At 33.9% G+C, this 57,671-nt stretch carries 40 protein-coding genes (1 of these 40 running past the window's edge); 31 read left to right on the top strand and 9 right to left on the bottom strand.

The window, feature by feature from the left end; all coding sequences use genetic code 11:
- From HHU12_RS15480 to HHU12_RS15450, 7 genes are all read left to right on the top strand, one after another.
- Positions 1–1,012 carry the 3' portion of an ABC transporter substrate-binding protein gene (locus tag HHU12_RS15480; protein WP_169657652.1) on the top strand. Its footprint begins 752 nt before the window's first position, so the window shows 1,012 of its 1,764 coding nt (coding positions 753–1,764); the start codon falls outside the window, past its left edge; it ends in the stop codon at positions 1,010–1,012.
- Positions 1,013–1,127: 115 nt separating this feature from the next.
- Positions 1,128–4,505: a DUF4175 family protein gene (locus HHU12_RS15475; protein WP_169657651.1), complete on the top strand. Its 3,378-nt coding sequence runs from the start codon at positions 1,128–1,130 to the stop codon at positions 4,503–4,505.
- 1 nt (position 4,506) lies between these two features.
- Positions 4,507–4,923, top strand: a complete 417-nt coding sequence (locus HHU12_RS15470; protein ID WP_240970985.1) for an ATP-binding protein — start codon at positions 4,507–4,509, stop codon at positions 4,921–4,923.
- On the top strand, positions 4,923–5,360 hold the full coding sequence (gene ybeY / locus HHU12_RS15465; RefSeq protein ID WP_169657650.1) for an rRNA maturation RNase YbeY: 438 nt from the start codon (positions 4,923–4,925) through the stop codon (positions 5,358–5,360). Before HHU12_RS15470 ends, ybeY begins: the two co-directional genes overlap by 1 nt.
- Before the next feature lie 576 nt (positions 5,361–5,936).
- Positions 5,937–7,811 carry a tRNA uridine-5-carboxymethylaminomethyl(34) synthesis enzyme MnmG gene (mnmG, locus tag HHU12_RS15460; RefSeq protein WP_169657649.1) on the top strand — a complete coding sequence of 625 codons (1,875 nt, stop codon included), beginning with the start codon at positions 5,937–5,939 and terminating at the stop codon, positions 7,809–7,811.
- 152 nt (positions 7,812–7,963) lie between these two features.
- A complete protein-coding gene (locus tag HHU12_RS15455; RefSeq protein WP_169657648.1) occupies positions 7,964–9,721 on the top strand; it encodes an Ig-like domain-containing protein in 1,758 nt (585 codons plus the stop codon).
- A gap of 1,661 nt (positions 9,722–11,382) precedes the next feature.
- Positions 11,383–13,224, top strand: a complete 1,842-nt coding sequence (locus tag HHU12_RS15450; protein WP_169657647.1) for a tetratricopeptide repeat protein — start codon at positions 11,383–11,385, stop codon at positions 13,222–13,224.
- 384 nt (positions 13,225–13,608) lie between these two features.
- Here the strand turns inward: HHU12_RS15450 and HHU12_RS15445 are convergent, their stop codons facing one another.
- Positions 13,609–14,391, bottom strand: a complete 783-nt coding sequence (locus tag HHU12_RS15445) for an SAM-dependent methyltransferase (RefSeq protein WP_240970983.1) — start codon at positions 14,389–14,391, stop codon at positions 13,609–13,611.
- 471 nt (positions 14,392–14,862) lie between these two features.
- On the opposite strand from HHU12_RS15445, the gene metG reads away from it, so the two are divergent.
- The 8 genes from metG to HHU12_RS15405 all read left to right on the top strand — a co-directional run bounded on the left by metG (position 14,863) and on the right by HHU12_RS15405 (position 23,014).
- Complete coding sequence (metG, locus tag HHU12_RS15440; protein WP_169657646.1) at positions 14,863–16,926, top strand: methionine--tRNA ligase; 2,064 nt, start codon at positions 14,863–14,865, stop codon at positions 16,924–16,926.
- Between the two features lie 70 nt (positions 16,927–16,996).
- Entirely contained in the window at positions 16,997–17,215 is a 219-nt protein-coding gene (locus HHU12_RS15435; protein WP_062619387.1) for a hypothetical protein, read from the top strand.
- Between the two features lie 5 nt (positions 17,216–17,220).
- Entirely contained in the window at positions 17,221–17,883 is a 663-nt protein-coding gene (locus HHU12_RS15430) for a hypothetical protein (RefSeq protein WP_062619389.1), read from the top strand.
- A gap of 362 nt (positions 17,884–18,245) precedes the next feature.
- The gene (locus HHU12_RS15425) at positions 18,246–18,935 is read left to right on the top strand and encodes a LuxR C-terminal-related transcriptional regulator (protein ID WP_169657645.1); all 690 of its coding nucleotides are present in this window, start codon (positions 18,246–18,248) and stop codon (positions 18,933–18,935) included.
- A 97-nt stretch (positions 18,936–19,032) separates the two neighbouring features.
- On the top strand, positions 19,033–19,446 hold the full coding sequence (locus HHU12_RS15420) for a hypothetical protein (protein WP_169657644.1): 414 nt from the start codon (positions 19,033–19,035) through the stop codon (positions 19,444–19,446).
- A 465-nt stretch (positions 19,447–19,911) separates the two neighbouring features.
- The gene (locus tag HHU12_RS15415; protein ID WP_169657643.1) at positions 19,912–20,274 is read left to right on the top strand and encodes a hypothetical protein; all 363 of its coding nucleotides are present in this window, start codon (positions 19,912–19,914) and stop codon (positions 20,272–20,274) included.
- Between the two features lie 49 nt (positions 20,275–20,323).
- Positions 20,324–21,520 carry a hypothetical protein gene (locus HHU12_RS15410; RefSeq protein ID WP_169657642.1) on the top strand — a complete coding sequence of 399 codons (1,197 nt, stop codon included), beginning with the start codon at positions 20,324–20,326 and terminating at the stop codon, positions 21,518–21,520.
- 303 nt (positions 21,521–21,823) lie between these two features.
- Positions 21,824–23,014 carry a DUF418 domain-containing protein gene (locus HHU12_RS15405; RefSeq protein ID WP_169657641.1) on the top strand — a complete coding sequence of 397 codons (1,191 nt, stop codon included), beginning with the start codon at positions 21,824–21,826 and terminating at the stop codon, positions 23,012–23,014.
- A gap of 34 nt (positions 23,015–23,048) precedes the next feature.
- Here the strand turns inward: HHU12_RS15405 and HHU12_RS15400 are convergent, their stop codons facing one another.
- The 3 genes from HHU12_RS15400 to HHU12_RS15390 form a co-directional block, all read right to left on the bottom strand.
- Positions 23,049–23,597, bottom strand: a complete 549-nt coding sequence (locus HHU12_RS15400; RefSeq protein ID WP_169657640.1) for a helix-turn-helix domain-containing protein — start codon at positions 23,595–23,597, stop codon at positions 23,049–23,051.
- Positions 23,598–24,049: 452 nt separating this feature from the next.
- Positions 24,050–24,226 (bottom strand): hypothetical protein, encoded by a 177-nt coding sequence (locus tag HHU12_RS15395; protein ID WP_169657639.1) that lies wholly within the window; start codon positions 24,224–24,226, stop codon positions 24,050–24,052.
- A gap of 251 nt (positions 24,227–24,477) precedes the next feature.
- Positions 24,478–25,926: an aldehyde dehydrogenase family protein gene (locus HHU12_RS15390; protein WP_169657638.1), complete on the bottom strand. Its 1,449-nt coding sequence runs from the start codon at positions 25,924–25,926 to the stop codon at positions 24,478–24,480.
- A 519-nt stretch (positions 25,927–26,445) separates the two neighbouring features.
- Here HHU12_RS15390 and HHU12_RS15385 point away from each other — a divergent pair.
- The 6 genes from HHU12_RS15385 to HHU12_RS15360 all read left to right on the top strand — a co-directional run bounded on the left by HHU12_RS15385 (position 26,446) and on the right by HHU12_RS15360 (position 33,018).
- Positions 26,446–27,003, top strand: coding sequence for a hypothetical protein (locus tag HHU12_RS15385; RefSeq protein ID WP_169657637.1), 558 nt, complete (start codon positions 26,446–26,448; stop codon positions 27,001–27,003).
- A gap of 278 nt (positions 27,004–27,281) precedes the next feature.
- Positions 27,282–28,538, top strand: a complete 1,257-nt coding sequence (fahA, locus tag HHU12_RS15380) for a fumarylacetoacetase (RefSeq protein WP_169657636.1) — start codon at positions 27,282–27,284, stop codon at positions 28,536–28,538.
- Between the two features lie 101 nt (positions 28,539–28,639).
- A complete protein-coding gene (locus HHU12_RS35825; RefSeq protein WP_169657635.1) occupies positions 28,640–29,170 on the top strand; it encodes a helix-turn-helix domain-containing protein in 531 nt (176 codons plus the stop codon).
- 105 nt (positions 29,171–29,275) lie between these two features.
- Entirely contained in the window at positions 29,276–30,556 is a 1,281-nt protein-coding gene (locus HHU12_RS15370) for a retroviral-like aspartic protease family protein (protein ID WP_169657634.1), read from the top strand.
- A 144-nt stretch (positions 30,557–30,700) separates the two neighbouring features.
- Positions 30,701–31,951, top strand: coding sequence for a hypothetical protein (locus HHU12_RS15365; protein ID WP_169657633.1), 1,251 nt, complete (start codon positions 30,701–30,703; stop codon positions 31,949–31,951).
- An 11-nt stretch (positions 31,952–31,962) separates the two neighbouring features.
- On the top strand, positions 31,963–33,018 hold the full coding sequence (locus HHU12_RS15360) for a PorP/SprF family type IX secretion system membrane protein (protein ID WP_169657632.1): 1,056 nt from the start codon (positions 31,963–31,965) through the stop codon (positions 33,016–33,018).
- 143 nt (positions 33,019–33,161) lie between these two features.
- Here HHU12_RS15360 and HHU12_RS15355 read toward each other — a convergent pair whose 3' ends face one another.
- Together HHU12_RS15355 and HHU12_RS15350 are read right to left on the bottom strand one after the other, a co-directional pair.
- The gene (locus HHU12_RS15355; protein ID WP_169657631.1) at positions 33,162–35,180 is read right to left on the bottom strand and encodes an OmpA family protein; all 2,019 of its coding nucleotides are present in this window, start codon (positions 35,178–35,180) and stop codon (positions 33,162–33,164) included.
- A 4-nt stretch (positions 35,181–35,184) separates the two neighbouring features.
- Positions 35,185–36,369 (bottom strand): serine hydrolase domain-containing protein, encoded by a 1,185-nt coding sequence (locus HHU12_RS15350; protein ID WP_169657630.1) that lies wholly within the window; start codon positions 36,367–36,369, stop codon positions 35,185–35,187.
- 544 nt (positions 36,370–36,913) lie between these two features.
- Here HHU12_RS15350 and HHU12_RS15345 point away from each other — a divergent pair.
- From HHU12_RS15345 to HHU12_RS15315, 7 genes are all read left to right on the top strand, one after another.
- A complete protein-coding gene (locus HHU12_RS15345) occupies positions 36,914–37,732 on the top strand; it encodes an energy transducer TonB (RefSeq protein WP_169657629.1) in 819 nt (272 codons plus the stop codon).
- A 262-nt stretch (positions 37,733–37,994) separates the two neighbouring features.
- On the top strand, positions 37,995–39,401 hold the full coding sequence (locus HHU12_RS15340) for an alginate export family protein (RefSeq protein ID WP_169657628.1): 1,407 nt from the start codon (positions 37,995–37,997) through the stop codon (positions 39,399–39,401).
- Positions 39,402–39,515: 114 nt separating this feature from the next.
- On the top strand, positions 39,516–40,154 hold the full coding sequence (locus tag HHU12_RS15335) for a CPBP family glutamic-type intramembrane protease (protein WP_169657627.1): 639 nt from the start codon (positions 39,516–39,518) through the stop codon (positions 40,152–40,154).
- A 392-nt stretch (positions 40,155–40,546) separates the two neighbouring features.
- Positions 40,547–41,044 (top strand): hypothetical protein, encoded by a 498-nt coding sequence (locus tag HHU12_RS15330; RefSeq protein ID WP_169657626.1) that lies wholly within the window; start codon positions 40,547–40,549, stop codon positions 41,042–41,044.
- Between the two features lie 327 nt (positions 41,045–41,371).
- Positions 41,372–43,309 (top strand): FAD-dependent oxidoreductase, encoded by a 1,938-nt coding sequence (locus tag HHU12_RS15325; RefSeq protein ID WP_240970981.1) that lies wholly within the window; start codon positions 41,372–41,374, stop codon positions 43,307–43,309.
- A gap of 12 nt (positions 43,310–43,321) precedes the next feature.
- Positions 43,322–44,434: a glycoside hydrolase family protein gene (locus tag HHU12_RS15320; RefSeq protein ID WP_205959892.1), complete on the top strand. Its 1,113-nt coding sequence runs from the start codon at positions 43,322–43,324 to the stop codon at positions 44,432–44,434.
- 47 nt (positions 44,435–44,481) lie between these two features.
- Positions 44,482–45,348, top strand: coding sequence for an AraC family transcriptional regulator (locus HHU12_RS15315; RefSeq protein ID WP_169657625.1), 867 nt, complete (start codon positions 44,482–44,484; stop codon positions 45,346–45,348).
- An 18-nt stretch (positions 45,349–45,366) separates the two neighbouring features.
- Here HHU12_RS15315 and HHU12_RS15310 read toward each other — a convergent pair whose 3' ends face one another.
- From HHU12_RS15310 to HHU12_RS15300, 3 genes are all read right to left on the bottom strand, one after another.
- A complete protein-coding gene (locus HHU12_RS15310; RefSeq protein ID WP_169657624.1) occupies positions 45,367–48,870 on the bottom strand; it encodes a leucine-rich repeat protein in 3,504 nt (1,167 codons plus the stop codon).
- A gap of 4 nt (positions 48,871–48,874) precedes the next feature.
- Positions 48,875–52,018: a leucine-rich repeat domain-containing protein gene (locus tag HHU12_RS15305; protein WP_169657623.1), complete on the bottom strand. Its 3,144-nt coding sequence runs from the start codon at positions 52,016–52,018 to the stop codon at positions 48,875–48,877.
- Between the two features lie 77 nt (positions 52,019–52,095).
- A complete protein-coding gene (locus tag HHU12_RS15300; protein WP_169657622.1) occupies positions 52,096–53,751 on the bottom strand; it encodes a C45 family autoproteolytic acyltransferase/hydolase in 1,656 nt (551 codons plus the stop codon).
- 398 nt (positions 53,752–54,149) lie between these two features.
- On the opposite strand from HHU12_RS15300, the gene HHU12_RS15295 reads away from it, so the two are divergent.
- From HHU12_RS15295 to HHU12_RS15285, 3 genes are all read left to right on the top strand, one after another.
- Positions 54,150–55,412 carry a spondin domain-containing protein gene (locus tag HHU12_RS15295; RefSeq protein ID WP_169657621.1) on the top strand — a complete coding sequence of 421 codons (1,263 nt, stop codon included), beginning with the start codon at positions 54,150–54,152 and terminating at the stop codon, positions 55,410–55,412.
- Between the two features lie 248 nt (positions 55,413–55,660).
- Positions 55,661–56,737, top strand: a complete 1,077-nt coding sequence (locus HHU12_RS15290; RefSeq protein WP_169657620.1) for an aminopeptidase — start codon at positions 55,661–55,663, stop codon at positions 56,735–56,737.
- A gap of 156 nt (positions 56,738–56,893) precedes the next feature.
- Positions 56,894–57,460: a YceI family protein gene (locus tag HHU12_RS15285; RefSeq protein WP_169657619.1), complete on the top strand. Its 567-nt coding sequence runs from the start codon at positions 56,894–56,896 to the stop codon at positions 57,458–57,460.
- Positions 57,461–57,671 lie beyond the last annotated feature (211 nt).

The following is a 57,671-nucleotide window of genomic DNA, read 5'->3' as shown; positions in this document are numbered from 1 at the left end:
CATTATTCTTTCTAAAAATGAAAACTATCATGGTACGGATCAGTTTGGTAATAAACTTCCATTCTTGAAAGCGATTGTTGTTTCATTTATCAAGGACAAGAAGATCGAGTTTTTAGAGTTCAAGAAAGGTGAATTGGATATGATGTATAGAATCCCAACGGAAGACATCATTGACATCTTAACTGAATCAGATGAAAGTTCTGAAAACTACAAATACCGTTTACAGAGAGTTCCTGAGATGTCCACACAATTCTTAGCCTTGAATAACCAAAGCAAAGTTTTCAGTGACATCAACGTTAGAAAAGCATTCAACTACGCTATCGACAGACAGCGTATCTTAGAATATATCTTAAATGGTGAAGGGTACATGGAAGGATACAATGGTATCACTCCTCCTGTTTTCAAAAACTATGATATTGGAGAAATCAGAGGTTACTCTATGAACATTGACTCTGCGAAGTATTATTTAGCAAAAGCAGGTTATCCAAACGGAAAAGGTTTCCCTAAGATTACTTTAGATCTTAATACAGAAGGAGAACAATACAGCAATGTAGCGTTGGAAGTGAAAAAGCAGTTGAAAGATAAATTGAATATCAATATTGAATTGAAGTTCTCTCCTTTCGCTCAAATTGCTGAAAAGAGTATTATGGGTAGATATGATTTCTTACGTTTAGCGTGTATTGCTGACTACCCAAGTCCAGAAAACTATTTATGGGCTTACTACTCTAAAACACTGCCTGAGAATCCGAATGAAAAATCATGGCCAAACTTAATTCGTTATAAGAACCCTAAGTTTGATGTTGAATATGAAAAGGCTTTAGCTGCAACAACTCAAGACGAAGCTTTGAAATATTTCATGAAAGCAGAGCAGATCTTAATGGCTGATGCACCTTTCATTGTACTATGGTATGACGAAGGATATAGACTAATTCAGCGTTCGGTACAAGATTTTCCTAATAATGCGATGCAATATCGTGATTTCAGTGCCGTTTATTTTGACAAAACTAATTAATATTAATTATATTACTATAGATTAATAATAAGACTGATTTTATTGTAAAATCAGTCTTGTTTTTTCAAGGAGTAAAGGGTACCACCCATTTTATTTAATAATTAATTTATAGCCCATGTTCGAAAGTAAAATCAAAGCCTATAAACAAAAGCTGTATAGAAATGCAATTCTTAAAGGTGCAATTCTAACCTTTGCCGCTGTTCTGGGTCTGCTTTTACTTTTTAGTGTTTTAGAGTATCTCAATAATTTTGGTACTACCACAAGAACAATTCTATTCGGGTTATACATTTCTACTTTCGTTTATACTTTATTCATTTGGGTATTGAAGCCTGTTGCCAAATTGAATGGTATCAGCAATCAAATCTCAGATGAAAAAGCGGCTGAAGAAATAGGAAGGTACTTTCCGGAAATCTCCGATAAATTACTCAATACTATTCAACTTCAGTCTGAAGCTCAGAATAATAGCCTTATTCAGGCTACTCTTGAACAAAGAGATCAGCAATTCTCCCCGATCAATTTTTCATTAGCAATTTCCTATAAAGAAAACTTAAGGTATTGGTATCAATATTTATTGCCTGCCCTTTGTATACTAATTGGTATTTTGTTGATCAAACCTCAAGTACTTACTGAAAGTACTCCTAAAATTGTTCAGTTTGATAAAGAATTTCTTCCTGTAGCTCCTTTCTCTTTTGAATTAATGACTTCTAACCTCGATGTTTTTAAAGGTGATGATTTCGAACTCAAAGTGGAATTAAAAGGTGATGCAATTCCTAATGATGTTTATATAGAAACAGACAAAGGATCGTTAATCAAACTTGAAGCATCAACACCAGGCTTTTCATTCAATCATGTCTTCAAAAAGCTACAGCATCCTATCAGATTCCGATTTAAAGCTGCAGGATACTACTCACAGGAGTTTAAGATGAATATGCTCACTAGACCTAGTCTTTCTAAGTTTAGTGTTCAAATAGAGTATCCTAGGTATACCAACAAGAATAATGAGACTGTAGCTAATACTGGTAATTTATTAGTTCCTGAAGGCTCTAAAATCACTTGGCTTTTTGATACAAAAACAGCTGATTCTATTCGTCTTTACTTTAAAGAATTAGTCATTAATCAAAATGCTGAGAATATTGATGATAATGTTTTCCGATTTGAATACACTTCAAGTAACTCAACGGAATACAGTGTTACTCTTTCAAATATTTATGGTACAAATAAAGACAGTATCTCTTATTATCTTAATGTCATAAAGGATCAGTACCCGAGTATCAGTATGCGTCAGTATCAAGATACAGTGATGTATGACTACTTGGTATTTGGTGGAAATATTGGTGATGATTACGGTATTACTCGATTAAGAACGAGATATAGAATAAAAAGAAAGGACGATAAAAAGGCTCCAAATACTTTTGAGAAAATTGATATTCCATTTAACAAAAGAGCAATTGATCAAAGTTTCTATTATCAATTACAAACAGATCAATTCAATTTAAAAGAAGGAGATAAGTTGGAGTACTTTGTGGAAGTTTACGACAATGATGGCGTCAACGGAAACAAAAGAAGTAAAACACCTTTGTATACTTTTCAATTGCCTACTTCAGAAGAAATTGAAAAAGATTTAGAGCAAACGAAAGAGGAGACGAAAGATCAACTAGAAGAAACGCTTGCAAAGGCAGATCAACTGGATCGTGATTTAAAGAAACTAGAAGAAAAACTAAAAGGTAAGAGACAACTTACTTGGCAGGATAAAAAAGATATTCAAAAGCTGATTGAACAGAGAAAGGCATTAGAAAAAGAAATTGAAAACCTTCAATCACAAAGTCAAGAATTAAAAGACAAACAGAATAAATTTTCTGATCAAGATAAAAGCACAGCTGAAAAGTCAGAACAGCTTCAGAAAATTATTAATGACATCAATGATGAAGAGACAAAGAAGCTTTATGAGGAATTGAGTAAACTCATGGAGCAAAATCATATTAATCAATCTCTTCAAGAGAACTTAAAAAATATTGAAAAGCAACAGAAGAATCTTAAGCAAGAGTTAGAGCGTACGATTAAGCTTTTCAAAAAACTTCAGATGCAACAAAAAGCAAATGAGGTATCGAAGAAATTAGAAGACCTGTCACAGGAACAACAGAAGCTGGCAAAGGAAACTAAGGACTTAGAAAATAAAGAAAACGAGGCTACTTCTGAAGAACAGAAGAAAGAAAATGCCGAGGAGAAAAAAGAACTTGTTAAAAAACAGGAGGACTTGAACGAAAAGTTTGATAAAATCAAACAAGAAATGGATCAACTTCGTAAAATGGATAAGGAGGAACGAACTAATCAAGACTTCGAACAATTTACGCCGAATGAAAGATCAATTTCTAAAGAGCAACAAAATGCCTCTGAACAGTTAAAACAAAATCAGAAAAAACAGGCCCATCAATCGCAGAAAAAAGCAGCTAATAAAATGCAGCAGATGGCCAAACAAATGCAGCAAAGTATGCAGTCTGCTGAGATGGAACAGATCAGTGAAGATCATGATGCTTTGAGGCAGATCATGGAAAATTTGATTAAACTTTCCTTCGATCAGGAAAATCTGATGGAATCCTTTAAGGAGGTTAGAAGAATTGACCCTAAATTTGTGGAATTATCACAAACTCAGCTTAAATTGAGAGATGATTCTAAATATATAGAAGATAGCTTAGTTGCGTTGTCAAAACGAGTATTCCAAATCGAATCTTTTGTTACTAGAGAGGTAACGGATATGAATAAGTATATGGATGAAAGTTTAGATGCTATTAAAAGAAGAGTTCCGGAAGTAGCCGCTAGTAAGCAACAATTTTCTATGACCTCAATTAACAATCTAGCTTTGTTATTGAGCGATATTTTAGATAATATGCAACAGCAAATGAGTCAGAGTATGGCAGGGCAACAGATGAATCAGAAACAATCATCGTCCTCTCCTAGTCCGAGTCAGATGCAACAGCAATTGAATCAGCAGATGGAAAACTTGAAGAAAAGTGGGAAGTCTGGTAAAGAGTTATCAAAAGAACTTGCTAAACTTGCAGCACAGCAGGAAATGATCCGAAATGCTTTGAAGCAAAGTATGGGTAAAGGTCAGGAGCAAATGCAAGGAAAGGATAAAGATGGCAAAGAAGGTGAAGGTACTGGAGAAGGTGATGCTTATAAAAAAATCCTTAAGCAAATGGAGCAAACAGAAGATGACTTGGTCAACAAGCGTCTTACTGATAAGCTAGTAAAAAGACAGAAAGAAATTTTAACCAGAATGCTTGAGTCTGAAAAGGCGAAGAAAGAGAAAGGTAAAGATGAAGAAAGGAAAGGTGAAACTGCGAAACAGCAAAAACAGATTCCACCGCCAGATAGTTTTGATGAGTACTTGAAACAAAAGGAAACTCAGATTGAATTACTGAGAACAATTCCTACTTCTTTAAACACCTACTACAAGCAGGAAGTGAACAAATACTTTGAAAAGATAAAAGATTGAAATGCCGAGTAGCACAATGAATAAGCCGTTCAAATTAAAGATACCTTCGTTGATTGAAAACGTTCGTATCGCAGAGAGTTTTATCGATCAAGCTCGTGACGAGTTTAATTTTAATGACGACATCTATGGTAACATTATGATTGCCGTAACGGAGTCAGTCAACAACGCTATCATTCATGGTAACAGAAATGAAAAAGAAAAGAATGTACATTTAGAACTAAATGTATCTGATAAGGAAATTTCATTTACTGTTGAGGATGAAGGAAAAGGTTTTGACTATGACAGTCTACCCGATCCTACTGCTCCTGAAAATTTAGATAAGCCTGGAGGAAGAGGTATTTTCTTAATTAAACATTTAGCTGACGAAGTAGAATTTTCTAACGAGGGGAAAGCAATTACGCTAAGATTTTATATTTAATGGAGAACATTACTTTTTTCAATGAAGACATTGATTTTACAGTTCAGAATGCTGATGAAGTGAAACAATGGATTCATGAAGTAATTACAAAGTTTAACTTTGAGTTGATTGAAGTCAACTACATTTTATGTTCTGATGAATATCTTCATAAAGTAAATGTTGAGTATCTAGATCATGATACTTATACCGACATTATTACTTTTGATAATTCAGAATATGAAAATGAAATTGAATCAGACATTTTTGTAAGTATTGATAGAATCAAAGAAAATGCTTTGACAATTGGTACTTCAGAAACGGATGAATTACACAGAGTCTTAATTCATGGAATTCTTCACCTTTTAGGTTTTAAAGATAAATCTGAAGAAGAAGCTGCAAAAATGAGAGCTTTGGAAGATGAACAATTAGGCATCAGGAATGAGAAATTGAAAGCTTAGTTTTTTCTTTTATCAAAATATTAAATGTTCCACGTGAAACACTTTTGATTGTTGAAGTCAAAAAGTTCCACGTGGAACTTTTTGTTTTTAGAAACTTGAAGTTTAATAATAGATGAAACTTGATATCAATTATGTGATTATTATTTCTTCTGAAGTTAATTGATGAATTTCGAATTAGATAGTTAGTAATAATGAGTAGCTCTTATCTATTCTTTCATATAAAGAGGTTATTAAAGATATCGCGAAATAGAAAATAGGGTAATTTAATAAAGAGCAATTTTCACCTTACTATTCTATGAAATATCTATTTTCAAAAATCGAAAATCGGATAGTCAATGAAGAATTATTAATAAATGTATTCCTAAAGAATAAATACATCACTTCATTTATTATCTTTGCACTGCTTTATTAGTTACTACCTATCTGTTAATCAAAGTTTAACTAATAAACATTTCAATTACTGTTTCAGTTTAATACAAATAGATACGAAACAGTATGACAACTACTAATAGTCAATAGTAGTTTCCACAAAAGAAAAACATGTTCCACGTGGAACTTTTAAAATAAGGAGAAAGAATGTATCCATCTTATGACGTTATTGTAATTGGCGGAGGACATGCTGGATGTGAGGCTGCACACGCTGCTGCAAACCTTGGATCTAAAGTATTACTGATTACAATGAATATGCAAACCATCGCTCAGATGAGCTGTAACCCAGCCATGGGTGGTGTTGCTAAAGGACAAATAGTAAGAGAGATTGATGCTCTTGGAGGTATGTCAGGTATTATCACAGACAAGTCTATGATTCAGTTCAGAATGTTGAACAGATCTAAAGGACCTGCCATGTGGAGTCCAAGAGCTCAGAGTGATAGAATGGTATTTGCTCAAGAGTGGAGAGATGCTTTAGAAGCAAATCATAATGTAGATATATGGCAGGAAATGGCTACCGAAATAGTAATGGAAGGTGATAAAATCACTGGAGTTAAAACTAGTTTGGGAGTTGTTTTCAATACCAAATCTGTTGTACTGACTAACGGTACTTTCTTAAATGGCTTGATCCACATCGGTGAAAAGCAATTTGGAGGTGGACGAAGTGGCGAACATGCTGCTAAAGGTTTGACAGAACAATTAGTACAGTTAGGTTTTGAAGCAGGAAGAATGAAGACCGGAACTCCTCCAAGAGTTGATGGCCGTTCATTGAATTGGGAGAAAATGCAAGAGCAGGCAGGTGATGAAAACCCTGAGAAATTCTCTTTCTCTGACAGTACTTCTACGCTGACAAAACAACGTAGCTGCTTCATCACTTATACTAGTAATGAAGTGCATGATATCTTGAAAACTGGCTTCGATAGATCACCGATGTTCAACGGTAGAATCCAAGGTTTAGGTCCAAGATATTGTCCTTCTATTGAAGATAAAATCAATCGCTTTGCCGAGAGAGATCGTCATCAGATCTTTGTGGAGCCGGAAGGATGGAACACTTGTGAAATGTATATCAATGGTTTTTCAACATCACTTCCTGAGGATGTACAGTACAAAGCACTTCGTAAAATTGAAGGTTTTGAAAATGCGAAGATGTTCAGACCTGGTTATGCCATCGAATATGACTTCTTCCCTCCTACTCAATTGAAGGCAACTTTGGAAACGAAGCTTGTAGAAAACCTTTACTTTGCGGGTCAGATTAATGGTACTACAGGTTATGAAGAAGCAGCTTCTCAAGGTTTAATGGCAGGTATAAATGCTCACAATAAGATCAATGAAAGAGAGCCTTTCGTATTGAAAAGATCTGAAGCTTATATCGGTGTTCTTATTGACGACTTGATCAACAAAGGAACAGAAGAGCCATATAGAATGTTTACGTCTCGTGCGGAGTACAGAATCTTGTTGAGACAAGATAATGCCGATTTAAGATTAACGCACTTAGGGCATCAATTAGGTCTTGCTTCTGATGAACGTTTTGAAGCGGTTCAGAAGAAAAAAGAGCAAATTGAAAAAGCTACTGAAGTCTTAAAAGATACAAGTGTGAAAGTTAGCAATGCTAATCCTCACCTTGAGGAAAGAGGTTTACAGACGATGAATCATGGTTTGAAAGCCGATAAATTCTTGAAGAAAACGAAGGTAGATATGGCACTTACATTAGAAAGTGCTCCTACTCTAAAAGAAGCTTTTGAAGGTTTTGGAGAGAAAGCATTAGAGGAAGTAGAGATCCTTTTGAAGTATGAAACATACATTGAGAAGGAAGAAAAGATTGCTGAGAAGTTAACTACTTTGGAGAACTATAAGATTCCTGAAGGATTTGACTATAGACAAATCAATGCGTTATCAGCTGAATCAAGAGAAAAGCTAACAAGAGTAGCGCCTCTTACATTAGGACAAGCATCGAGAATTTCGGGAGTAACTCCTGCCGATGTAACTATCTTAATGGTCTATCTTGACAAGCAAAAAGCGTAGTCTTCCCGATATCAAAAAAAATAATATATTTTTAGATAAAAGGCATATTTCTTTATTGAGATATGCCTTATTTTGTAAGTGCATTTTTTGTAGCGAATATTCAGTTACAATTCTGCCTTTACTGAAAAATATGTCTTAGAAAGTCTATCATAATGAACTTAACCTTAAGAATAATAATTTCTGTATATATACTTTTCACAGTGTATGCTTGTGCGGTCATCTCCTCTCCTACTGGAGGACCTAAAGATGAAATCCCTCCAAGGTTTGGTGCAAGTACTCCATTCAATGGACAGACCAATGTGGATACCACCAAGTTGAAAATTACACTTTATTTTGACGAATATGTACAGGAAGAAAAGTTAAGACAAAACTTAATTATTACTCCATACAAACCTACCTTCCAATACAAATCCCGTTTTGCAAGAAACAAAGTTATCATCAATGTTCTGGATACCCTTGAATCCGACATGACCTATTACTTTGATTTTGGTAATTCCATTGTAGATGTTACGGAGAAAAACCCAGCAAAAAATGTCCGCTTCTCTTTTAGTACTGGAGACTATTTAGACTCACTAGAAGTCACGGGACAAGTCAGAGATTTACTAACCGACGAACCAATCGAAGGAGCAATTATCGCGTTGTATAATCCTTATGATTCATTGGATGTCAATACAGATCCTCCTGTTTATTTTTCTAGAACAGTAAAAGATGGTCTTTTTATTTTAGAGAGATTTAAGCCCGGTTATTATAAAGTATACTGTATTGATGATACCAATGGTGATTACAAATACACCTTGAGAGAAGAACGTATTGGTTTCTTCAGTGATTCAATTTTACTGGATAGAAATGTAGATGATGTAAAATTATTTATAAGAGATTACGATTTGGTTCCATTCAGCTTCAAGAATGTGAAAGTTGAAAACAAAGAAGACCTGCTTGTAAAGTTCAATAAATATGCTGTAGAATATGGAATAGAATTTCCTGAGACCAACTCATACACTGACAGTATTTTCCATCAGGATCAAAAAGGAGAAATCAAATTGATTTATACTGGTGAAAGAGATATGGAAGATTCTTTAAGGATGACAGGTTATGCTATTGATTCAATTGAACAGAGAATTGAATTTGATACTATGATCATGTTCCCAAGTAGAGCAGAAATAAAAGCAGAAGAAAGAAAGGAGAAGAATAAAAAGAATGGAGGCCTAATTGGTGGAGCATTGAAATCAATTGGTGATGCTGTTGGTGTAACTGAGGAAGAAGAAAAAGAAATTGTAAGAATTAAATTCGATAAAAAATTACCGGAAGACAGTGATTTAATTCCGGAAGACAGTGTAGATATTGTTTTAAAATTCCCATTGCCAATGAAAGAATGGAATCTTGACAGTATGTATTATGTATATAGTGAAGACACCACAAGATTAGATAGTATTCTTATTGATCAGAATTTAGAATTTAATTTTAATCATACTGAAGTAAGTTTTCCAAAATTCTATGCAGACTCAGCATTCAGTTTGATTTTCACGAATAATGCTTTTATATCAGTAAAAGAAGATTCTACAAAAGCCAAAACAATCAACTTTACGATTAAAGAGTTGGATAAATATGGAATCGTAGAAGGACAGGTTGTGGGAAGCCATGATAATTTCTTTGTTCAACTTGTGACTCCAAAAGGAGAAGTAGTTCAAGAAGTACAGAATGAAAGACTTTTCTCTTTTGAGTATGTAAAACCTGGTACTTATGGTTTGAGAGTTTTAATTGATGAAAACAATGATGGCGTTTGGTTCCCTGGAGATTTTGAAAAAAGAATTCCACCAGAACCTACAGCTTTCTTCCCTAAGGAAATCAAAGTGGAAGCCAACTGGGAAATCAGAAGAGAGGATACTATTATTAATACAGATAAAGAATAGTAAAAAACTCTACCCTATTTTCTAAGGGATATATAAAAATATGAAAGGATTGAGTTAGGAATAGCTCAATCCTTTTTTGCTTTCTAGTCAAATTGAAAATTTACGATGTAAAAAAAAATGGCTAATAGAACAGCGATTAATTTTCTTTCATTCATATTAAGCCACGAGACTTAATACACAGTAAACTAAATTACTGTCAACGTTCAATCGATTTTTCTACAAGCTTCTTATATGTTATACTTTCAAGCTATCTTCTTCTTCATTTTGTCTTGAAACAAAAACGAAGCAAAAAATTCAAGGCTTTGAAGTCAAAAGCTAATTTTCATGCCTCCTACTTAAATGATGATAAACTTGTTCACACCAATAAAGATTAAAAATAGAGTGATTAAAATTTATCAGATGATTTCTTAAATCCTATCTATATTTTTTTCCACGGAAAATATAAAATTCTACACAAGCCATCTATTCAATCACTACTACAGTTTCTATCAATAATAATAGTATTAACCTCTCTAAGCTGATCTTCTATTTTCATCATTATTCATTCCCTATTCTACAATTGTGAACAATCAGCTGTTTTTACTCATTAAATAAGCTGAATATCATCAAAAAATAAACAATGCTTCAAAATAATGTGAATAACATTTTATTGCTTTTATATAGCTAAAAAGTATTTAATAATAATGTGTATTAATCTATAATAATAGGCCCTCATATAGTCAAAAACAGCTATTCTGATCTAATATCGTATGAATCAATAAGATAGGTAATAGAACTATAATATAACCATAAATCTTATTTACTAACATTAATAATTGAATTTTGTGAACAACTATTGCAGTTATCAACATACTTATACACATAAGGTGTAATTTGACCTATATTCACTCATTTATAAACAGATTGAAGGGTATAATCAGAGTATTACAAACATGTTAACTAATTGATTATCTGCATATTAATATATATATTCAATATATTATAAACATATAAACAAAATAGTAGTTCACAGGGTGTGTATTAACTGTCTGAAATTTGAGCGTATTTGTGATGCTTCATCAATAGAAGATCCTCTATTAGAGTATAGAGCGTTTCATTAATTTATTAGAAAAAGGCAGTGTTGATAAATCTTCGAAATGCGCTGTGATTTTTAGGCGCAAAAATGATTGATAAATAAACAAAGTATGTATATTGATAGTATACAAAAGAGTTATTCACTGTTTTTATCCTATTTGGTTAAAAAATTGTACACAAAGGATATTTATTCATAAGTTATCCACATTATTCACAGCATTTTTACACAAAATTGTGATTAGTGAGTAATATGTTGAATAAGCGTTGATAATATCCACAGTAATTCACAAATGGCTCTTATTCACACTATTCACAAGGGTGTTTATAAAGTGATGTGACTAAAAATGGCGCTTTTAAACACATGAATTAACTGAATAACTTCTGAGTGAATAGTAGTGTGAATACTGTTGAAAAGCGCTATAAATCTTTGTTTTTGAATAGTTTAGGCGGTTTATAAGGCAATAGCAAATATGTTTATAAGTGGGGAAAACCTGTTGGTATCTGCAGTTATCAACTTATAAACACCCCTAATAACAATAAAAGAGAATTTTAAATTTTTATTTTTTTATAATCTATTAAAGAGTGAAATGTTGAAAACCTTATTTGGTCAAAAAAAAACGTATCTCTATTTTTTCCTTTGTTTTATTCTTTCTCAATTCAGTTGGGGACAAAGTAAAACAGATGAGAAGTTAAACTTAGCCCAGGAATATTATAAAACGGAAGAGTTTGATAAAGCCCTTGAACTGTATAGGGACTTAATTAAAAACAAAGAACTGATAAGTCAGATCCACGAAAACTATCTTTCGGTCCTTTTAAAAAAAGAAGAACTCAAGGAAGCTGAGAAGTATTTAAAAAAGGTGGTGAAGAATAATCCTGATAATTCAATGTATAATGTGGATTATGCAAGGGTGAAGTTGATAGAGAAGGATACGCTTTCTGGTGACAAGATCATGGAGACGTATATTAAGCAAGTTGCCAACAATACTACAAAGCTGAGATATGCTGCTTTGTACTGTATTGATCTTGGGTTGTTCAATTATGCGGAACAATGCTACAGAACCGGAGAGAAGAATCAGGGAGAGACTTTCTTTTATGAACTGGCAGATCTTTATTCCAATTGGGGCAAGTATGAACAGATGATTGATGAGTATATGAAATTACTGTTGATAAAACCTGATCAGCTTGAATATGTGGAGATGGCTTTGCAGGATCGGTTGACAACTGAAGAGAAATTTGAGCTTATCGAACCACAGTTACTCACAATGGTGCAGAAGAACGCAGGTATGACGGTCTTCAATGAACTGATCGTTTGGTACTACTTACAGCAGAAGAAGTTCTACGCGGCCTTTATACAGGCTAGAGCGTTGGATAAGCGTCTTAGGCTGGAAGGTTACAAGATTCTGGAGATAGGACGTCTGGCGAAGAATAACAAGGACTATAAGAACGCCTCTAAGATATTCCAGTACTTGGTGGATAGATACAAAGAGTATGCAGTGTATCCGATGTCTAGAAAGTTGTTGATAGAAACGAAGGAGGAGATTATCAAAAGCACCTACCCTATCGACAGAGATCAGATTAATTCGCTGGTAAAAGATTATCAACAGATCATTGATGAAATTGGTGTAAATGGACAGACAGGTGATGCTTTGAGGAATATGGCATTGCTTCAAGCTTTCTATTTAGATGAAAAAGATAAGGCAATTGTGGAATTAAAGGAACTTATCAACAATCGTTCAATTCCAAAGTCATTAGTTTCACAAGCAAAGCTGGATCTTGGGGATATCTATTTGCTTCAGGACAATCCTTGGGAAGCTTCACTACTTTATTCACAAGTAGCCAACAGTAATCGTGAAATGACGATTGGTCATATGGCAAAACTGAAGAATGCAAAACTTTATTACTATACAGGTGATTTTCTGTTGGCACAATCACAATTGGATATCTTAAAGCTCGCAACTTCAAGAACGATCAGTAACGATGCTATGGCTTTATCTTTGTTGATAAGTGATAATCTTAACCTTGATACCACTTCTTTAGCCATGGAACAGTATGCAGCTATTGATCTGTTGGTATTTCAAGGAAAATATGTAGAAGCGATAGAGAGTTACGAACAAATGTTAGTAAAATTCAAAGGACACCGTTTATCTGATGAAATTCTTTGGGAAAAAGCACATTTGTTGATAAAATTGGGGAATTATGAACAAGCCACTGAACCTTTGAAGGAAATTGTGGAGTTTTATGGTTATGATATTCTAGCTGACGATGCACATTATCTCTTGGGAACTATTTATCAAGATCATCTGAATGATAAAGAATCGGCGATGAACTACTTCAAGGATATTCTCATTAAGTTTAAAGGTTCAAGCTATGAAGTGGATGCTCGTAAGCGTTTCAGAGCACTTAGAGGCGATAATGTGAACAAGTCATAGGTAAAAGTGCATAAGACTTCGATTTTTCAATAAGTATTGTTTTTGTAAAGCATTTATAAAGTTCTTATCCACAATACGTTTATAATTTGTCCAAAACAGATAAAAAATCAGGAGTTTATTCAGAAACTGTGAGTAATTGATTGAAAAAAGGTGTTTGTAACCCATTTTTCACAATTCACAGCATAAAATATAGATAATAAGCTGTTTATTCAGTAAAAAGAGAAAGTTATTCACAGTCATATAGGCTAATTGTGAATAACTTTCTCTTTTTTGTGTATAAAATCAATAGAAAATCGTCTGAAATTAGAATCTTATCAACAAAAAAGGGATACTCCGTGAAGAATATCCCTTTTTTTATGTCTTGAAATCGTAAAATTGATGTGATTAACTTTTCTGAACCACGAAAATCATACGGTCTGATGTCCCTTTATCGAAAGAATTCAGCTTATAATCCCCAAAAATGTTGATAACTTTCAGATTTACCTGCTCAAATAGGTTTAAGAATGCTGTTTTTCTTAATGCTTCTACCCTTTCTGTGAATATATAATGCTTTCCTTTGTCTGTAAACTCAATTTGCTTCATTACATGACGATTATTTAGAAACTTATGCACATTAAAAGAAAGTTCAGGACGATCAATCACCGTTTTTTCTGGCAGACTGCTCAATACTTTATAGGTATTGAAATAATCAAGAACCAAAACGCCATTTTCTTTTAAACTGTGGGCAATCATCTTTAAAGCGGCTAAATCTTCTTCTTCAGTTTCGAAATAACCAAAACTTGTGAATAAGTTGAGCACAAAATTGTATTCCTGCTCTTTATAAAGTTCACGCATATCGTGTACATTGAATTTCAATCTGTCATTTTCAAATTCACGCGCATGTTGAATACTTTCTGTAGAAAGGTCGATTCCCTCCACATCAAAGCCTTGTTTGTTTAAGAAAATAGAGTGTCTTCCTTTTCCGCAAGCTAGATCGAGTACTTTGTCGTTTTTTGAGATACCTAAATGATCAGAAAGTGCACACATAAACTGTTCTGCTTCATTAAAGTCTCTGTTCTGATATAGAATGTGATAATATGGCGTATTAAACCATTGATCAAACCATTCTTCTCCCTTTTGCATTTTATTCACTAGTTTATATTTTTCAGAGGTAGATCTTAAGAGCATGTTTCAAACATGCTCTAAGTCAAAATTAAAACTCATCTTTTTTCTCATTGTTTTATAAATACTCCCTTAAATGCATTCTTTAATGTCGTACTCACAAAAAATTAATAAGAACGAATGATAAACTTATTTTGGCTTAGTACTAAAACAACTATTACCTTTGTGCTGTTTTGAGAAAATTATACCCCGAAAGTATAATTTTCATTTTTAGGGATCAAACCAATTTTGATTACTGTTCATAAGTTTTTGAAAATTCCCCTTTTTTTATTGAAAATTCACGATTTTCGTTAAGTTATCAACAATTTGAAGCTCGGAGTGTGAATAACTTTGATTTCCAATGCTGAAATCATCTGTAAATCAGTATTAATAGGTGGTGAATAACAATTTCAAAATGTTTATCTTTGCAACGACTTATCGTCAGTAAGAAATTGACCGCCTAGTCATCTTAAAAGCATAGAAATTTAAAGACAATCCATGTCAAAACATTACAATAGATATACCGTAACTGCGGCATTGCCGTATGCAAACGGACCTTTACACATTGGACATATCGCGGGTGCTTATTTGCCTGCTGATATTTATGTAAGATCATTACGTCAGAAGGGAAAAGATGTAGCGTTTATTTGTGGTAGTGATGAGCACGGTGCAGCGATTACTATTCGTGCACAGAAAGAGGGAATTACGCCTCAAGACATCATTGATAAATACAATAAACAAATTGGTGATACATTTAAGAAGTTTGGAATTGCTTTTGATTTGTTCCACAGAACTTCTGCTCCTGTTCACCATGAAACAGCTCAAGATTTCTTCAAGACCTTAAATGATAATGGTGAGTTTGAATTGAGAGAGTCTTCTCAGTATTATGATGAGGAAGCAAAACAATTCTTAGCTGATAGATATATTGTTGGTACTTGTCCTAAATGTGGTCATGATGCGGCTTATGGTGATCAGTGTGAAAAATGTGGATCTTCTTTAAGCCCAACAGATTTGATCGACCCTAAATCTCAGATTACGGGTAACACTCCTGTTCTTAAAACAACTCGTCACTGGTACTTGCCAATGAACAAGCACGAGGATTGGTTGCGTGAGTGGATCAATGAAGGTACTTTAGAAGGTAGAGAACATCATACGCCTTCGGAGTGGAAAAATTCTGTTTTAGGTCAATGTAGATCATGGTTGGACCAAGGTTTACAACCTAGAGCTATGACTAGGGATCTAGACTGGGGTGTAAAAGTACCAGTGGAAGGTGCAGACGGAAAAGTTTTATATGTGTGGTTGGATGCTCCTATTGGTTACATTTCAGCAACTAAAGATTGGGCGGCTTCTCAAGGTAAAAACTGGGAGGACTACTGGAAGAAAGCAGATACGAAATTAGTTCACTTTATTGGTAAGGATAACATCGTATTCCACTGTTTGATTTTCCCTATCTTATTAAAATCTCATGGTGAATTCATTTTACCGGACAACGTTCCTGCTAATGAATTCCTAAACCTTGAAGGTGCAAAGTTATCAACATCTCGTAACTGGGCTGTTTGGTTGCATGAGTATTTAGAAGATCTTCCAAATCGTGAGGATGAGTTACGTTATGTATTGACATCAATTGCTCCTGAAAATAAGGATTCTGAGTTTACCTGGAAAGACTATCAAGAGCGTGTGAATAACGAGCTAGTTGCCATTTTAGGTAACTTTATCAACAGAGCGGTTGTACTTACTCACAAATATTTCAAAGGAGAAGTACCTGTTGCAGGTGAGTTCACTCCTATGGAAGAAGGTATTGTGAAGGAGATGAAAGCCATTCCTCTTCGTGTTGAAAAATTAATCGAGCAGTACAAATTCAAAGAGGCTTTAATTGAAGCGATGAAATTGGCTCGTTTAGGTAATAAATATTTAGCAGATACAGAACCTTGGAAATTGTTCAAGCAAGATCCAGAGTTGGTGAAGACTATTTTGAATATGTCTTTACAGATTGCTGCCAACTTGGCCATCACTATTGATCCTTTCTTACCGAATACGGCGAAGAAAATCCAAAACATGTTGGGTATGGAATCATTGGATTGGAATCAAGTAGGAAACCCTGAGTTGATTACTGCTTATGATCGTTTGGCTCCAGCGGAGTTATTGTTCAGTAAAGTCGAAGATAAAGTGATTGAGGCTCAAATTGAGAAATTAGAGAAAACTAAAATCTCTCAGGCTCCAGTAGAACCTCAAAAAGACGAAACTACTTTTGATGATTTCCAGAAAATGGATATTCGTGTAGGTACTATCGTTGAAGCAGAAAAAATGAAGAAGGCGAAAAAGCTTTTGAAATTAACTGTAGATACGGGTATTGACAAGAGAACCGTAGTAAGTGGTATTGCAGAGTTTTTTGCTCCAGAAGATATCATCGGAAAGCAGGTTTCCATTTTAGTGAATTTAGCTCCAAGAAAAATCAGAGGTATTGAATCTCAAGGAATGATCTTGATGGCTGAAGATAAAGACGGAACATTATCGTTTGTTTCTCCTACTTCGCAAATTGCGGAAGGAGGTATCATTCGTTAATTATAAATACACTGAAAGCCCACGATTTCACCTAGTCGTGGGCTTTTTACACAATTAACTACTAAACTTTATGAGCAAAGGATTCGGAAACATCGTCAATATCATTTTCGCTATTACATCAGTCTCTCTATTTATTCTTGCCTATTATGCCTATGATAGAGGTGAAGAATATATGGAAAACCTTCAATTGGCAGGTTTAACGACATTACTTTTAGTATTAAGAGTATTTATGTCAAAACAGGCTGCTAAAAGAGATCGTAATAGAAAAAACGGTAAATTCGGAAAATAAGCTTTATGTATTCAGTTCGTGAAATCTATACTTTAAGAGAAGAGGGAAAATATCAGGAGGCTTTTCTAACTGCTAGAGGTCTTTTGGAATTATCTCCTAATGATGAAGAGATTCATGCCGCTATGGCCTGGGTGCTTTATGATATGCTTAAAGTGGCTCATCAAGAGAAAGAACACGAACAGTTTTTAGAACTTTATGCTACTTTTGTCGAATACATTCCAGAAGAAGCTGATCGATTACAATACTGTGCTTGCTTGTCATTTTATGATGAGTTAAGATTATTATTAGAGCAGGAAAAATATGAATTGGCAGATCAGCTTTTACTTTTATTTGCTCCCCTCACCTTTCATCCACAGAAAGAAAAACCAAAACCTTTCTATCAGATATTGGAACTTGTAATGCATTTCAACCAATATCTTCCCAATTTCTTATCCTTTATCCGCAGTTGGAGACTGACCAACCTTCTCCCACAGCACTATCAGACGAATGGACAGAATATGTCGATTGCTGAAAGAGTGCATTGGCTAGTAGGACAACATCTTTATGAAAGAAATAGATCTAACCATGATCTTATTCAAGCTTATGTAAAGCAATTAGACCTTCTTTTAGATAGATGTCCACAATTCCATCATGTCAAAAAAATTAGAGAAAAACTTCTAGATCTATAAGTAACACAGTGTGAAATGGTTACATAATATCTGTTAACTACTAAAATAGTAACAATGTTTCTTAAGTGTCGTATATTTGTATCATACAAACAGAAGGAAATATAGATAGTAGTAGTACAAATAACAAACTATGATACTTTACCCAGTATTGATACAGCAACGACAATTTCCAACTTAAGCCAGCTATATAATCTAGCGGACTATTGGTCTATACGACTCTTGCAGGTAAAACTATTTGCAAGAGTCTTTTTTATTATAAAATATTTACAATTGGTAATATTAATCAGGTAGTTCTGTTATCAGAAGTCATTTATAAGGAGTTATTGAGTTGTTATTTTGATGAAAACTAATCTTAAAAAATAATGCTACTTTACTCAAGTGATTTCCTAAAAATTCATTTAGAACATCAATATGAAAGATGTATTCTAGAATGGTTAGCCTCTCCTACCTCTGTAGAACTTTTTAAAGAAGATATAAAGCAATACACAGAAATAGCACTGACATTTCATACAAAGCAAGCGCTATGGCTCCAGCAAAAGTTAGATGTGAAAATGGATAATGATCTTATTATGTGGCTGGAAGAAAACATGAATAAACCCATTATTGAAAATATATTGAAAGATAATTTTTATCCATTGGATTGTAATCAGAATTATCCTGTGGCATTGGTGTTGGGACAAAAAGAATACAATCTATTACAGCTCTCAAGATTAACGAACGGCAGAGATAAGTCAATGACGATTGAGAAGATGCCAAGATTTTTTGATAATGAAAAAGATGCGAGAGCATGGCTGGATAAGTGGAGGTCTTTTCAAGAAGTGGAATTGGAAAGTTTAGTCCTTAAAACTGAAAACCCAATTTCTCAATCTGAAAGAGTAACTGAGGTATTGACCAAAAGAGAAAAAGAGATTGTTCAATATAAACTTCAAGGAAAAGCCCCAAAAGAAATTGCTGATCTGATGAATATTTCAATCAATACAGTCAGAACACATTGGAAGAACATTAAGAAGAAAATCAATGTAAAATCTTCAATAAATGTTGTCGGGGATTAAGAGAGATTTTAAATATCCTCTAAGATATACCCAACATTGGGTATTTCTATTTAGTGTTAATTCATTGAATTTTACATTCATAATCAATGAAAAAATTATGAGCGACTTTAAAATTCCCAATTTTCTTTATCTGTTTATTCTCTTATTTTTTATTGGATGTGAAGATGAAGAAGTATCTCCCAATGAACTAAAAAATTACAATGGTGAGTATTATGGACAAACCTATAATAGCGCGAAGGTGCACATTGCAGACTGGTATATCAAAGTTGAAAATGGAAAATTGTCTGGCAAATTCCGTGAAATGGATGATTATGAAGAATACGAAGGCAGTGTGGATCAAAACGGAATATTAACCGCTGTAGCTATTTTTGATGAATCTAGCATGAGACAATCTGAATTACTTGTTATCACTATGAAAGGAACGATTTCTTTAGAAGATAAAACCTTAAAAGGACATTGGATTAATCAAAAAGAAGACACAGGTACTTTTGAAGGAGTTAAGGTAAAATAGCACATACTTTTGCTTTATAAGTACAAATTCAAAATTATCTAATATTAATTCTATTTATTGTTTTGCGATTACTTCCTTCAAAAAACTCTTAATAGAACCACTATTAATACGTTTTTTAGCGTTGTACTCACAAAAAATAAATTAGAATTAACTATGATTTATTTTTGAACTTGTACTTAACCAAAGTAGCTGTAGGACAAAAGTTGGATTGAGAACTTTCATAATATACCCAATCATTTCTTATTGATAGATGGACACCTCTAATATTAGAGGTTGTTCATTTTATAGTTATTCATAAAATGTAACATGGTATAAAACGGTTACATAATATCTGTTAACTACTAAAATGTAACAATGTTTCTTTAGTGTCGTATATTTGTGATGTAAGCATTGAAAAACAAGAATGAAAGTTATTTCTCTACAATGCTTTTCTAATGAAATTATACAACTAAATAGATATCGAAAATGAAAAATCTTTTATTATCTATCGTACTAATCACTATTTCTTTTGTTTCATTCTCAGAAGAAAAAGAACCAGAAAATGTCAACTTGTTTGATGGAAGAGTGGAAGCTTATTTAGATAAAATGGGCCTTCTTTCAAGAATTGATCCTGACCTTTCATTCAGAGATCAATATCAGAACAAAACAAGATATGTACTGGTACAGTATTGTGGAGCAGTAGCTGTTTTTGACCTTTATAATTCAGGTTCAGTCAACGTTATTCATAAAAATGACTGTCTTACTACAGATGAGCAAGCGCAAATCTGGTTGAAGGAAGTGAACAAAGAGTCTAAAGGAACTATTGCGAGAGCAAAATTTCTACGATAAAAAATTTTAAACTAAAAAGTAACACTGTTTTATTTATATAATTATTAAGATGAAAAAATTTATACTGCCTTTTATTTTATTACCTATTTTCTTTGCTTGTAATGAGGAAAACGAAGCAATTGAAGAGCCTGTAAAAGAGGGACGTGTGATTACAATTAGACCTGTAATCGAAGAGCAAATTACTCCTATGAATGAGAGTAATAGAGATCCTAAAGAAGGATTGATATATGATGATTATACTATCATTTTTGAAGACGAAAGAGGTGTTAGAACCTTTGAAGAGTTTTCATTAAGAGACACTCTTGTAACTGTGGATCAAGTTTTTGGTTCATTTACCATTGTAATTTCACATAATAACTCATCAGATTTAGTTTCTGAGAATTATTATTTGTTTGGTGAAGCACATGGAGAAAGTGTTGATGAATCAGTGACAATTCGTATGAGAAACGAACAGTTTGCTTATGTATTAGTTGACGGTGCTCAAGATGAGGTAACAGGAGCTAGAATTGATGACTTTCAATTCCTTGCTGATAGTGAAGAAGAGTACCCAAATTTCTATGCTTATGTTCAAGCAGATGCTTCACATAAAATTGTAATCAATACAGTTAGAGGTTTGGCAGGTGTTGAATTAGTAGAAGCTCAAGCGGATAAAAAATATACTTATTCTGTGAATTTTTCTACAGATGGGAAAATTATCATCGATCCAGGTTTCGGAGGAAGACCAATAGAATTTGATCCAATCGAAACTCCTTCTGCACCTGTTGTAGAGATCGTTGATGGAGCAGAAGATGTTGAAGTAGTAGATCCATTTACAGGAGCTGTTACTGGAGTATCTGTTGAAAGACCAGATGGTACACATCAAGTGTGGGCTTACGGTGCTACTGGTTTAAGTCGTGATGATAATAAGGCAATCCAAGAGCTAGATCCACACTTTAAAGTTACGGCTAATACAGATGAAGTATCGATGTCTATTTACCTTAAAAACGGTGTAGATCTTTTAAAAATTGGAATGACTTATAATAACGAAGGTGAACGTTATTGTGAAATAAAAAATGAAGACAATGAAGTAATTTTTGTTGGTTTATGGGATCAAGTTGTTGAGGAATATCCTGAGGCAAAAGTTCATACAACAAGACCAGATGGTGTAAGATTGAACTGTAATTTTGTTGTAAGAATCGGTTGGTCAGGAAATGATGATCCAATTGAATTTAGAATTGATGAGTTAAGCTATGAAAAAAGTTTATAAGAATTAAGGTTGATGTTTATGTTATGCATGATTCCTGTATTTAATGCAGGGGTTATGCCTTTACATGTCGCCTAATTAGAAGAATCCAGAAACATATCAAGTAGTTAAAAATGAGAGATGAGATTATGATGAGTATAGATACTTCCTTCATATCTGAAATGTAGCCAGCTAACTGCTTTTTTCTTACCCCGGTACTCGCTTTTGAGTGCTGGGGTATTTTTTTAGGGTGTAATAACCTTCATCACCGATATTTAATAGTGTATTTTCTACCTTTGAAAGCAGACAATTTTACTTCTTAGTTTTATGGAACCTATATTATCAAATCAATCTTCTTTAAAAACCTCTACATCCAGAATTGATGTTGTGGATGTCTTGAGAGGGTATGCGGTGGCGGCAATTATGCTGATTCACAACATCGAACATTTTAACTATTACCATTATCCTGATAAAGCATTGAATCCTGATTGGTTGAATACTTTGAACACGAATGTATTTGACCTCACTTTTTTTCTTTTTGGAGGAAAGACGTATTCAATTTTTGCCATCTTGTTTGGTTTCACTTTCTTTTTGATGAACAACAAACAGAATAAGGCTGGAAAAGATTTTGGACCAAGGTATTTATGGCGACTCTTTACGCTCACCTTTTTCGCACTGATTAACGCCACTTTCTTTCCTGGAGAAGTTCTGATGTTATATGCGCTGACGGGTGTAATATTATTCTTTGTACGAAAATGGAGTAACAAGGCCTTGCTTTTGGGCGCCTTCTTCTTTTTACTACAGCCAACAGATTTACTGCATTATGTTTATTCCCTTTTCAACCCAGAATATATTCCGACTACAAGAATGTTTGCCGCTCCATGGAAAGCCTGTATGGATATTATCAAAGAAGGTAATTTCTTAGATACACTTTGGGGGAATCTCACATACGGACAAGAGTTTTCATTATTGTGGGCTATTGAGTGCGGCAGGGCTGTACAGACTATGGGCTTATTTATATTTGGTTTCTGGTTAGGAAAAGTGGGTGCTTTCAAAGCAGAGCATTATGATAAATGGAAGAATGTATTGGCGGTATCATTTGCAGTAATGATCCCATTATATTTCCTTAAAACACACTTCCTTGGTAGTGATCAAACAGAAGTAATCAAGAGAACAATAGGAACAGCATTTGATATGTGGTGGAAATTCAGTTTTACATTAATATGGATTTCTTTTATTATCCTTATTTATAAATCAGACACAGTGAAAAGGCTTTGCAGTCCATTGCAGACTTATGGCAAGATGAGTATGACCAACTACATTGTGCAGTCTATCATAGGTGGTATTTTGTATTTTGGTTATGGATTTCATCTGGCAGATACATGTGGAGTAGCCTTTAGTTTAGGAATTGGTTTTGTCTTTCTGATCGCTCAGATATTGATGTGTAAAATGTGGTTGAAATACTATAAGCAAGGGCCATTTGAGATGATGTGGCACAAGCTGACTTGGATAAAATAAAGCAGTAAAAATAAAACGCTACATTTTCATTAGATCATGTAGCGTTTTTGTTTTCCAGCTGAAAGAAAATGTGAAATGGGTAAAGGTAATTAGTGTTTAATTTTTTAATGATATTTTTCCTGTGGTTTTCCACTGTATACTTACTTATATTTAAAATAACACTGATTTCATTATTTGTTTTTCCCTCACAAATCAACTCCAGAATATTACTCTCTCTTTTTGATAATGCATTGTATTTATTGATATTTTCCTCAATAAAATGTTGATCTTCAATAGTCTTATTAATAAACTTTGAAAAAGAATTATCAATCAATAAACATTTGAATTGAATGTATTCCTGTTTTTTCAGTAAATGAAATAAGAATGTTTTTTTTATTTTTTCAGCTTTACAAATGTAGGAGTAGTGTTCTTTGTTATAATGTAAAAAATCTTCTAATTCCAAATCATTTGTAGTGATAAACAAATCATCTGTTTGATACTCCTGAATGATTTCAGAAATACATTTCGAAGTAATTTCCATCAACTTTTTTGAGTCAAGTAAATTACCTTTCTTCCATAAGAATGTAGAAAACTTTGTTTGCATGATTTGCTTGTAATTATGTTAAGTCACTACTAAGATTACCAAAATTAATGGTGCTTTCTATCGGCATTAATTTTTTTATCAAAAAGTAAGAGGAGTAATTTTTGTTATTAATTTTTTTTAATATTCATTAAACCAATTGTTCAAACAAATCTGATCATATTTTACAGTAATATCAATAACTACATCTAGTCATTTTTGCTTATTTCAGTATTAAATAGGCCTAATTGAATAACATTCTAGATGTATTTTCTCATTTTTAAGTGTTGTGATTTTTTTACAAAAAATAATATTGATCCTCTTAATAAAATGAAAGTAAAGACCACACAACATTGTACAATAGGTAGGCGTTTCAACTATTGATTTCATAGCAGATAACTATGAAATCTATTCAATAATTTACGATACTATAATTGTATTTTTTGAATGATAAATAAGAAGAATATCGAAATATTTTATTCTTGCTTTTTCCATATTCCTCCAGCTTTTTGACAATTTTTCTTAGCCATATTTAGCTGTTTGTCATTAGCGGCATTATCACAGATTGAGACAATAGAAGTTGCTACAACATTAGAGGTTGATGCAGTATCAATTTCACATTTATAGCAAGATGAATCACAACTTATCAACATATATATGATAGGTGTGGAAAGAAATAATCTTATGAATAATTTTCTTGATTTTAGTAGCATAAGTAATTGGTTTTAGGGTTTGTATTAATGCTTGGTTGAAAAGAAATGATAGTAAAGGTTTATCTGAAAGGTTCATTACAATTTATCAAAGATTAGAATAAAAAACAATCTTACTTGTATATGAATCAATTATTTCAGATACATAAATGAGTCATCCTTTCTTTTTTAATGAGGGATGACTCATTTTTTTATTAAAAATACTTTATTATAAAATCCGTCAGTTTCTTTGAAAGATTTCCATAAGGAGGATAAATCGTTTTCACTACTGTCATACCAATCCTGTTCTTCAATACGGCACGCTGATTTGAGAAGCCGTCAAAGCCAAATTTACCATGTGATTTACCAATACCGCTGTTATTCACACCACCAAAAGGAAGTTCTGGGTTGTTGATATGAAGAATGGTATCATTGATGCAAGTCCCTCCTGCCGTTGTATTGTGGATTACATTTTTGATGTACTTCTTCTTTTTTCCGAAAACATACAGTGCTAGTGGTTTTTCCTTTTCCTCTATGACTTCCAATGCCTGATTTATTTCTTCGTAGTCCATAACGGCTAGAATTGGTCCGAATATCTCCTCTTGCATTATTCTCATATCATTGGTCACATTGGTCACAATCGTTGGAGGAATAAACTTAGTACTTTCGTCCATTTCACCATTCATAATCACTGTGGCACCTTTTTCTGCAGCATCATCAATTATACTTTTCAGACGGTGATAATGACTATGATTAATAATACGGCAGAAGTCTTCAGAAACACTGACTACTTCTCCATTTGGAGAGTAAAATTCATTGATGGTATTGGACATCTGCTCTACGAACTCGTCCTTTCTACTCTTAGGAACCAATGCATAATCAGGAGCAATACATGTTTGTCCGGCATTAATAAATTTACCCCAAGTGAGCTTATCTGTTGCATCCTTTAAATCTGCATCCTCACAAATAACAGCAGGAGATTTCCCTCCTAGTTCTAACGTTACAGATGTCAGGTTATCAACAGCGGCACGCATCACTATTTTTCCAACTTGTGGACTTCCTGTGAAGAATATATGATTGAATTTTAATTTCAATAAAGTAGTAGAAACATCCACTCCTCCCTGTACTACTTTTACTTCGTTGGCAGGGAAAAGTTCATCCATCATTTTTTGAATATAGGCAGAAGTATTATGTGATATTTCACTTGGTTTTATCATCACTGTATTCCCTGCCGCAATAGCATAAATCAAAGGAGCTATAGCGAGATAAAATGGATAATTCCATGGTGCAATAATCAAGCAGACTCCTTTTGGTTCGGGTAGAATTTGAGAAGAACTGCCAAACATATTTAATGGCGTCCCCACTCTGCGTGGTTTCATCCATTGCTTCAGATTCCTTTTTGCATGACGCAATAATCCCAACGTGCTAATTATCTCAGTAGTATCTGCTTCAGTTGGGTTCTTTTTGAAATCAGCATAAACAGCTTTTTGAATCTCCTCACGGTTTTGGAGAATATATTCTTCTATTTTTTTCAGTTTCTGAATACGTTGCTTAGCATTCGTATTCTTCATTTTTTGAGTATTCTCTTTAAGTTGAATGAATATACCTTCAATATTTTGTTGATGAGGGGTTTCAAATATGATGTTGTTTTCTACTTTATTCATGATTTTTTCTATTGCGCTAATAGGATTATGGATCTGAGTGTTGAATGATTGAATTGATTCAGGTGTATAATTACAATTATATCATAATCTAATTATTAAATTAAAACATTCTAAAAGAAAAACGACTAAATAACAAACTATAGGATATAAAACTTATTTCATGCCTTTTTTCCTCCTCTTTTTTAGGCAAAAGTCCAATGTTTTTCTTCATTAGTTCTATACGGTTGTGTTATTTGTTTAATATAAAACTATTATTCATTTTTGCATTGTCAATTGAAACAAAGAAATTGATTATGAGTAATATACTTAATAAAATTCTTCTTGAAAATAGCTCTAACAAGAAGTTGAGCACTATGACTATTTAAGTATACTTAATGTAGAATACTGTCTAATTTAATAGTACTTATGATTTAAAATTTTCTTAAACCGACTGACAAAAAGTAAAAATCATTAAGGATATAATTACTTAATGAAGAACAATTATTTCAACATAAAAACAATTAAAAAGTTTAAGCTAAAATGAAAAACCTGATTAAATTATTTGCTGTAATTGCTGTTTTATCAATCTCATCATGTAATAGAAGTAATGAACCAGGACCAATTGTCAATGATCGTATTGATGGAGAGGAAACACCTGGAAATGATAAAGATCCTGGATCAGGAGACATTGATTTGGAGGATGGATCTGAAGTAATCGATCGATTGCCGGGTGCACCAGAAGATGGTGATGAAATTACTAAACCGGAAGATCAACCTATTAAACCAGGACAAGTAAGAGTTACAAGAGATGTAATTTCTGAAAATTCAAATACACAACAGGTTTGTGATGTTTATGAGGTATCACCTGAGGCACAAGATCTAAACCAAGTGATTGGGCAGAATGAGTTTGTGAATATATATACAGAAGGAGGTCGTATTGATTCCATTAAAGTACCATCAGATTGGACATTAGCTGATTTATTAAAAGAGGAAGGAGTTTTAGTTTCTGAACTTACAAACGGTGTGCATTGGTATAAAGTTGATGAGCAAAGAAAGCCAATTAGGACATCAATTAAAGTGGTGAAATATACCAAATAAGGATATTTATACTTGAAGGAAATTACATTCTTATAGAAAAGAGCGGTTTTGAATCTAATAAAGAAGAATAATTACTTCTGAAAATAGAGATTTTGAACTTGCTCTTTTTTGTTTTGATCAAAAATAATAGCCAAACATTATTTTTAAATCTAATAATTAAGTTAATTGAATTATTATCTTTTTTAAACATGAGATTTAAATACCTGTTTGAAGAAAATAGAACACTTTCTTATCAATTTATTTTTCATGTGCTAACCAAATAATAAACACAATAAACTATGGCTATTGATCTTACTAATGATCCTTCAATACAATCATGGGTAAATGTGCCCGATCAATCTAATTTTCCGATTCAGAACTTGCCGTATGGTATTTTCAGTACAGCTACTAAAAGTAAAAGAGCTGGAATAGCCATTGGAGATCAGATTTTGGATCTGGTAGAAGTGGCATCATTAGGTCACTTTAATGGTATAATAGATGAAGCCGTCACTCTTTTTTCAAATGAAATTCTGAATCCTTTTATCAGTCTTGGAAAAGATGTACATAAAAAAGTACGTTCAACTGTATTTGAATTACTGAAAGAGGGAAACACTGCTTTGGAAGGTAAAAATGTATTGGTTGATCAGAACGAAGCTTCATTGCATCTTCCTATCCAAATAGGAGATTATACAGATTTCTATTCTTCAGAAGAACATGCCGTTAATGTAGGTACGATGTTCAGAGGAAAAGACAATGCTTTAACGCCAAACTGGAAACACCTACCGGTAGGTTATCATGGACGTTCTTCCTCAATTGTAGTTTCTGGGACGCCAATTAAAAGACCTCATGGACAGAAAATGCCTCCGGGTGCTGAAGCTCCTGTCTTTGGAAAGTCTACTCGTATGGATATTGAATTGGAAATGGGTTTTGTCGTTGGGAAATCAACGGAATTGGGAGAGACCGTTCCAGTAGATAAAGCAGAAGATTATATTTTTGGTTTGATGCTTTTTAATGATTGGTCGGCCCGAGATATTCAGAAATGGGAATATGTTCCGCTTGGTCCTTTCTTAGGTAAAAACTTTGGTTCAACAGTTTCACCTTGGATTGTGACTTTAGATGCTTTGGAACCTTTCCGTACCAAAGGTCCTGAACAGTCACCTACTCCGCTCCCTTATCTACAACATGATGTCCCTGCCACTTTTGATATTCAATTGGAAGTACATTTGAAAACAGAAAGTGGAAATGAAGGCAAAATTGCTACTTCCAACTTCAAATATTTGTACTGGAATATGGCACAGCAATTAGCTCATCAAACCGTCAATGGCTGTAATTTGAATGTGGGAGATCTATGTGCTTCGGGTACTATTTCTGGACCTACAAAAGATTCTTATGGTTCTATGCTTGAACTTTCCTGGAATGGTCAAGAACCAATTCAGGTGGGGAATGAAACACGCTCTTTCTTAGAAGATAATGATACTATTACTTTGAAAGGGTTCTGTGATAATGGTGAATTGAGAATAGGCTTCGGTGAAGCAGTAGGAAAAATCCTGAAATAATAATTGAAGTGATGGAGAGTCAAAATTAAGTTTTTGGCTCTTCATTATTTTATCAAATGCATTAGATATTGTACTTTGCGAAAAAGTCAAATTAGTCAAATATGCTAAACAAACTAACCTTACTTCTTCTTTTCACTTTCATCTCATCACTAAGTAGAGCCTCTTCTTCAGATACCTTACAAGTGAAAGAAAATACATCTCAGTTGCAAGAGGTGATTCAGAAATTAGGTGCTGAAAGTTTACAAGATTCTATTCATTTAATACAAGTAAACGATAAAAAATATACAGTAATTGAAGGCGATACTTCTTTTCAGGTTTTTCGTTTTGAGATGTATGAAATACTGAGTGTAGTGGTCATTGCCATTGCCTTAATAGGCATTGTTATCTACCTCCTTCTTTTTTGGAAAAAGAAACAACAACAGCATCAATCTAAAATAGAACTTTTATCAGAAAGAGAACTCTTGGTTGCTCAATTGATTCAATCAGGAAAAATGAATAAAGAGATTGCTGACGAGCTCAATATTTCTATCAGTACAGTAAAAACACACATCAATAATCTGTATAAAAAATTAGAATTAACAGATCGTACTCAACTCAAAAAGCTTGATTTAAATACCCTCAGAGGGGTATGAGTCTAAAATCCACCCTATTCTCCACCCCTTTTCAACCTTACATTTCATAGAGAAACATTGTTTGTCTTCTACTTTTGATTCATCACATCAAAAACAAAAAAACAGATGAAGAATGTATTAAAACTCTTATGGATTTCTCTTTTATTAGAAAGTGTAACAGTTCAAGTTTATGCTCAAGAACAGGAGAAATGTAAACTATTTTCGGAGCAGTTAGTGACCGCTATTAATCAAAAAAATGTAGAAAATTTGACCAAATGGTTGTCGGATGATTTTACTATTTTAAATCAAAAAGGAGTGATTGCCCAGAAAGTATTGGACATGTTGATTACGCAAAGTATCAATGATACCGTTTTGAACTTTTCAGAAAAGGAAGCTCAAAAAAATGGAAACACTTTGATCTTGAAATATGACTTTGAATACGAACAGAAAGGAAATCAAGAAATAACCATTGTGTTTGATGCCTCCAATAAGGTGAGTAGTTTATCATTGATTAAGGCTGAAGTGAAAGTGATGATGGCTGAAGATAAAATGCAGGTGAAAAATAATTCATCAGAAGGTTATCAACATATTCCTTTTGAGCTTAAGAATAAGCTGATCATAGTAGATGCTGTTGTGAATAATGAAAAGCAACAGTTTATTTTTGACAGTGGTTCTTCAAGGACAATATTAAACTCAGCCTATCAAAATAGTAAAGTCAAGTCTGTTTCCAGTGCAAAAGGCATCAATTCTCATATCAACAATCAAGATATTATTGAGATACCTAAAATTGAATTTGGAAAATTATTGGTTGAAAATGAAAGAGTGTTAGTTTCGGACCTTTCTCATTTGGAAAAAGAAACAAAAACTAAAATCTATGGTATTATAGGCACTGATTTCATCAATCAGTTGGATGTGATGTTTGATTATGCTCAAAAGCAATTGATGTTAATAGTTCCTGACCAATTTGATACTCTTCAAACTACTCACCTATCTGAAATGGAATTTCAAACTTTTCCTATGACCACTTTACTGGGACATTTACCAATTGTGACCTTATCGATTAATGGACAAAAATATAATGTTGCCATAGACAGTGGTGCAGGTGCCAATGCGTTTTCGACTTCTCTTTTTGAAGAATTGAAACCAGTTCTGAAGGGTGTCAAAACAACAGAATTGCAAGGTCTATCAGGAGAAGTAAAAGAAGTGCAGAAGGGTAAAATGAAAAAGTGTATGCTTGGTGATGTCATGTATAAATCTATCCCCTCTGTTTTTACAGACCTTGGACATTTAGATGCTTTTAAAGAAGTCAATATAAGCGGTATTATAGGCTATGAAATTTTATCTAAACAGAAGTTCATTATTTCTTACCAGCGAAAAGAGATTCTTATAGAACAGCAAAATCTATAGATGTTCTTTCTGCAACATAATGTGACAGCAGCACTGAAGATATCATTATTTTCAGTGCTCATTTTTCATTCAAGAAATTTCCATTTAAATTGAACAGATTAAATCAAAAGTTACTCTTTATTCATTTTTTATTGACACTATGTTATGATACGTAGTTTTTGGATATTTCTACTACAAACACTTTTCTTAATCACACCTTTATTTGCCTTTGATGTAAAAGTTAGTGAATCAGAATTCTGTATTGACAATAAACCGAATACTCTGGTTTTTACGATTACACATACTGCGGATGAAGAATTCCAAACCATCACTGGAATTGACAATTTAGGGGTGTTGACCAATACCATAGAATCTTCTGAAACAGAGACTATCTTAGTGGTAGCCATTGATAATAACGCAATCACAGCAGATTTACATCAAGTGAAAATTGATTTGCTTAATACTGTTACTACAGTAATTACATCACAAACAACAGTGATTGATGTTTTTGGAAAAGTAGAACGTACCGTCAATTTCAATCGTTTTTCTGATTTAGTATATCACTGTGATTATGTGTCTATCAACTTTACAACAGAAGGTGATACACTCACAGACGAATTGGTTTTAGTGTATGTAGATGATCGTTTCTATAAAGAGCAAAAGCTGACAATTGATGGAAAAATTGGAACGCTGGAGGATTTGAGGATTGATAGACCTTTGGAAGATACATTAAGAATTGAACTATTTTTAGAGTCATCAAGAGATAATCAATGTCTGAATAGAATACAGGTTCAAGATGAAGCATTGGAGAATATCGCTCCCGTCTCTCAAGGTGTTATTGATGAAAATTATACCGTATCTACAGATTACTATGGTATGACTACTTTTTCATCCAACTCGTTGAACAGTGATAGACAGCAGTGGGAGGTTTATGAAAATGGTGAATTGATAGGTAGTAATATGTTGTTTGATAATGAAGATTTCATCTATGTTTTTCCTACTTCAAATTTTTCTAAAGATGGAAATGAATCTTTTAAAAGATATGATGTAGTCATAATTGCTACTGATGCTTCAGGTGCTGTGAATTGTCCAGAAGGAATAAATAAGGATACGTTGAGCAATATTGAAGTTCCTTATTTTCCAAGGGTAAAAGTGCCTACTGCAGTGTCGAAAAGAAGTAATTTTAATGAAGATGGAAGTTACCGTTTGTTGATTAGAAACAGAGTAGAGATACAAGCTTTCGATATACAAATTTTTGATACATCCAATCAGCTGGTGTTTGAATCAGACGATTACAATTTTGTGTTTGGAGATGATGAAGCTTTCAATTCATCCCTTTACAACGCCAAGATCTTTATCCATTATGAAGATGGTTTAGTAGAGCGTTTAAATACTTCCTTTATTGTTACTCCATAATCACCAAAACTATGCAACGTAAATTACTCTTTCTTTTTATCGCTTGTTTGCCCTTTTCTACTTTCGCTCAAGATATTATTACTGCCAATCCGCTTTGGCTTCCCTCCTCTCATAACCCTGCTTTGGCTGGATCTACCTTCAGTAAAAACAATGTAGGCCTAAGATACGCTTCTCGAAAAGAGGGAATGGAGTATGTGAGTGCTGGAGGAAGTTTAGGTATCTATAGGAAATCTTCAATGCGCAATGGTTTTGGAGTGGGTGCTTTATTCCAGCAAGTACGCACGCCCATTAAAAACGGTGATCAGGAAGTGACAAGTTTGAATGCTCAGACATTTACTGTTCCTCTTTCTATGAGTTATAGAGATAGAGACAAGACCTTTAGTTTTGGTTTGTCGTTAGGTGTTTTGATGTATTCTTTTGGTGAAAGCCCAGGAGTGTATTACAGTCAATTGGATCCTAATTCAGATTTTATTGGTAGTACGCCTTCTTATGCGTTATCCAAACGTCAGGAAGGATCTGTGGATATCGGCGGAGGAATAAGTTATTATACACACGAAAACCTGTTTCTTAGTTTTTCAGCCAAACATCTGCAAAGCATTATTCAAACCAACAGTGATGAAGTGAGTTTGTTTCAAGATTTATCGCCTCGCTTTGAACTGATGGGCCGTTATATCTTTTTCAATCCTATCAATTATACGGGAGTAGAAACAACATTCGGTTATTTTAATCAAGGTGAAAACAACGAACTGTATGTCTCAGCAGAAGCACGTCTTTCGGTTATCAAAATAGGTGGAGGCTGGATTCCATCCATTAATAATTTCGAAAACTCTTCTACAGTATTTATAACCTCTTCCGTGAAGATTCCTTTTGGTGATAAAGCCAACTATTCTAAAATAGGAAGAATCAACAAAGAGAGTGATCATATAGAACTGAGAGTATCTTATTACCCAGAAATATCAAGTACAGCATTCCTTCAGCCTGCTTTAGAATTTACGCTATCGGCAGGGTTTTCTAATGATAAATATAAAGAGCAGATGAAGCGTTTGAGTACGTTGCCGGTGTTGTGATATTCCTTATTAGGATAGATTTCTTAATGAAGGAAAGGTGGTTTGTTAGCCACAAGGCATTGTGGCTCTACAAAACGATACCCTTTCAATCCAGTATGAACCACAACACAAACTTCTTTTTCTTCATTCTTCCTGTAAGAAATCTAAAGCGTTTTCTTATAAGGTTTTGTCCCTAATACATATTCCGTATGAGAGTTTTCATCACCAATGGTTTCTGTATCAGCATTGGTTTCAGAGTGGCTTCCCAATCCTTCAAAACTGATTCTTTCCTTATTGATTTTATTTTTGATTAAAAACTGCTGAAGGCTTTTTCCTCTTTTTCGAGACAGTTTAATATTATCAGATTCATTATCGTGTTCATTACAGAAAACGCTGAAATGGATTTTGAGCTTTGTATTTTTCTTTAAGTGAAGAACAAGTTGGTCCAATAATTCATCACTGAATTTTGTGATGCGGTCTGATCTTTTTTCAAAGTACATATTGAAGAGAATATGACTTTCGTTTTCAGAAATGTGATCAAAAGAGATCTCTTTTTTCTTACTGAAAACTAGTTTATCAGCCCCTTGAATTACTTGTTTTGAAGTAAAGCTGTAATTCGATATTTGTGCAATCACACCAATACCACCGAAGGTAGCACCATTAGGAAGAAACTCTTTATGACCATTGGCGTTAGTGATACCATTCAAACCACCGAAAGTTTCTAGTACTACAGAAGAATAAGTATTGTTGGCGGCAACATAGCCACCTCCGCCACCGCCTCCTGGACCTTCAGCTTCTGCCATATAAATGATCATTTGAGAACCACCATTTCCTCCATTGGCTGTAGCAATAATATGCTCTATGATACCTTTATTATCAAGGATAATAACACCACCACCTCCACCACCGCCTGGAGCATCACCGGCTCTATGACCCGACGTACTTTTATTAATAGTGGTTGTGAGTGCTTCCTCTCCATTGGCTTCAATCAAGCTGATACCATTTCTAGCTCCATAAATATTGCGGTGACAAAGAATATAGACGATACCGCCTCCATTACCTCCGGAAGTACCATTGAAGTTATTGGTGTCGCCTGCACCACCACCACCACCAAGGAATAATTTTCCTGAAGAATAGTCCAAAGGTCTTCCACCAAGTCCGCCATTATTTTGTCGATTATCCCCTGCCCAAGATCTAGAGCCAGGTCCTTTTTTAAAGGCGTTGCTTCTTTTGAAAGAAAAAGAATAACCGCCCCTGCCCCCACCTGAGGAAATAGAATAAGGCGTCAAGTCTTTTTCTAGCGCCCATGCTTTTTGCCATTTCTCAACAGTGATATCAGGATTGCCATTACCGGTCCAGTCTTGAATTAAGCCAGCGTTTGCACCACCGCCACCTCCAGCATTGTGAGAATTACCACCACCACCAGCATTAGCAGCAGCTCCTCTTCCGTATTTACCATTGTAAAGATGATTGTATTCTTTATACCAGCCTGCTATTCCTTCACCTTTTTCAGCACCAATAAAAGGTGAGAAACTTCTATAATTCATCACTGCATGATTGACAAGTTCAGTAGATTGATATTGTGCTGCCGTATTGGTTCTTCCACCTCTAAAACCTAATCCTGTAGCTGTGATTCGGGCTTTATTTCGAATAACAAGATCTTTTGCTACTTCAATAGCCAAAACACCTCCATACTCCCCATTCCATCCTTCAGTGGTAAGCGTAGCCACCTCCTTCAATATCAAATTATCGTATCTCGGTACTCTTACTATTTGTGTTTTACCCTCCTTACTATAACTGTATTTTATTTTTTCTTTCAGATAAATAGTACTGTCTTTAATGGATGCGACTTCTTGAAACTCCCAGTTACCGCAGTTCTTATAATCAATAATTTCTCCATAAGAAATACTATCCTCTTCAGCATCCATCAGTGCTCCCTGTATTTGAATGATCATAATTAAATCACCTTTGCCAAGCGGTCGTTGAAACCTTTGATTCGCATTGATCTGAATATCTTTAACCGAAATTAGTGTACTTCCTTCTTTTATATCTTGCGTAAGCGTAGTGAATTCGTTGACAATATTATCTTTTCCCGTAATAGATTGATCGCCTAGTTTTCCCTTCTGAGCAAAAAGCAGATGAGAGAAAAGAAATGTTAGTGTGATTAAAATAGATTTAGACATGATGTTAGTTGATTAGTTCTTCTTCAATTAAAATTTCAAGGATAGCATATCCTATTCCTGGGGAAGGACATCTGTTGGTATTTGTGAGTACTGTCACTCCTATATTTCTTTCAGGTAGTAGAAAACAACAATGTTTGAAGCCTTGTTCCTGTGAAAAAGTCATTACAATATCTTCGCCCAGAATTGTCTTAGGATGCCAGCCCATTGCAAGGTCTCCCTTCAGCACATTAATTGTCCAATAATTGATGACGTCAATTTTACTTTTTGATGTCCACATTTCTTTTGTATTTAAAGAAGGAGCTCCACCCTGATATGTAGCATTGTTTAAGGCTAGAAAATACTGCATCCATTTTGTGAGATCTTGAGCCTTCATCGAAAGTCCTTCCACATACGCATTATTTCTATGATAAGGAGAAGCTTGTTTGAAAGTTCTATTTGTGGCCATCACTGTAGAATCAGCTGATCGTGCATATTGAGTGTAAGGAGTTACTAAGTGTTGATTTTTGATGTGTGAAAAACTAGCAGATTCAAGTTCTAATGGATCAAAGAAAGTAGTTTGACAGTATTCTGAAAATGTAGAATTACTGACAGTCTCCACCACATCAACTAACAGCATATAATTTATATCAGAATACTCCACTGCTTTTAAGGTATCAAAAGGGATCGTATTACCTTTAATTTTCTTGGTGAATTTTGAAGCCGGTTGAGGCTCTTTCTGATTACGGGCTTTTTCTTTATCCATATCATCTTTCACCATACCGTATCGGTCATTTTGAATACCTGAAATATGATAGAGCAATTCATGGATAGTGACACTTCCTACTTGCGTTGCATTTTTATCCAAGTGATGAAGGTAGTTTGAAATACTGCTGTCGGGATGTACCGTCTTTTTTTGTATTTCATTTTGAACCGCAGCAGCAATTACTGTTTTGGTCAGATCACTGAGATAAAAAAGAGAAGAGTCATTCATGGGTACTTTAGAAGAATGATCTTGTACACCATAGTTTTTTTTCAGCAAAACAGAATCACTGTTGAAGATCTGAATGACGGTGCCCTGTATTTCAAACCGGGTTTCTAAATCCTGATAAATAGGATCAAGACGTTGCTCAATGAATTGTTCTTGTGCAATAAGACTTCTATACGGACATAAAAGCAGTAGACTCCAGAGGAGTAATAGATTAGTTCTCATTTAGTTGTAGTTTATGAAACTTATTTAGAGCATGTTTAAAATATCTCTTAGTTTTTGATTTGACACTTAGGTATATTTTATGATACCCTTTTGCGATAAGTACTTATAAAGATAGGAAAAGAACTGCTAATTCCCTTTTTAGACTAAAAACGTCAACTCTGCTGAAGAATATTATTCTGTATTTATATTTAAAAACTTGTTTAATATTTCGTTTGTTAACTATATGTTAATTTTATATTTCTTTTATTTGTTAAGGACTGAAATAATGATTTTAATTATTTTAAGATAAGTGTCAAAACTACTGTTAATCAATGCAAATTATATTCTATTCCTTGTTAAGTTGGTTAAATCATTCATGATCCCTTATAGATAATCGTACCTTAAAATTACCGAAGAGGCCTCTTCTTTAATCTATCTGTTCATAAGGGTTATAGTGTAAAATCTATGCCCGAGAGTATATGTGATTGTCCGTTTTTACCGCTTTAAGTGCAACTTTTAGTGATGGTATCGTATTGTCATACCTGCTCTACAAATTAGTATAACTATGATTGATATTTTAAAATTTATGGGTCCAGAAGGACTGTTCATCTCCTTTTTAGTCGTATTAATCGGCATCGTTCAACTCTTCAGAGTCATTATCAGCAAGCAAAACAATCTTTCTCCATTATCGAAAAGCAATCCCCTTGTCAAAAAGTATGATGATGTAAACCTAGACAAGTACACCAATTTCTTTCGTATGCTAGGATTGAGTATTGGATTGACAATTATCTTGGCAGCATTTGAGTATCCTACTCCTGAGAGTGTTTTGATCACACTCGACGATACAAGCTTTTTCATTGATGATGAAGTTGATTCTGCTTTTGTATTGCCTGAACCAAAAATCCCTCAGCCTAAGAAGGTTCCTAAGGTAGTCATTATTCCAGTTGATGATTCTGAGGAGGAAACTTTGGATATTGAAATAGAAATTCCAGAAGATTTTGATTCTGAAACTGTGATTGAAACTTATGAACCTGATGCTGAGGAAGAAGAAGAAAAAGTAGAAAATGAGGTTCATGTAATAGTAGAAAAAACAGCATCATTCAAAGGTGGTATGGGTAAATTTTACAAATGGTTAGGCAAAAAAATCAAGTATCCTTCACAAGCTAAACGTATGGGTGTGAGTGGAAAAGTGTTTGTGGAATTTATCATTGAAAGAGATGGTTCATTGAGCAATCTTAAAGTCGTAAGAGGTATTGGTGCAGGATGTGATGAAGAAGCTGTAAGAGTATTAAAAGCGTGTCCGAAGTGGTCGCCCGGTGAGCAAAGAGGGAGGCCTGTCAGACAAAAAATGGTATTACCAATCTCTTTTCGTCTACAAAATTAATCTGATTTCTAGCACAGTAGCGAAGCATCACTTAAAATGATCACCTTCGTCTGTCACAGAGAACTATCATAATCGTAATCAAGTGCTCCTGGGGTAATTTATACTTCAGTAGCATTTTTATTTTCTAATTATTACCCTTTTGTAGTTCTAAAAAATCAATATTATTGCTTTTAATTCCAATTTTTACCATTATTCTCCTCTTTTTTACCTTTAATCTCCTCCTCATTTTAAAGTCCTTTGTAGTGTTAAAAAGAAAAACGCTATGAAAACATTACTCGATATTCTCTTTATTACTTTCGGTATCTTAATTGGTTTTGCAATTCACTCCCATGCACAAGTAAGGACAATACAAGATCTCAGATACAATGACGACTTTACTTATCTGTTATCCGATTCGGTTCAGAAGAAAGGAACGGATCATTTGAAATTTATGCCGATTGGTAAAAGTGGAAAATCAAATTTATCGCTCGGAGGGGAAATCAGACAATGGTACGAGTACCGTGAAAATTCTAACTTTGGCGACTTGCCTCCGGGAACCATCAAAGATTATAATGGTAGTTTACAACACCGCTTGATGGTACATGCCGATCTACAAATCAATTCAAGAATAAGAGTTTTCGGACAACTGAATAATACATTGGAGTTTGGTAATCCAAACCCGCCAGTACCTGAAATAATCGTAGATGGACTAGGTGTACATCAATTGTTTGTGGATTTGAATGTAGGCAAGAAAGGAAGTGAAAAAGCACAAATTATTCGATTAGGTCGTCAGGAATTTGATTTTGGAAATGGTCTATTGATTTCATCAAGAGAAGGTCCCAATAATAGACAAGCATTTGATGGTATTTCTTATATCGCTAAAAAGAAAAATTTCGACCTTCATACCCTTTTTGCTACTCCTGTAATTATCAATCCTGATGTATTTGATAACTCACACATCAATGAATATATATGGGGTGCGTATGCGAACTTTAGAAAATCAAAAGCACTGAAATTAGACCTCTACTATTTTGGGTTTCATACAGAGCGAAGACAATTCAACTACGTTCCGGGTAAGCAAACAAGACATACCATTGGTGGTAGATTATGGCAAAGAAGTAAAAGACTTTGGATAGATATGGATATGATGTATCAAACGGGAAAATTCAATGATTTAACTGTTAATGCAGTGTACGCAACGGCAGAGGTACATTATTTCTTTCCTGATGTTTTCCTAAAACCCATGATTGGTATGGGAGCTAGTTACGTTTCTGGTGATTATGATCCGAACGATAAGCAACTGAATACTTTTGACCCTATGTATCCAAAACCTGTTTATGGATTGGCAATGGCACAAGGTCCAAGTAATATTGCCCATATCAAACCTACTTTTGGCTTACAGCCTTTGGAAAGACTCTATATTAATTTCAGCTGGTATTATTTAGCAAGAGCGAGTAATAAAGATGGTTCTTATGCACCAAGTATGGTACAAGTACGCCCATCTTCAGAAACAGAAAGTGAAAAATATGGTGTGGGTGTTCAATACGGCTTAGATATATTTTATATCATCAATCAGCATTTTACTTTGATGTCTTTCAATTCTTATGTGGCTCCGGGAGATTATGTCAAAGAAACTGGAGCAGGGAAACCGATTACTTTTTCAGCAGTGGCTTTGCAGTATAAGTTTTGATTTTTGTGTTATAAAAAATATTGAATGCTTAAATTGGTATTTTAAATTTTAAGTACTAAGTCAAAATTAGATAATTTTAAATTTGTACTTACTAAAGCTAACTTCAATTTAATCATGCAATACTTCAAAGTGAACGATATAACATCGCTTGATAAAAGTGTAAGTATATTCTTAATAATCAAATCTATTTTTCTGTTCTCTTTGATCTCATTACTATATGGAATTGTTGACTATTTATTTATTCATTCATCAAGTGATATCGTATTATATTCTGAGATGTCTTATTGGGAAAAACTACTTCTAGGTTCTCTATGGGCTCCTATTGTTGAGGAATTTGCTTATAGGTACTTTTTAGATTTTAAGGTAAGATCTACAAAAATATCAATCAGTCTTCTGCTATCCTTTTTACTGATCCACACCGTAGGTTTCTTTTTCTCCTTCGGAAATTACAATTATCTATTATTTGTAGGTTATTTTTTATGTATATTTTTAATAGTTGATAAACTGATCAAACAGTCGTTTGTAGATAAGTGGAAAGATCTTTTCATTTATATTTCTGTTTTCGGATTTGGAATATCACATATCACAAACTTTAGTCTGGATCAACTATCTATTGATAAGATTCCCTATGTGATTTGTTATGTTTTGACTATTTCAATTATTGGTTATATCATGACTGTAATAAGACTAAAGTTTGGGATGAGGTATAATATTGCATTGCATTTTGTATTGAACTTTTTATTGTTTGTCTGATAGTTCTTTCTAGTTTCTTATCCCGGTTTAATTTGTTGTTGATGAAATTTGACTCTTAAATTATGTATTTCTGTAGTAACTAACATCAACCAATGTCGAATTTCGTCAGCTCTTATTTTAGGCCTAAAAATCAGATTTTGAATATTCCATAATTACTTTTTACGTTACTGTTTTTGAGTGTGTATTATGTTAAATGAATATAGTAATGGTATTTAAAAATATTAACTAACTCAACTTTGATCAGAAACCTTGAAACAATCATATTGTACTGAAAATAAACTTAAAGCCTAACTGTATGCTCTAAAAAATGACTACAGTTAGATAAAACCAATGAAGGGTACTTCTCTGTACTCTCACTTTTTTAACTTTATTCATCTACAATTTTTTTAGTAATGAAAAAACTAATTGCAAGCATTTTTCTGGCAGGCACTATCATGGGGTGTTCTGACAAAGTAGAAAATGATTTAACTCCCGCAGACAATTCTGGCTTTTACCAATGGAGTACTTCTTTTAATACAAACTTGATTGAAGGAGAAGACACAACAGCAGTTTCAACTGGTATTATCCCAACTGCTGAATTAAATGTTTCAGCACAAGGCGATGTTGAGTTTAAAACATACAAATATGAATTGAAAGCTGATGCTGAAGGTGGCTTAGTGATCGTGGACGGTCAAGTTCAATATGATCTTTTCGTTGTTGAAACTAAAACTGGAACTATTGCTCAGTCTTTAGCAGGAGAATTCTCAATTAATTATTCTACGTCATGCTTAGAAGGTAAAGATATCGTTCAAACTCCTTCTATTAAGACCTATTTCATAAAGAACTATGCTCCAGTTAAGCAAGAAGAGGGAGGTTTCACAAAGGATGTTTGTTCTGAAGAAATCCCGTAAATACTTTTGTCTTAGTACTTAATAAGATATTTTATAACAAGAAGGTCAAACTGTCCTTTTTCTAGAAGTAAGATTCTCCTTAAAGCTCAATTGAAATGGATAAGCTTTGGAGAATCTTTTTCGTATTAGATTATTTCTCATATTTCATCCCTCTAATTATCATTAAAAAGGACGATTAGAATTTGTGAAATTTTCGGGGTGTATTTATCTAAGAACCCTACAAATTGCTATAATAAAAATATCTCCCTCAGAAACCGCCTATTTATTACCATAATGTGATGGGGCATTTTGTTATCATGCATTCAAACTGAGATGAATTGAATGAACATGAAACGAAGAGAATTTTTAAACATAGGAAGTAAAGCCGCTTTAATGCTTTTAGCTTCTAATGAAATTTTAGCAAACTCAACTTTAGTCAAAAAACTAGACGGTGATTTCTTATTTATTGAAGCCGAACAATTTTCAGATTTAGGTGGATGGGAAGTGGATCAGCAATCCATGGATCAAATGGGATCTTCTTACCTTTTAGCCCACGGATTAGGAATTCCTGTAAAAGATGCGAGTACGCAAGTGACATTTCCCAAAAAAGGAAAATACAGAGTTTGGGTAAGAACTAGAGATTGGGTGGCTCCTTGGAAAGTGGAAGGAGCACCAGGTAAATTTCAATTACTTATCAATGATCAAGCTGTAAAGGAGACGTTCGGAACCAAAGGTGCTGAATGGCATTGGCACGATGGAGGAATGGTAGATGTCTCTAAAAAGACAAAGCTGACTTTGCATGATTTAACGGGCTTTGAAGGAAGATGTGATGCTATTTTATTCTGTAAAGACAAAGATTTTACCCCTACAGATGATGTAAAGGCACTGACAAAATTTAGAAGAAAGTTATTGGGTTTTCCGGAAAAACCTGAAAATGGAGGAAGCTATGATTTGGTAGTTGCTGGTGGTGGTTTTGCAGGAACCTGTGCGGCAATTTCTGCTGCGCGTAAAGGATTGAAAGTAGCTTTGATCCAAGATCGACCTGTTTTGGGAGGCAATGGAAGTTCAGAAGTACGGGTTTGGCCTGAAGGTCATACTGCACAGCAACCTTTTCCTCATGTGGGTGGAATTGTCAATGAGATTTCGCCAGATGTGATTGATAGAGGAAGGTATGGAACGAGAAATGCTCGATTGGGAACTTCTTATGATGATCAAAGAAAAACGGAAGTGGTCAGTAAAGAAGAGAATATTACTCTGTTTTTAGAAGAAAGAGTAATTGGAGTTGAACATGAGAACCAATCAATTTCAGCCGTCATTTCACAGCATACTAAAACGGGCGTTCAGAAAAAGTTACAAGGAAAATTCTTTGCAGACTGTACAGGTGATGCCACTGTAGGTTACTTGTCTGGAGCTGATTATAAAATGTCGGAATCCACTTTTATGGGTTCTTCTAACATGTGGAGTGTATTAGATGCCGCTGATAAAGAGGAAGTACTAAAATGTGAGTGTAAAGATAAAGCGGCTTTAACCATCTCCTGTGATATTGGTGAGGTAGAACAGCCTTTCCCGAAGTGTTCTTGGGCATTGGATTTATCTGATAAACCATTCCCCGGAAGGGAAAACTATAAAGGACAATGGGGAGCAAAAGATCCCTTGGGTAATCTTGGAGGTTGGTTCTGGGAAAGTGGCTTTGATAAGAATCCTATTACAGATGTGGAAAAAATTAGAGATCTCAACTTCAGAGCAATGTATGGTGCATGGGATGCCCTGAAGAATGTAGATAAACTTTACCCCAATCACCGTTTAGGCTGGTCTGCATTTATTTCCGGAAAAAGAGAATCAAGACGTTTGGTAGGTGATATTAAATTGACGGCAGATCACTTTAGAGATAATGTAGAATTTGAAGATGGTGCTTATCCTTGTTCTTGGGGAATCGATGTACACAGTGCTCATCAGGAGTTTGATAAAGGATTAGATGGAGAAGAGTTTATCTCTTCTGCAACTACCGGAAAAGGCTATGATTATGAAGGTCCTTACTGGGCTCCGTATCGTACATTATACAGCAAAAACATTAAGAATTTATTTATGGCAGGGCGAAATATCAGTGTCAGCAGAGACGGATTGGGGCCCGTGAGAGTGATGAAAACCTGTGGTATGATGGGTGAGATTGTAGGATTAGCGGCATCAATTTGTATTAAAGAAAAAGTAACTCCTAGAGGTGTTTATCAGCAACATTTAGGACAGCTGAAAAAACTAATGCAACAACCTTCTACTCAACGTTCTTAATTATTCATCATTATGCAGAAGTTATCAAAACTGATATTGAAGTTAATTTTAGCCTCTTTATTCTTCATTATTTTTTTACAATTAAAACAAAAGAAAGATCCAGCAAATTATCACTTGAAACTGGGTGAAGCAGTTCTTCATTCTAAGTTTGAAGATAAAACGTGGAGTCATTGGGGAGGTTCTATTGTGAAGGACAAAGAAGGTATGTATCACTTGTTTTATTCCCGATGGAAGAAAGAATTAGGCTGGGCTTGGGTGACACATTCTGAAATTGCTCATGCAGTTGCAGATTCTCCATACGGTCCTTTTGAGTTTAAAGATGTCACACTGGGCGTAAGAGGGGAGAACTACTGGGATGGATTATGTACACACAATCCCACTGTACATGAATTTGATGGAAAATATTACCTCTATTATATGGGTAATACAGGAGATGGAAAAGCGATGGGTACACCTGAAAAAATCGTCTTGAATCCCGTCCATCGAAACAATCAAAGAATAGGCGTCGCAGTAGCAGATCACCCCAACGGACCTTGGAAACGTTTAGATACACCATTAATAGATATTTCACCTGAGAAAGAAGCTTTAGACGCTTTGATGGTGAGCAATCCAAGTATCACCCAAAATGACAAAGGACAATTTATTATGGTGTATAAAGCTGTAGGTAAAAAAAGAAAAGGAATTTGGGGTGGTCCGGTAGTGCATTGTGTAGCCACTTCAGATTCACCAACAGGTCCTTTTAAAAAACACCCTGATCCTATTTTTCAGGCAAAAGGATATGATTTCCCTGCCGAAGATCCTTTTATATGGTTTCAAGACGGGCATTATTATGCGATTGTAAAAGATATGCATGGTGCTTTTACAGAACATGGCCGCTCATTGGTATTATTTCATTCTTATGACGGATTGGATTGGCAACTTTCAAAAAATCCTTTGGTGAGTAAATTAGAAATCAAATGGAAAAATGGATCAACCCAATCTGTTTCTCATTTAGAACGTCCTCAGTTGTATTTAGAAGATGGTAAACCTGTAGTTTTAGCGTGTGCTGCAGATATTGAAGATGAAAATGGAGTGCTTCATTCTTTTAATGTACAACTGCCAATTACGTCTTTTGATGATTTATAAATCCTTTTGAATAACTTGTGTGCATCTTTCGTATTGAATATGTTTTTATGCACCACCAAAACATCTCTTATCATCAAAATAAAAAAATAGGAAAAGGGTTGCCCTTCGCAATAGTCCCTTCCTCTATCCTTTTGGAAGGAACAGATATTTTCTCTCCTTCCAAAAGGGATTTTCATGTATTGTTTTGGTTCAAAAAAGGTTCAGGCACCTACTATATCGATTTTCAGAAATATACCTTCCAACCTAATACCTTAATGCTCTTATCTAAAGATCAGATCAGTTATTTTGATGCTTTAGACCCCGAAGAAGTAGAAATTCAAAGCATTGTATTCACTCCAGAGTTTTTGTACCGCAATGATCATGACTTGCAGCATATGTTTCAGTTTTCTTTAGCTTCTCATATTGAAGGAATGCAGTATTTATCCCTTTCGGAAAAAGAAAGTACTTTTTTTCAAATGATGAGTGATCAAATGTTTGAGGTATATGATCATTGGGAATTGCCACAGCAGGAACATGCCTTTTACCATTGGCTGAGTTTGTTTTTAATTCAAGTGGAAAGAATACAGCAACAGCATCAATCCATAAAAAAAATATCCCCTTCAGATCAATTACACTTGAAGTTTCAACAGTTGTTAGAAGAAAATTTCAAGAAGGAATACAAAGTAGAATTCTATCTCAATATCTTGAACATAAATATCAAAGCATTGAGCAAAATACTAAAAGAAAAATATGACCTGCCTCCCAAAGCAGTCATTGACGAACGAAGAGTTTTAGAGATCAAGCGTCTGCTGAAAGGAACATCAATCCCCATTAAAGAAATCGCTTATGAAATGGGATTTGATGAACCGACGAATATGGTGAAGTATTTTAAGAAGAGAGTATCTTTCACACCTAAAGAATTCAGATTACTTTAGAGTTTATACTCTCAATCTTTATTCTTTTATCACTTTAAAACTTTTCTTAAAACCATCACCTGTGATATTTACAAGGTAAATCCCTTTTGGAATATTGAGATCAATATTGATTTTGCCGAAGTTGTTTTCATGAGAAAGAACATTGTTTCCTTGGATATCAAATACTGCCACATTGTATTTTATATTGCTACTTAGTTCAACTGTAATCTGATGACTGAATTTTGTTGGATACACCAAAATACTTTTTTCCAGTGATTCTATATCTGTGATAATTTCATCAAGATTATTCTCTTTGTAATCTTTATCTGTAGTATAATAAGAATACAGATCAGTGACAGTAGCTCCATTATTATAGGTGTTACCTTTATCATCGTACCATATTACTGGGGATTGAAAGTCATAAGGAAGATCAAAATATCTATTTGAAATTTCAGTAAAACATCCTCTTCCAATAAATTTTAAACCTGTAGGGAATTCACGTAAAGTATGTATTTCATTATCACTCAATGCACCTTTTCCAAGATGGATTAGGTTTTCAGGAAATGTTATTCCATTGATTTCGTTATCACTCAAAGCAAAATCACCTATATATTCTATGGAATCATTAAGAAATACCCTTGTGATACCTTTGTTTGAAAATACTCCATTATCCTCTTTTCCGTCTTCGATACCAATCACTTTCTGACCTTGAAGCGTTTCAGGTATGAGGATATTTGTAAGTTCAAAATCATAAAAACATTCTACAATAAGACCATCTTTCATTGTTACGTCTTCATCTGTGAGTGTGTGTGCAAAAATAGCTTTATAACCTCTATTTGTATATACTTCTGTATCAGTTTCATAATAATAATCTGAATAATTATTATTAGCGTTCAACCATCTATAAAAATCCGGTGAGTTATTTTCTGGTAATATAAAATGAGATATACTGTCATTCGTAAAAGCATTACTTCCGATATATTCAAGTGACTGAGGTAGATTTAATTGAGAGTAATAAACTCTTTCAAAAGCACTTTCTCCAATATGATGTAATTGATTTGGTAAAGTAATGGTATCCATATCTGACCATATGAATGCTTCGTTATCAATATATTCTAGACCGCTTGGGAAATTGAAATTACTTAATTTGCATCCTGCAAGAGTTTTATAACCTATTGATTTTAGAGCATCAGGTAAAATCAACTTAGTTATGCTTTTAAATGAAAATAGTTCATCTCCTAAGCCAGTGATCTTTTGTCCGTCTATTGTATCAGGAATGTAAATACCAATTTTATTTTCTAGGGTTGTAGAAATGATTACACCGTTTTCAACCACACAGTTTTCAGCAGTTAATGTATCCATGAATTGTGCTTCGTAGCCAGAGTAAAACGAAGTAACTGGAACATTGCCATCTATTACACTAAGATGGTTATAATAAGAATCAGAGTATGTTACCCATGATACAAAATCAGAATTTTCAGAAAAGTCAGGTAAAGAAAAAGAGATAAGATTATCATTTCTTGAAAAAGCTCCCTTCTCAACTTTCCATACTTTTTTTGTCAATTCAATAGTACTAATGTAATTACTACTAAATGCTTCACCTCTGATTATTTCTAGTTTTTCAGGAAAATGAATTTTTCTTATTTCATTATGGCTAAAAGCATTATTACCAATTTCTATAACGTTTTCCTGAAGAGTGATGTCTGTTAAACCATTGTTGAAAAAAGCATAATCACCAATGTATTCTACCGAATTAGGAATAACCACTTCTGATAATCTATTACTTCTAAACAAGTCGTTTGGAATTGTCTTTATATTCTGAGGTAATCTGACTGTTTGTATAGGGTTGTAATCAAAGGCAGCCTCTCTTAGATCAGTAATATTGTCATGTAAAATCAATGCTGTCAACTGATTTCCTTGAAAAGCGGAGTTACCAATTCTATGCAATTTTTCCGGGAAAGTGATTTCTATAATACGATTATGCTTAAACGCATCATCCCCAATGTCTTCTAGGGTAGAAGGAAGTTGTACTCTGAGCATACTGCTTCTTTCAAAAAGAAAAGCATCTTCATTAAAAGGGTCTTTGGCTAATGTTTTAATATTTTGACCATTGAGTTGTTCAGGAATAATGATATTTTGTATTCCATCCCTTTTTAAGACATTGATAAGAGAATCATTTCTAACTTCAACATCTTTATCTTGGAGTGTGTACCATGAACTTTTGACTATAATTTCAGAAAAATCAGAGATTGTTTGTCCATTGTAGTATTCATAGTTTTCTCCCCAACAGATAAATGAAGGATCACTTGTAATGATGGGAAGCTTGAAGCTTTTTAAAGTATTGTAATCAAAAGCCTTTCTTTCAATACGCTCAATAGATTTAGGAAGTGTTACTTCTGATAATTCGTTGAAAGAAAAAGCTTCATGACCAATCACTTGAAGTCCTTCATTTAAAGTAAGAGTACTGATATTATTGTTAGAGAACGTATAGTTGCCAATATGACGTATGGAACCTGGAATAGTAATATCTTTTAATTGATTATATCGAAAGATGTATTTACCTGAAATATCGATTTCATTATCACTAAAGGTGAGTTTTGAAATCAAATTAGATGAAAAGGCCCGCTCTTCAATTTTCTTAATATTTGATGGAATTTCAATTTCACTTATACTATTTCCCATAAATGATTTCTCTCCAATTACTTCTAATGTTTCATTGAAATCAATGGTTTGAATTGAATTATTAAAGAATGCAGAGGTACTCACTCTTTTTAAGCTATCAGGAAGAGTAATATGTGTGAGTTTGTTATAGGCAAAAGCTGATGGTTCAAGATAATCTAGTTTTTTAGGTAAGTGTAAGGTACGGATTTTTCTAGATCTAAAATTATCAGTTTCTCCACAAGCAATTCCTTTTATTTCAATTCCATTTATGAAATCAGGAATGATAATATCAAATGAAGTGAAGTTATAAGTAACGCTTGTGATATAACCTTTTTCATCTACTTGAGTATCTTCTTTGGTGAGTGTATGACTAAATTGAGCAACAAATCTTATCCATCCCTTTAGTGATGATATGGTTTCTCCTCCTTGATAGCTGAAACTTTCATTACCATACCAGTCTATGAAGTTATCGATTGATGAAAGATCAGGTAATATCATTTCAAATCCGTCATTATCAGAAAAAGCATATTCACCGATATAACGCAGTGAGTTAGGTAAATCAATGGCTTTCAGATTATTTCCTGAAAAAGTGTACGGACCGATGTGTACAAGTTGTGAAGGAAGTTGTACAGACTCTAGTTCAATATTACTGAATACTCCTTGGTAATTATCATTAATACCAGTAATCAATTGTCCGTCTAGTGTATCAGGAATAATAATATTGTGATATTCATCAAATGGATATCTAGCATACGTGATTACTCCATTTTCTACGACCACCATATCATCAGTCAGTGTAAGGTCATCTTGTGCTGATAATTGTAATATTGATAGTAATTGTATTAAGAAGCAGACGCTTGAAGTATATATAGTAAATTTCATTCTCTTATTTTTTTAAAATCTTGATTGTTTTTAATTGGCTGTCGTTTTTAATTACCAGATAATAAATGCCAGGTATTCCTGAGAATTGTACTTCGTTTTCTAAAGGAGAATGAAGTTTAGAGTAGAGCATTTTTCCTTCTAAAGAATAGATCGATAGATTACTTTCTTTTGTTAAACCTTTAATAGAGAATTGACCATCAGTAGGGTTTGGAAAAATGATAAGATCTAATTTTTGATCTTCAATAGAAGTAGGTTTTCCAGGTGCTCTATCTCCTGTAAAAACACAATAGTAAGCAGACAGTAAATTAAAAACTTCTTCATTTTTGTCGTAGTAATTTCCTTTATCATCTATCCAATACTCAAAGTCATCGCCTTGAGTGTTCGGAAGCTTGAAAGATTTAAGGTTATTATTGTGAAAGGCTCCACTACCAATAAATTCTACCGAATCTGGCAGTGAAACTTCATTGAGATTATTGTTACTGAAAGCCCCGCTTTGAATAGCTTTCAGAGATTGTGGAAGCAAAATATCGATTAACTGAAGATGTTGAAAATTGTTAGAACCGATTTCCTTTATACCTTCCTCAAAAATGATAGACCTTATTACATCATCCTTATAAAAGTTATTTTGAAATATAGAAATAGAATCAATGTTTAGATCTAGATGATCCACCCTATAAGGGAAAGTGATATGTTTTTCTTTGTAAGGAAAAGAGATACGGTATCTAATATCTTCAGGGGAATATATTTGTTGAGAAATCCCTTCAAGTAGAATTCTTCTTTGCAGATAAATATTTTGTCCTTGGTATTCTATCAGTGTATTTTCAGGAAAAAAGCCTTCTTGCATTTCCCTCTCATCGTAATTATATCTTTTGTAAACTTCCCATTCTACAGCATTATCAAACTGAGATATTGGCAGTAATAATTGTATTGAATCCGAGTAGGTAAAAGCATCTTCTCCCACTTGTTCTATACTTGAAGGTAGAGAAATATTTATTGGATTATTTCTAGTAAAGGCGCCCTCTTCTATAGTCTTTAGTTTTTGATTGAATACAATTGTATCAATCTGATTATTATAAAAAGCATTACGTTCAATGTTAGTTAGACTGTCATTCAATACAACCTTTGTCAATAGATTATTAGCAAATAAAAAGTCTTCTAAAGAAATCAATGATAAAGGAAGATCAAGTTGAGTTAATTTATTACTCCTAAATGAACAATCTTCAATTACTTTTAAAGAGGTAGGAAAATCGACTTCATATAAATATTTTTCTGAAAATGAAGTTTTACTAATCTTTTCAATTCCTTCTTCTATTGAGAGTTTGTAAATAGGGTAGCCATAGGATTGATTACTAAAAAGTTTTTCAACACTATGAATAGTATGATCTCCTAATTTATGGGGTATAATGAAATATTTTTTGTTAAAGTAAGGATCTTTTAACCCAACAATTGTGCTGTCTTCAATTATTACATCTTCTTCTTTCAGTATATATTTAATTACTTTTTCAAACGAGAATTCATCTGTTACAAAAGCAGAATCTGTATCATGCAAGTTATTAGTTCTTAGATTATACCATCCTAAAAAATCAGGAGATGTACTCTGAGGAAGTAATACGTATTGAATATTATTGTTATAAAATACGCTGTAATCATACTTCTTGAGGGTTTCAGGAAGAGTGACTTCACTAATTTTATTATAGGCGAAACACCAACTTTCGAGACTTTCTAAACCTGTGGGTAATGTGATCTCAGAAATATTATTACCAGAAAAGGTACTGGATTCAATTCTTTTTAAATTTTCTGGTAGAGTTAACTCTTTGATTTGGTTGCTTCTAAAAGCACCACTACTAATATATTGTACACCTGATGGTAAATGTAAATTTGCAATAGCATTTTGGGCGAAAGCTTCACGCCCAATATATTCTAAATTATTCCCTTCAAAATGTAAAGAATCAATGTTATTGTCTTCAAATACATCTTCTGCAATAGAATCGACACTAGCGGGAATACTAATAAAAGTAAGATCATTATCTTGAAAAGTATTTCGTCCAATAAACTGAAGTTTTGATGGAAGTTTTACAGCTATAAGTCTTTTTTTATTGAAAACATGATCTTTCAAACCAATAATTTCTTGTCCATTGATGGTATCAGGAATATGTAGACGATACAGTCGATCAACATTTAAATCAGTAATTACTCCATTTTCAACGGTGTAAAGAGACTCATCTAAAGGGTATGTAATCATTGCTTCTATAGTGCAGTCAAATTTGGTGTAGTGTTGATCTTCAAAGAAATTTTCTTTGTATCCTACATCAGAGTTATAAGCTTCATAGTATAAAAAGCCGGGATGAGGATTTTTGGGTAGCGTAATACTTTTAAGGTTTGGATTACCTCTGAAAGCATTTTTTATAATTCTAAAAAATGATCCTCCAAACTCTATTTTAGTTATATCATTATGGTAAAAAGCTCTTTCACCGATTTGTGAGACTGATCCTTTAAAAGTGAGTGTTTGAATATAGTTTTCAGCAAACGCTTCAAAAGATACACCCTCTACGATCTCAGGAAGGTAAACTTCCTTCAACTTATTTTTTGAGAACACAGAGCTATAAATGTCCTTAAGTTTAGCTTCTGAGAAGTCAATTTTTTCAATTTCATTATTATGAAAACCAAATTGATAAATGAATAACAAACTAGAAGGCAGATCAAGCTCTTTGATTTTATTATCTTGAAATGCGTGTCTACCTATTTTTTCTAAGCCTTCATTTAAATTCACCTCTTGAATCTGATTATTGAAAAAAACACTGTCAGCAATTTGAATTAAACTCTGAGGGAGATTCACGTTGGTAAGGTCATTTTCAGAGAAGGCTGACGTTCCAATATATTCAAGCTGAGAAGGTAATTGAATAGAAGTAATACCTTGCTTTTCAAAAACACCAGTTCCACTGAATGATTTATCCGCAATCTGCTTTATAATTTGACCATCCAACCGATCAGGAATAATAATTTTCTTTATCGAAAAGTCATAATTTACAGATTGCAGTACATTATTTTGTACTATAACATCATCATCAGTAAGTGTATAACTGCTTTGCCCAAAGCATGTGAATTGCAATAGCAAGAGATAAATAAAAGAATAGAAGTGAAGTTTCATTTTATAAAAATTTGTTTGCTTATTTCCTCCAAAGGTACAAAACTTTCTAAAAGACACCTACTTCTATTGTGTACTACTTAATCCCTCATCACCAACTCATACTTCTCTTTAATATATTGACGGGACTGATGCGTAGCCACTTCATTTTCCAAAGCTTTTTTATAGAATTCAGCGGCCTTTTTACTTTGGTGTGCCTTGATGTAATAATCCCCTATTATTTCATAAACATTATAGCCTTTTGGGTTAAGAGCGATAAACTCATCGATGGCGTGCTGTGAAATAGGTGGCAGTTGATTGTTCCAGTTTTTAAATTGAAAAGCCATGCCTTTAAACTGTTTATAGTTGTGATAAATTTCCCAATGTTCAGGACTTGCCTCAGAGATCTGCCTTGTTTCTGAAGCTAAAGTTCTTGGAGGTGGAAAGTTTTGGGCACTTTGAAATACGGAGTCAAGGTTATAGCATATAAATTCTTCCATGCCATGATGACTTGTTGAAAGCCACATTTCTCTTGTTTCTGGTTTGAAAATAATGGAGTGGTGCAGATGAAGTGAATTGATGCTTTTGGCATTTCCTAATCCGATAGGTTGATCCTCAAAACCATCGGTATCACGTAAAATCCCTGCAATGTCTTGTACTGTAAATTCATCTTGCTGATGGATGAGTTCTTGAATCCGAATAGCTCTATAATAAGAGGCATAAGAAGGATCATAGGCCATTGGTTTTCTGAGGTCATCCGTTTGTAAATGGGAAGTACAGACCAGTTCATTATTCCTCATCTGAATGGAATCAATACCGTGAGGAGTCTTTTCTATAATAATAGCAGTTGTGTCAAAAGCAGAGGAAATAAGGATGGATTCATTGACGTAAGCTTCTTTGGTAAATGCAATATTGAAAGCTTCATCTACCGTCTGTGCATATTGTAAAATTTCTCTGGCAATAAGTGACATTGGCATAGTGGCAGCCAAAGGAACTTGTGATTCGGCAGTATTTATAGTCACTGTAAGACCTGTTTCGTTCATCCCTGAAACGGCTCCAATAAACCCTGCCCAACTGATAGAAGCAAACTTAAATCCCTCCTCAGGTTTTACGAAATGTACAATTTTATCTGTGCGGTGCTGATCATGTAAAAAGAAATCAAAATTTCTTCCTATCAGTATATCATGATCTTTGGTTTTGGAACCATTAATGGCAAAAGCAGAATTCACTTTCACATCCATTTTTTCAAAAGAATGCTGTGTATCATAAATACCATGATAATTCAATATTCTTTGATATGGAGATCCCATGTTATCAAATTCAGGATTCATATGAAATGAAACACCATACATCTCTCTGCAATATTCTGGCAGAATACGGTTATCCATATGCCTGTTGTAAAATGCACTTAAAAGGCGTGCTAGATCAGGATGTTTTCCAGGAGCATGTTCTACCATCCTATAGGCAAAAATAGCTTCTTGTTCCTGTAAAAAACTTTTACTCAAAGCACCGGTACTGTATCCGATTTCAAAAGGAGTACCTTCAGTGTAAAGCTCCCAGATTTTATCTTGTTTTTTGATGATAAAATTATTCTTGATTCTATACCGGTTATGACCTAGTGTATCTACTTTATCATTGATAATAGAAATATCTTCTATTTCTGGAGTGGGGATAAACACCCATGATTGCATCCATGTAATACTGATTAATAATAATAGGAAAAGGGCAAAACTGAGTTTTTTAGTAAAAGAATTCATAGTAAGTAACGAGAAGAATAGAGAGGTTTTTTGGTTATAAGTATTAGGGGAAAATATCGTGCACCATAATTTTAATTATGGGTCTACAAAACATTCGTTTTATTCTGCCCTAGTACTTAAGCAGTTGTACAATTTAAACTTCCAAGTTAAAATGTTCACCTGCATAAATTTCTGTTTTCAAAAGTAGAACAAAAATTTACTCAATAAAGTTACATATATTTTTTTTGAACTTTTTTTTCCAAATGTGAAGGGGCTCACATTTCATGGAGAAAAACAAATGTAAAATTGTATAACAAATAACGAAAAGGCTTTTACAATATGCTTAGGAAAGTCTTTTATGCTTCTAAGCTAATTTAAGTAGCTCGCTCAATAACTCTAAAATTTAACCTACCAACAAAATGAAAAACTCGATTTTAGCATTTACTTTTTTATCTGCTTTAGCGTTTACAAGTTGTTCTGATGACGAAAATAACAACACGCCAGACGTTCTCCCACAAGCTAGTTTTACAGTAACCCTAGAAAACACCTTCCAGGCTAAAGATTATTTTGCTCAAGGAGCAACAGAGGGATTAATTACTCCAGGTAATTCACAGGAATTTAGTTTTAATGCAGGCAAAGGACATTATTTAAGTTTTGCGACGATGTTCGTACAATCCAATGACCTGTTTTATGCTCCAATGGAAGGAGGAATCGCATTATATGACGATGATGGAAATGCTTTAACAGGTGATATTACATCACAGTTTTACCTTTGGGATGCCGGCACTGAGGTCAATGAAGAGCCAGGTGTGGGTGCAAACCAAGCACCACGTCAGTCAGGCCCAGATACAGGAACAGCAGAAAATGGTGTTGTAAAATTAATTTCTGATGTAAATGACGGTTACACTTATCCAGCTACAACTGATGTGATCAATGTAAGCATCAAGCATGATGGTGGAACAATGTTTACAGTAACAGTTTCCAACGTATCAGCAAATGCATCAGTCCCTACTCCATTCGCTCCAGGTAACTGGGTGGTTCACTCAAAAGGTCAATACCCATTATTCCAGAAAGATAAAGCCGCATCTGCAGGTTTAGAAGATTTAGCGGAAGATGGCGGTACAGAAGTATTATCAACAGCATTTGCCTCTGCAACAGGATTAGTGTCCCCATTTGCTCCTGGTGCATTTTCAGTAGGTAATGCCAATACAATATTCACACTTGGTGCCGCTTCAACTTCAGAATTTGAAATGCTTACTGAGGATGGAAATCCATCAGGTTTTGCCAATCACTTTAATACTCCTGAAGGTGCAAGTGCTCCAGCTCCAATTTTCCCTGGTGAAAAATATACATTTACTTTCACTGCAATGGAAGGCGATATGCTGTCAATGGCCACTATGTTAGTACAGTCAAATGATTGGGTACTTGGTTTTGATAACATAAAACTTTTCAACAATGGATCGCCAATCAGCGGAGACATTTCAAGCCAGTTGATTTTAATTGATGGCGGTACAGAAACAGATGAATATGCAGGAGCAGGTCCTTACCAAGCCCCACGTCAGCCAGGTGCTAATATGGGTATGATGGAAAACGGAACAATCGAATTGGAAGGTGCTCCAAGCTCTAACTTACTTTCAAACACTGAAATGCTGAAAGTAACGATTACCTCCTCACAACAGTAATAGATAGATGACCCATTAACCCATTATCATTAATATAAACCAACAGTTCTTGAAAAATTACTAATTGATTGAATAGAGAATACATTTAAGCCTCCTGTTTTTAACGGGAGGTTTTTCTTTTGATGAAAAGTTGAGATCCTTTCTTTAAAATTTTATGTTTGTGATACATTTTAAGTAGCCCCCAGTTTTCAATTTACTCCTATAAATAGTAGAATTGAGACTTCAATAAATGACACCATATAATATAAATGAATAAAAAAAGCATCTTCACTTGGCTCAAAAGATTTTTTCTAACACTGCTTTTAGGTGTATTCTGTTTTTTAGGGTATTATCATGAAGAAACAATTTACGGCATCAGACAGGGCTTAGGACAGATGGATATTCTTGTCAATACACAACCTATAGAAGCCTATTTAAATGACACTTCCTTTACCGAAAAACAAAAGGAAAAAATAAAACTGATTCAAGAGATACGACAGTTTACCATCGATTCATTGGGACTAGATGATTCAGGAAGTTATAAACAGCTTTACGACCAGAAAGGGAAACCTATTTTATGGATCGTAACAGGAAGTGAGCCTTTTGACTTAAAAGCCAAAAAATGGACTTTCCCTATTGCAGGTGCTTTTTCGTATAAAGGATTTTTTGTGAAAGAACTAGTAGAAGAAGAGAAAGAGAAACTTATCCAAGAAGGATGGGACGCCTCTATTGGTGAAGTATCAGCATGGTCTACTTTAGGTTTTCTCAACGACCCAATACTTTCGAGCATGCTAGAAAGAAACGAAGGAAGTCTTGCACATCTTATTATTCATGAATTGACACACGGTACGATCTACCTAAAGAATAGTGTTTCTTATAATGAAAACTTAGCCGACTTTGTAGGTGATGAAGGAGCTAAACGTTTTTTGATTTATAAATACGGAAAGCATTCTTCAGAATACGTCAAGTATATGTCACGAAAGCAAGACCGTAAAACCTTTTCTGAATACCTGCTTCAAAGTGCCAAATCTCTAGATTCACTCTATAAATCTTTTCCTGAGGAAATGACTGTAGAAGAAAAAACACTTTTAAAGGCTCAAAAAATCAAAGAAATCACAGAAGGTATACAGCACCTCTCCTTTGCCAACAGTGGCTATTGCCGTTATTTTAATGATTTCACTCCCAACAACACCTTCTTTATGGGATATATCCGCTACAGAGGGAAACAAAACGAGTTTAAAGCCGAGTTTGAAAACGATTTCAACAGTGACTTCCATGCTTACTTTTCGTACTTAAAGCAAAAAGAACAATCTTTATTACATATTATTAAAAAAATAATAAACTGATAATCAATGATTTAATATTTTTAAGATTAAAAATTATCTATAATTTGTTTGAACAACTATTTCCGGTACATATATTTGTATCAACAAAAAAACAGAAAACAAGAGTTGTTTAAAAAACAAACTCATAAAACATTAAAATTCTTAACTTTAAATATTATGAAAAGCATTACTTTAACACTAGTAGCAGTTTTATTCTCTTTAGCTTCATTCGCTCAAAAAATCTCTGCTGATAATTCAAAAGTAGAGTGGATAGGTCACAAAGTAGTAGGTTCTACTCACACAGGTACTGTAGCGGTAAAAGGTGGTGAGTTGAAAATCAAAAAAGGCGCTTTGAAAGGTGGTGAAATCGAAATCGACTTGACATCATTAAGCTCAACTGATTTAGAGGGTGAGTGGAAACAAAAGCTTGATGGTCACTTAAAATCTGGAGATTTCTTTGATGTTGAGAAATATCCTACTGCAAAATTCGTTTTAAAATCAGCTACTAAAGATGGCGACAAGTTAAAACTAACTGGTGATATGACAATCAAAGGAGTATCTCAAGAAGTAGCTTTTGATGCGTCATTAAAAGAAGATGGTAAAAAGTATGTTTTAGAAGGAGCAATCGAAATCGACAGAACTAAATTCGGTTTAAAATATGGTTCTGATTCTTTCTTTGACAACTTAGGAGACAAAGCGATTTCAAATAACTTTGACATCAGCTTCAAAGTAACTACGCTTTAAGAAATTGATTTAGAGAAACTGGGATTGGAAAATAAAACGGCATTAGTTTTTCTCTTAGTTGACTAAATAATATAGGGAGTTGAGTATTGATACTTGACTCCCTTTTTTCTGCTTCAGCCACTAGCGCAAGTGTTCAGTGCAGCGTACTAACTTAGCATTGTCAAAAGGAAATAAAACTCCTCAGAATAATATTTTGGATTTTCGAGGAGTT

This window comes from Flammeovirga aprica JL-4, assembly GCF_012844305.1.
In the GTDB taxonomy this organism is placed as follows: domain Bacteria; phylum Bacteroidota; class Bacteroidia; order Cytophagales; family Flammeovirgaceae; genus Flammeovirga; species Flammeovirga aprica.
The sequence above is the reverse complement of the archived record's forward strand: the minus strand, read 5'-3'. Positions and strand labels throughout refer to the sequence as shown.

What these genes read in the sequence shown, in the direction of transcription:
- HHU12_RS15315 (WP_169657625.1), top strand. Translation starts at nt 44,482, where the DNA reads ATGCACCACCAAAACATCTCTTATCATCAAAATAAAAAAATAGGAAAA.
- HHU12_RS15450 (WP_169657647.1), top strand. Translation starts at nt 11,383, where the DNA reads ATGTTGAAAACCTTATTTGGTCAAAAAAAAACGTATCTCTATTTTTTC.
- HHU12_RS15385 (WP_169657637.1), top strand. Translation starts at nt 26,446, where the DNA reads ATGAAAAACCTGATTAAATTATTTGCTGTAATTGCTGTTTTATCAATC.
- HHU12_RS15425 (WP_169657645.1), top strand. Translation starts at nt 18,246, where the DNA reads ATGCTACTTTACTCAAGTGATTTCCTAAAAATTCATTTAGAACATCAA.
- HHU12_RS15290 (WP_169657620.1), top strand. Translation starts at nt 55,661, where the DNA reads ATGAATAAAAAAAGCATCTTCACTTGGCTCAAAAGATTTTTTCTAACA.
- HHU12_RS15390 (WP_169657638.1), bottom strand. Translation starts at nt 25,926, where the DNA reads ATGAATAAAGTAGAAAACAACATCATATTTGAAACCCCTCATCAACAA.
- HHU12_RS15305 (WP_169657623.1), bottom strand. Translation starts at nt 52,018, where the DNA reads ATGAAACTTCACTTCTATTCTTTTATTTATCTCTTGCTATTGCAATTC.
- HHU12_RS15325 (WP_240970981.1), top strand. Translation starts at nt 41,372, where the DNA reads ATGAAACGAAGAGAATTTTTAAACATAGGAAGTAAAGCCGCTTTAATG.
- HHU12_RS15430 (WP_062619389.1), top strand. Translation starts at nt 17,221, where the DNA reads ATGTATTCAGTTCGTGAAATCTATACTTTAAGAGAAGAGGGAAAATAT.
- HHU12_RS15295 (WP_169657621.1), top strand. Translation starts at nt 54,150, where the DNA reads ATGAAAAACTCGATTTTAGCATTTACTTTTTTATCTGCTTTAGCGTTT.
- HHU12_RS15310 (WP_169657624.1), bottom strand. Translation starts at nt 48,870, where the DNA reads ATGAAATTTACTATATATACTTCAAGCGTCTGCTTCTTAATACAATTA.
- HHU12_RS15350 (WP_169657630.1), bottom strand. Translation starts at nt 36,369, where the DNA reads ATGAGAACTAATCTATTACTCCTCTGGAGTCTACTGCTTTTATGTCCG.
- HHU12_RS15360 (WP_169657632.1), top strand. Translation starts at nt 31,963, where the DNA reads ATGCAACGTAAATTACTCTTTCTTTTTATCGCTTGTTTGCCCTTTTCT.
- HHU12_RS15415 (WP_169657643.1), top strand. Translation starts at nt 19,912, where the DNA reads ATGAAAAATCTTTTATTATCTATCGTACTAATCACTATTTCTTTTGTT.
- HHU12_RS15285 (WP_169657619.1), top strand. Translation starts at nt 56,894, where the DNA reads ATGAAAAGCATTACTTTAACACTAGTAGCAGTTTTATTCTCTTTAGCT.
- HHU12_RS15435 (WP_062619387.1), top strand. Translation starts at nt 16,997, where the DNA reads ATGAGCAAAGGATTCGGAAACATCGTCAATATCATTTTCGCTATTACA.
- HHU12_RS15340 (WP_169657628.1), top strand. Translation starts at nt 37,995, where the DNA reads ATGAAAACATTACTCGATATTCTCTTTATTACTTTCGGTATCTTAATT.
- HHU12_RS15370 (WP_169657634.1), top strand. Translation starts at nt 29,276, where the DNA reads ATGAAGAATGTATTAAAACTCTTATGGATTTCTCTTTTATTAGAAAGT.
- HHU12_RS15300 (WP_169657622.1), bottom strand. Translation starts at nt 53,751, where the DNA reads ATGAATTCTTTTACTAAAAAACTCAGTTTTGCCCTTTTCCTATTATTA.
- HHU12_RS15395 (WP_169657639.1), bottom strand. Translation starts at nt 24,226, where the DNA reads ATGTTGATAAGTTGTGATTCATCTTGCTATAAATGTGAAATTGATACT.
- HHU12_RS15345 (WP_169657629.1), top strand. Translation starts at nt 36,914, where the DNA reads ATGATTGATATTTTAAAATTTATGGGTCCAGAAGGACTGTTCATCTCC.
- HHU12_RS15445 (WP_240970983.1), bottom strand. Translation starts at nt 14,391, where the DNA reads ATGCTCTTAAGATCTACCTCTGAAAAATATAAACTAGTGAATAAAATG.
- HHU12_RS15420 (WP_169657644.1), top strand. Translation starts at nt 19,033, where the DNA reads ATGAGCGACTTTAAAATTCCCAATTTTCTTTATCTGTTTATTCTCTTA.
- mnmG (WP_169657649.1), top strand. Translation starts at nt 5,937, where the DNA reads ATGTATCCATCTTATGACGTTATTGTAATTGGCGGAGGACATGCTGGA.
- HHU12_RS15410 (WP_169657642.1), top strand. Translation starts at nt 20,324, where the DNA reads ATGAAAAAATTTATACTGCCTTTTATTTTATTACCTATTTTCTTTGCT.
- ybeY (WP_169657650.1), top strand. Translation starts at nt 4,923, where the DNA reads ATGGAGAACATTACTTTTTTCAATGAAGACATTGATTTTACAGTTCAG.
- HHU12_RS15470 (WP_240970985.1), top strand. Translation starts at nt 4,507, where the DNA reads ATGCCGAGTAGCACAATGAATAAGCCGTTCAAATTAAAGATACCTTCG.
- fahA (WP_169657636.1), top strand. Translation starts at nt 27,282, where the DNA reads ATGGCTATTGATCTTACTAATGATCCTTCAATACAATCATGGGTAAAT.
- HHU12_RS15400 (WP_169657640.1), bottom strand. Translation starts at nt 23,597, where the DNA reads ATGCAAACAAAGTTTTCTACATTCTTATGGAAGAAAGGTAATTTACTT.
- HHU12_RS15355 (WP_169657631.1), bottom strand. Translation starts at nt 35,180, where the DNA reads ATGTCTAAATCTATTTTAATCACACTAACATTTCTTTTCTCTCATCTG.
- metG (WP_169657646.1), top strand. Translation starts at nt 14,863, where the DNA reads ATGTCAAAACATTACAATAGATATACCGTAACTGCGGCATTGCCGTAT.
- HHU12_RS15455 (WP_169657648.1), top strand. Translation starts at nt 7,964, where the DNA reads ATGAACTTAACCTTAAGAATAATAATTTCTGTATATATACTTTTCACA.
- HHU12_RS35825 (WP_169657635.1), top strand. Translation starts at nt 28,640, where the DNA reads ATGCTAAACAAACTAACCTTACTTCTTCTTTTCACTTTCATCTCATCA.
- HHU12_RS15405 (WP_169657641.1), top strand. Translation starts at nt 21,824, where the DNA reads ATGGAACCTATATTATCAAATCAATCTTCTTTAAAAACCTCTACATCC.
- HHU12_RS15365 (WP_169657633.1), top strand. Translation starts at nt 30,701, where the DNA reads ATGATACGTAGTTTTTGGATATTTCTACTACAAACACTTTTCTTAATC.
- HHU12_RS15320 (WP_205959892.1), top strand. Translation starts at nt 43,322, where the DNA reads ATGCAGAAGTTATCAAAACTGATATTGAAGTTAATTTTAGCCTCTTTA.
- HHU12_RS15330 (WP_169657626.1), top strand. Translation starts at nt 40,547, where the DNA reads ATGAAAAAACTAATTGCAAGCATTTTTCTGGCAGGCACTATCATGGGG.
- HHU12_RS15475 (WP_169657651.1), top strand. Translation starts at nt 1,128, where the DNA reads ATGTTCGAAAGTAAAATCAAAGCCTATAAACAAAAGCTGTATAGAAAT.
- HHU12_RS15335 (WP_169657627.1), top strand. Translation starts at nt 39,516, where the DNA reads ATGCAATACTTCAAAGTGAACGATATAACATCGCTTGATAAAAGTGTA.